The following is a 53755-nucleotide window of genomic DNA, read 5'->3' as shown; positions in this document are numbered from 1 at the left end:
TCGAATACATCATTCGCGTCGCGAGGCCGAAGAACATCGTGTTTTCGACCTACGGCGTTCGCGAAGGATTGCTTTATGAGATGCTGCCTGAAAAGGAGCAGCAGAAAGACGGGCTGATCGCCACGGCGCAGACCATGAACGAATTGCGCGCGCGTTCGCCGCGCCACGCCGACGATCTGATCGTGTGGACCGACAAGCTGTTCAGGGTCGCGGGCCTGCGCGAAAGCGAGGACGAGAAGCGGCTGCGTCATGCGGCGTGCTGGCTGTCCGACGCAGCCTGGCGGGCCCATCCGGATCATCGCGGCGAGCAATCGCTCGATTTTATCATCAACGGGAATTTCGGCGCGGTGTCTCACGAGGGCAGGGTGTTTCTCGCGCTCGCGGCCTATTATCGCTACGCCGGATTGAACGCGGAGAACGAGGCGCCGCAAGCCGTGCGCGCGCTCATTCCGCCCGCGATGGTCGATCGCGCGCGCCTGATCGGTGCCGCATTCCGCGTTGCCTTCATGATCTCGGCGGCGCAGCGCGGCGTGCTGCCGCACACGCATTTCCGCAATCAGGGCCGCAAGCTTATCCTGGCGTTCGACAAGCGGGCCGCAGATCTTGCCGCCGACCGTGTCGTCAATCGCTTCAAGCAGCTCGCGCGTCTGATCGGGCGCACTGCCATGATCGTGAAGCCCTAGTTCCATCCCGCCGGAAATCGGGTGGAAGGCCCGTCGCCATTGAATTAGTTCGGGGCATCAGACAGGAGCCCGGACATGGTCGCAGCAGCAAAAGTCAAAACTCGGGCGTCGCAGGCGCCGACGCGTGTCTGGGCGATGGACTGGCCCGACATCGCAACGCATCTCAATGGCAATGGCTGGGCGGTTCTGCCGCGGCTGCTGTCACCCGATGAATGCGGTTCGCTCGCCGGTCTCTACGGCGAGGACGGCATCTTCCGCAGCCACATCGTCATGGCACGCCACGGCTTCGGGCGCGGCGCGTACAAGTATTTTTCCTATCCGCTGCCGGATATCATTTCGGCATTGCGGACGGCGCTGTATCCGCAACTGGCGCCGATCGCCAATCGCTGGAACGAGTCGATGGGCATCGACGTTCGTTATCCTGCGGAGCACGCCGATTTCATCACGCGCTGCCACAAGGCCGGGCAGACCCGGCCGACGCCTTTGCTACTCCAGTACAACGCGGGCGACTACAATTGCCTGCATCAGGACCTGTACGGCGAGCATGTGTTTCCGTTGCAGGTCGCAATCCTGCTGTCGGAACCCGAGCGCGATTTCACCGGCGGCGAGTTCGTGCTGACCGAGCAGCGTCCGCGCATGCAGTCACGCGCGGCGGTGGTGCCGCTGAAGCAAGGCGATGCCGTGGTGTTCGCGGTTCATCACCGGCCGGTTCAGGGCACGCGCGGGACCTATCGCGTTAATTTGCGCCATGGCGTCAGCCAGCTCCGTTCCGGTCACCGGCATACCGTCGGCATCATTTTCCACGACGCAAAATAACAGGCAGTCCACGGCGATTTGAGCGGCGTTTGTCGCTTTTGGCGCGCCTGTCGCGTTGGCACGGTTGTCGCATATGACCACGTTCGATAAGACCGTGTGTCCACAATGAAAAGCCGAAGCCGAAATGAGCAATGCCACCCTGGATCGCGTCGTCAAGGAAATCGCCGACGAGATGATCGAAAGAAAGGATCGCGGAGACGTCGCGACCTATATTCCCGAGCTGGCTGGCGTTGATGTCAACTCGTTCGGTCTCGTCGTGGTCGATTCCAGCGGACATATCGCGGCGGGCGGTGACGCCGACACGTCGTTTTCGATTCAAAGCATCTCCAAGGTGTTCACCTTCACGCTCGCATTGGGCATGATCGGCGACAAGCTGTGGCAGCGGGTGGGGCGCGAGCCGTCGGGCAGCCCGTTCAACTCCATCGTTCAGCTTGAGCGGGAACGCGGTATCCCGCGCAATCCTTTCATTAATGCCGGCGCGATCGCTGTGACCGATGCCATCCTGTCCGGGCATCAGCCCCGCGAAACGCTGGGCGAAATCCTGAGATTCATGCAGTTCCTCTCAGGCGACTCCTCGATCAAGATCGACGAGTCTGTCGCGGCGTCCGAGCAGCGCACCGGTTTTCGCAACATCGCGCTCGGCAATTACATGAAGTCGTTCGGGGTTATCGAAAATCCTGTTGAGCTGACGCTCGGCGTCTATTTCCATCAATGCGCCATCGCCATGTCGTGCCGCCAGCTTGCGATGGCGGGGCGGTTTCTCGCGCACTCGGGTCGCAATCCGTCGACCGGATTTCTGGTCGTTCCGCCGGAGCGGGCGCGGCGCATCAACGCGGTGATGCTGACATGCGGGCATTACGATGGCTCGGGAGAGTTTGCCTATCGGGTGGGTTTGCCCGGCAAGAGCGGCGTCGGCGGCGGCATCCTGGCCATTGCGCCGGGCAAGGCCTCCATCGCGGTCTGGTCACCGGGTCTCGATGCCAACGGCAACTCCCGGCTGGGCCGTGATGCGCTTGAAACTCTCAGCAAGCGGATGGGCTGGTCGATCTTCGGTGCGTAACGGGCAGGGCACACGCCCAAAGGAAAAGGGCCGAAGCGCTATGCTTCGACCCTTTATTTGACGTCGCTGGTCACCGGGCGGTCAGGCCACCCGGGCGTCATGGCGGCGCGAGGCATCAGTGTTCGCTGCCCCGTTTGGCGTCTTCAATAGCGGCTTCGTGGTACCAGCCGCTGCCGGAGACGGCGTAGTCCAGTGTCGGCTTGGCAGGCTCGCTACGGCTGCTGAGCGCCGCACGGCCACCAACAGGGAATTGGTAGATCTTGGCCGTCGGCTGGGTCGAATTAGGTGTCATTCCAGTCTCCTCTTGTTGCGCGGTTATCGCGTGGAGAACTAATGTAAGAGGAACGCACGTCTTTTGCGCGGTTTGCCCTATAAAAAGCAGGCAAATGCATACAATTTGCGCATCTTCGATTCTGCGCCTTCACTCAGCATGCGCCTGAAATCTTAACGCTCTCGCACTTGAAGGGTTTCCGCCACGAAGCGTCTTGAATGCCGCCGCCACCAAACGAGGCAGGCGAAAAAAGTGGCGTAAAAACACGCACTAGGAGGAGCGGATCTGCGAATCACTTGGCTGCGGCGGGCAAAGTGGCTGGCCAGGAGGACCGGTCGATCGGCTCGGGACCACGGTCCATAAGGGGGCTGGTTGGCACGTTAAATGCTTGTTAAGGCGTCAGCCGTTTGCGGCCGGGTCCCCTCGGCGGCTAAACCGGCCGGGAATTTAGCGCCGCAATCTTTCACTCAAGAGAGACCGAAATGACAAAGTACAAGCTCGAGTACATCTGGCTCGATGGCTATACGCCGACCCCGAACCTTCGCGGAAAAACCCAGATCAAGGAATTCGATGCGTTTCCGACCCTCGAACAGCTCCCGCTCTGGGGCTTCGACGGAAGCTCGACCCAGCAGGCCGAAGGCCACAGCTCGGATTGCGTTCTGAAGCCTGTCGCTGTCTATCCGGACGCAGCACGCATCAACGGTGCGCTCGTGATGTGCGAAGTCATGATGCCCGATGGCAAGACCCCGCACTCCTCGAACAAGCGCGCGACCATTCTCGATGATGCCGGCGCATGGTTCGGCTTCGAGCAGGAATACTTCTTCTACAAGGACGGGCGTCCGCTCGGCTTCCCTGAGGCTGGTTATCCTGCACCGCAGGGTCCGTACTACACCGGCGTGGGCTACAGCAACGTCGGCTCGGTCGCCCGCGAGATCGTTGAAGAGCACCTCAACCTGTGTCTCGCCGCCGGCATCAACCACGAAGGCATCAATGCCGAAGTGGCGAAGGGCCAGTGGGAATTCCAGATTTTCGGCAAGGGCTCCAAGAAGGCCGCTGATGAAATGTGGATCGCGCGTTACCTGCTTCTGCGTCTCACCGAGAAGTACGGCATCGACATCGAATTCCACTGCAAGCCGCTCGGCGATACCGACTGGAACGGCTCGGGCATGCACGCCAACTTCTCGACCGAGTACATGCGCACGGTCGGCGGCAAGGACTACTTCGAAGCTTTGATGAAGCAGTTCGACAAGAACTTGATGGATCACATCGCCGTCTACGGCCCGGACAACGACAAGCGTCTGACCGGCAAGCACGAGACCGCGCCTTGGAACAAGTTCTCCTACGGCGTGGCGGACCGCGGCGCTTCGATCCGCGTCCCGCACTCCTTCATCAACAATGACTACAAGGGCTATCTGGAAGACCGCCGCCCGAACTCGCAGGGCGACCCCTACCAGATCGCTTCGCAGATCCTGAAGACGATCTCGGAAGTTCCGACCTCGAAGAAGGCTGCGGCCTAAGGTTCCTCGGGTTCAAATGACGCCGGGTGGAAGCGCAAGCTTCCGCCCGGTTTGTTTTTATGGACAGCAATTTCCGGGAATCGGGTGGAAGCATCGCCTTGAATCGGATGAGGTCGGTGAGGGACGCGTGAATCGCGTCATTTACTCTAGGCCCCGAGATGCGAGATCTGTTCGACGGCGACATTGTGGACCAGCGCGATGTGCAACTCGCGCCCGGCGCGATGCTGCTTGCCGGGTTTGCGAGGCCGCTTGAAGGGGCGTTAATCGACGCGGTGAATGCGATCATCGCACGTGCGCCGTTCCGTCATCTCTTCACGCCCGGCGGCCACCGGATGTCGGTGGCCATGACCAACTGCGGAAGGGTCGGCTGGGTCAGCGATCGCACTGGCTATCGCTATGATCCCATCGATCCTGTCGGCGGTCATCCATGGCCGCAGATGCCGGCTGTGTTTGCGGATCTGGCGGCACGCGCCGCCGCCAAAGCAGGCTTCGCCGATTTTCGCCCCGACGCCTGTCTCATCAATCGCTATGAGCCCGGCGCCAAGTTATCGCTCCATCAGGACAAGGACGAACTGGATTTCAATGCGCCGATCGTCTCGGTGTCGCTCGGATTGCCCGCGACATTCCTGTTCGGCGGCCTGAACCGCTCCGACAAGACCGTGCGCTACCGGCTGATCCATGGCGATGTCGTCGCATGGGGCGGGCCGGCGCGGCTGGCCTATCACGGCGTGATGCCGCTGGCGGAGGGCGAGCATCCGCTGCTTGGTTCTCAACGCATCAATCTGACGTTTAGAAAGACGCGCTGAAGCGCTTTGTCGAAAAACGTGCTGAAGCGTTATCCGGAGACGAGTTCGCCGCGATCGAATGTCATGTTGGCAAAGCGGGCGCGATAGTTCGCAGGCGTCAGGCCGGTATGCCGCTTGAACAGGCTCCTGAAGAAGGCGACGTCCTCATAGCCGATCTTGATCGAGACGGCCTGAATGGAGGACGCGCCTTGCTCCAGCATTTCCTTCGCCGCCGCCACACGCAGCATCTGCACATATTCGCCGGGCACGCGCCCGGTCGCCGCCTTGAAGCGCCGGATGAAGTTGCGCTGACCCATTCCGGCGCGGTCGGCGAGCATATCGATCGATATCGGTTTCTCCAGATGGGCCTGCAGATATTCTTCCGCGTCCCTGATCTTGTCATCGGAATGGGGATGGGACAGCGGCACCACCGAGTATCCGGATTGGCGGCTGCGCGGCATGCTCAGCAGTAACGCTTTCGCGCAGCGCAGGGCAATCTCGTGACCGCAGAATTTCTCCACCAGATAAAGGCTGATATCCAGCGATGCATAAACCCCGCCGCTGCAGAACAGCCGTCCGTCTTCGGTCACGAAGCGGTCCGGCCGCCAGATCACCTTGGGATAGCGCTCGCGCATGATGTCCGCCACGCCCCAGTGGGTGGTCGCCTCGCGGCCGTCGAGCAATCCGCATTCGGCAAGGAAGGCAACGCCGGTGCAGACACCTGCGATGTAGGCGCCTTTCGCGTAACGTTCGCGCAGCCAGGGCAGGAGAGCGCTGTTCTTCGCAATCCGGTCCATCACGTCCCAACCTGACGCGGGAAGAATGATGATGTCGGTGTGTTCGATCTCATGGATCGAACAGTTCGGGGTCAATCCCAACGAGCAAAGGCTGGTCACGCTGTTGCCGTCGAGCGACGCGATCCGGACCCGGAACGGCGGATTGTCAGGCGCCGTGCCGTGCAGCCATTCCCACAGCAGGCCCGCCGAATGAAACACCTCGATCGGGCCGATCGCCGTCGACGCGTAGCCGTCCTCCAGAAGGACAACCGTGACATCGAGCACGCGCTTCGCATGCTCGGTGACACTGCTCTTGGAGGGCACCACTGAATTTGCTTGCCTGGCCATGCTTTCCACCTGTGTCCTTGGGACGCCTGAACCAAATGGTGAAACCTGCTTGCTGACTGTGCGTGTTATTTTCCCATGAGCGCGCTGATATAGGTCGCTATCGTGCGACACAGTGCGATCAGGACAATCAATTCTCCTGTCATGACGAAACTCCGTGATGGGTACCGACGCCGCCGACAAACTTCGCGCGGCGGCGCCGCGCTTTTCAGGATGCCGTCGTCGGGTCGATGACGCCGCGCACCTCTGACACCTTGGTTGCTGGAATGCCGCTCAATCGTGCGTGCGCTTGAACGGCGGCTTCGTTTTCGGCGAGGTAGATGCAGAATGTCTTGTCATCCACGACGAATGACTGGAGCCATTGTGCCTTTCCCGCCAGCTTGGCGAGCGCGTCGTTGGAGGTCGCGGCGGTTTCCTTGAGCTGTGCGGGGCTCAGGTTGGCGACGCCGGGCAATTCACGTTCGATAACGTAGCGCTTCATGGGTCTCACTCCGTGCTGGTGTTGACGGAGGACAAGATCGTCCATGGAAGGACGGTAAAACAGACGACATTATTGACAATGTAAGGGGGTGATTGTGACACCGGCAGACCGGCAGGCAAATACGAAAACGCCCCTGTATCATCACAGGGGCGTGTGGCCGGTCTGGATTGCCTGAGGCGAAATGTTATTCGCGATCGACCCGCACCACGCGGCCCTTGTCGATGGCCAGCGCGAGGCGGCCTTTCTTCAAAGCAAGCGCAGCTTCGCCGAACAGCTCGCGGCGCCAGCCGTGCAGTGCGCCGACATCGGCGTTGTCGTCGGCCGCGATCTGTTCGAGGTCGTCCACGGTCGCGATCACCTTGCTGGCGACCGCGTGCTGTTCCGAGGTCATGCGCAAGAGAACTTTCAGCAATTCGACGGTCGCGCCGCCATTGGCATTGCCGCGCGGCTTGTCGAGCTTCGGCAACTTAGTCAGGTCGCGCGCAATTCCGCGCCTCACCGCGGCCAGAATGTCCTGGCCCCATTTCGATTTGTCGAAGCCCTTCGGCAGCGACCGCAGACCGGCCAGCCGCTCAAGTGTGGTGGGCGCATGGGTGGCGATGTCGCCGATGGCGTCGTCCTTCAGCACACGCGAGCGCGGCACGTCGCGGCTCTGTGCTTCCTGCTCGCGCCATGCCGCGACTTCCATCAGCACCGCGAGTTCTTTCGGCTTGCGGACGCGCGTCTTGAGCCGCTCCCATGCGCGCTCCGGATGGAAGTCATAAGTTTTAGGCGAGGTGAGAATTTCCATCTCCTCGCTGACCCATTCGCTGCGGCCGCGTTTCTTGAGGTCGGCGTCGAGCGCCGCGAACACATCGCGCAGATGCGTGACGTCGGCGACCGCATAGGTGATCTGGTCCTGTGTCAGCGGACGGTTCGACCAGTCGGTAAAGCGATGGGTTTTATCGGGACGATGACCGGTGATGCGCTCGACAAGCTGGTCGTAGGCGATGCTGTCGCCATAGCCGAGAACCATGGCGGCGACCTGCGTATCGAAAACCGGATGCGGAATGATGCCGGCGCGGTGAAAGATGATTTCGATGTCCTGCCGCGCAGCGTGGAACACCTTCAGCACATTCTCGTTGGCCATCAGGTCGAAGAACGGCTTGAGGTCGATTCCCTCGGCGAGCGCATCGACCACGGCGGCTTCGTCCGCGCTGGCCAACTGAACGACACAGAGCAGGGGATAATAGGTGGTTTCGCGCAAAAACTCGGTATCGACTGTGATGACGCGGTGTTTGGCGAGGCGATTGCAGACGGCGGTGAGTTCGTCGGTGGTGGTAATGATTTCCATGCGGGGGTTATGAACGCCTTGAGCAGATTTTTCCATGCGAAAATCGGCTGTCAGGGCACGCTATACAGCATGGCGGGGACATCTCCGTCCCCGATCTGAACCCGCCGCATTTGCCGCGCGACCAATGAGCATTGCCGCAATGCACTATTTTCAGGGAGTTTCGCCATGGCGGGGAGATTTCGTATCAAGGCTTCAGCCGCAGGTCTCGTGATCGCACTGGTTCCGGTCGTGGCTCTGGCGAATAACCTCAATGTCAACGCCGGGACCCACATCCCGATCCGGCCTCACGTCAATCTCAACGCAACGATCAACCTCGACGTAAAGGCCCGGACATTTCACGATATCGATCTCTCCGAAACCTGCCGGCCAGACGAGCGCATCAAAAAGAAAGGCAAGCGCGAGTGGCGATGCCGTCAGGATCGCTAGCAACATTCCGCAATGTGAAATTCAGAGGTGGCATGCACGGCGGCAAGGGGGCTGCATTGCCCGCGATGACATGATTAGGTGCGGCTTCCCATGCGAGCTTTGTCACCATCATGATTACTGGACTTGATCACGCCGTCGTTCTGGTTCGCGACATCGAAGCCGGTGTTGCCGGTTATCAGACGCTGCTCGGCTGCGCGCCGGTGTGGCGCGCGCAAAGCGACGGCGCAGCCACGGCGATCTTTGTGCTCAACAACACCTCACTTGAGTTGATGGCGCCTGCGGGCGAGGGCGAGGCTGCCGATCGAGTCCGTGCCGCGCTCGAGAAGCAGGGCGAGGGGCTCGCCAGTCTGGCCTTTGAAGTTGGCGATATCGAAAAAGCGCATCATCGCCTGACGCGTCTTGGCCTTGGGCCTGAAGCTATCAGCGATGGCGCGAGCACGAACATAGCCTCGGGCCGCACGCTGACATGGAAGCGCACCCGCGCGTCGGCGGAGTCCACCCATGGCATCCGGCTGTTCTTTCTTCAGCGGGGCGAACGACTCGCGCGCTCGCCCGAGATCGCGCCAGCTCCGGTCGATGCGCTCGATCATCTCGTGATCGCGACGCCGGATCCCGAGCGGACCGCGGCGCTCTACGGCGCTCGGCTCGGGCTTGATATGAAACTCGACCGGACCATCGAGGCGCTAGGAACGCGCTTTCTATTTTTCAGGACTGGCGGTCTGGTGTTCGAGGTCATCCATCGCCTCAAGGACGGCCGGAGCGACGGCCCCGACAAGATTTACGGCGTCTCATGGCGTGTCGCCGACGTTGCGGCGACGCGGAGCCGGCTTGAGAAGGCGGGTCTTGAGGTCTCCGAACTGCGCGAAGGCCGCAAGCCGGGCACGCAGGTTTTCACGGTCCGGACCGGGACCTTTGGCGTGCCGACCATCGTGATCCAGCAGGACAGGCGCGAGGCCTAGCAAGACGTCATGCCCGGTCTTCAAGACCGCTGTCGGGGGCATTGTTTTTATTAAGCTTTTTCCCGCCATATGGGAGGGTAACCGGCACCATCCGGTTGCCGCGTTCCCTTCGCTCGGGTAAACCCTGCGCGCGCGCACCAGCGCCCGTATCCCTTGATTCTGCCCTCTGACGCCGTTTTCCAGGATTTCCATGCACCGTTATCGTTCCCACACCTGCGGCGCCCTCCGCGATTCCGACATTGGCCAGGAGGTCCGGCTGTCCGGCTGGTGTCACCGCATCCGCGATCATGGTGGACTGCTGTTCATCGACCTGCGCGACCACTACGGAATGACGCAATGCGTGATCGATCCGGATTCGAAGGCATTCTCTCTGGCCGAAAAGCTGCGCGCCGAGTGGGTGGTGAAGATCGACGGCAAGGTTCGCCGCCGTCCCGAAGGCACCGACAATCCTGATCTGCCGACTGGCACGGTCGAAGTGTTTATCGCCGATATCGAAGTGCTGGGCGAGGCAGGTGAACTGCCGATGCCTGTGTTCGGCGATCAGGAATACCCCGAGGAAATCCGGCTGAAGTACCGCTTCCTCGACCTTCGCCGCGAGAAGCTGCACCAGAACATCATGACCCGCGGCGCCATCGTCGACTCGATGCGTGCTCGGATGAAGAAGGCCGGCTTCTTCGAATTCCAGACGCCGATCCTCACTGCGTCGTCGCCGGAAGGCGCGCGCGACTTCCTGGTGCCGTCGCGTATTCATCCAGGCAAGTTCTACGCACTGCCGCAGGCGCCGCAGCAGTACAAGCAACTGCTGATGATGTCGGGCTTCGACCGCTACTTCCAGATCGCGCCGTGCTTTCGCGACGAAGACCCGCGCGCCGACCGTCTGCCCGGCGAATTCTATCAGCTCGATTTGGAGATGAGCTTCGTCACGCAGGACGACGTGTTCGCGGCGATGGAGCCGGTGATCACTGGCGTGTTCGAGGAGTTCGCCAACGGCAAGCCGGTCACCAGGAAGTGGCCGCGCATTCCGTTCGCTGAAAGCCTGCGCAAGTACGGCACCGACAAGCCGGACCTGCGCAATCCTCTGGTGATGCAGGATGTGTCCGAACACTTCCGCGGTTCGGGCTTCAAGGTGTTCGCGCGCATGCTGGAAGACGCGACCAATCAGGTCTGGGCGATCCCCGGTCCGGGCGGCGGTTCGCGTGCCTTCTGCGACCGCATGAATTCGTGGGCGCAGGGCGAAGGACAGCCCGGCCTCGGCTACATCATGTGGCGCGAAGGCGGCGAGGGCGCGGGCCCGCTCGCCAACAACATCGGACCCGAGCGCACCGCCGCGATCCGCGAGCAGCTCGGCCTCAAGGAAGGCGACGCCGCGTTCTTCGTTGCCGGCGATCCGCAGAAGTTCTGGAAGTTCGCGGGCCTCGCACGCACGAAGCTCGGCGAAGAGTTGAACCTGATCGACAAGGACCGGTTCGAGCTCGCATGGATCGTCGACTTCCCGATGTACGAGTACAACGAGGAAGACAAGAAGGTCGACTTCTCGCACAACCCGTTCTCGATGCCGCAGGGCGGCCTCGAAGCGCTGGAGACGCAGGACCCGCTCACGATCAAGGCATTCCAGTACGACATCGCCTGCAACGGTTACGAGATTGCGTCGGGCGGCATCCGCAACCATCGCCCGCAGGCGATGGTGAAGGCGTTCGAGATCGCGGGCTATGGCGAGGAAACGGTCATCGAGCGTTTCGGCGGCATGTATCGCGCGTTCCAGTATGGCGCACCGCCGCACGGCGGCATGGCCGCCGGTGTCGATCGCATTGTCATGTTGCTTTGCGGTACGAACAACCTGCGCGAAATCTCGCTGTTCCCGATGAACCAGCGTGCCGAAGATCTGCTCATGGGCGCGCCATCGGAGGTCTCGCTCAAGCAGTTGCGCGAACTGCATATCAGGCTCAATCTGCCCTAGTGCGGTGGTTCGCAAGTCCGCATCATTCTGCGTCACGCTCTTTTGCGGACTTGCGAGCCGAAACCGCACTGGAATGATAATTTCTAGTGTCCCTTTGAATCTGAAGTTCGCTATGAAACGCGCTGCTAAAATGATGCGAACTTCGGATTCGGGACACGAGTACTGAATCGCATAACCGTCGCAGGACGGGACTAAACAGCACCGGCGCAAGCCGGGGCAAAGAGAATATCGGGAGCGGGTATGGCGTCGACGTTGTCTGAAGAACTTCGCCTCGCGGCGTTGGCGTATCATCGACTTCCGAAGCCCGGCAAACTCGAGATTCAGGCGACCAAGCCGCTGGCCAACCAGCGCGACCTCGCGCTGGCCTATTCGCCGGGCGTGGCTGCGGCGTGCGAAGCCATTGCCGCCGATCCCCATGAGGCGGCGACACTCACAACCCGCTCCAATCTTGTCGCCGTCGTCAGCAACGGCACCGCCGTGCTCGGCCTCGGCAACATCGGTCCGCTGGCATCCAAGCCGGTGATGGAGGGCAAGGCCGTCCTGTTCAAGAAGTTTGCCGGCATCGATGTGTTCGACATCGAGATCGCCGCCGACACCATCGCGCGCGTGGTGGAGACGGTGGCCGCGCTGGAGCCGACCTTCGGCGGCATCAACCTCGAAGACATCAAGGGGCCGGAGTGCTTCGAGATCGAGGAGCAGCTCAAGGCGCGGATGAAGATTCCGGTTTTCCACGACGACCAGCACGGCACGGCCATCATCGTCTGCGCGGCGGTTCGCAATGCGCTGCTGATCAACGGCAAGAAGCTGGAAGACTGCAAGATTGTGGCGTCGGGCGCGGGCGCCGCTGCGATCGCCTGTCTCAATCTGCTGGTGTCGCTTGGCGCGCAGCGCAAGAACATCTGGGTCTGCGATATCGACGGTCTTGTCTATGAAGGCCGCAATACGCTGATGGACAAGTGGAAGGCCGTCTACGCGCAGAAGACCGACAAGCGTACGCTGGGCGACGTGATCGGCGGCGCGGACATTTTCCTCGGCGTGTCAGCCGGCGGCGTACTCAAGCCCGAGATGGTCAAGGCCATGGCCGACCAGCCTCTGGTGATGGCGCTCGCCAATCCGAATCCCGAGATCATGCCGGATGAGGCGCGCAAGGCGCGGCCCGATGCGATGATCTGCACCGGGCGCTCGGACTTCCCGAACCAGGTCAACAACGTCCTGTGCTTCCCCTTTATCTTCCGCGGCGCGCTCGATGTCGGCGCCACGGCGATCAACGAGGCGATGAAGGTTGCCGCGGTGGACGCACTGGCGCAACTCGCGCGCGATCCCCCGTCCGATGTGGTGGTGCGTTTCGACGGCGGTGAGACGCAGGGCTTCGGTCCCGGCTCGCTGATCCCGTCGCCGTTCGATCCCCGGCTGATCCTGCGCGTCGCGCCGGCGGTGGCGAAGGCCGCCATGGAGTCCGGCGTGGCGACGCGGCCCATTACCGACTTTGACGCCTATACCAGCCAGCTCGACCGTTTCGCATTCCGCTCCGGTCTGGTCATGAAACCGGTGTTCGCGAAGGCCAAGACGCAGCCGGTGCGCGTGATCTACGCCGAGGGCGAGGACGAGCGCGTGCTGCGCGCGGTGCAGGTGGTGCTCGAGGAAAAGCTGGCGCGTCCGATCCTGGTCGGCCGCCCGTCCGTGGTCGCCGCGCGCATCAAGCGGTTTGGCCTCTCGATCAATCCCGGCAGCGATTTCGACCTGATCAATCCCGAGGACGATCCGCGCTACCGTTCCTATGTCCAGAGCTACATCGATCTGGCCGGACGGCACGGCATCACGCCGGAAGCGGCGCGGACGCTGGTGCGCACCAATGCCACCGTGATCGCGGCGTTGGCTGTCGCGCGGGGCGAGGCCGACGCCATGCTGTGCGGTGTCGATGGCCGTTACATGAGCCATCTGCGGCGCATCCGCGAAATCATCGGCGTGACGCCGGGACTCGCGGACTATTCGGCACTGGCGCTGGTCATCACCAGCAAGGGCTCGTATTTCATCGCCGATACCCAGATCCGCCCCAATCCGACGGCGGAAGAACTGGCGGAAATGGCAGCGCTTGCCGCCGTGCATGTGCAACGCTTCGGCATCAAGCCGAAGGTCGCGTTCCTGTCGCATTCGGATTTCGGCAGCTACGATTCCGCGTCCGCGCAGAAAATGCGGCGCGCCACCGAGATCCTTGTGAACGATCACCCCGAAATCGAAGCCGACGGCGAAATGCAGGGCGATTCCGCGCTGACCGCGCTGTCGCGCCAGCTCGTGCTGCCGCATTCGCGGCTCGAAGGGTCGGCCAACATCCTGATCATGCCGAACCTCGATGCGGCCAACATCGCCTACCAGATGATCAAGATCCTCGCCGACGCACTTCCGGTCGGGCCGATTCTGATCGGACCGACGCGTCCGGCGCATATCCTGACGCCGTCGGTGACGGCGCGCGGGATTCTCAACATGACGGCGGTCGCGGCGGTCGAGGCGCAGGAGCGGGCGGGGCGGCAGCAGCCAACGCTGTTCGGCTGACGGGAACTCCTGTATAGTCTGTTCAGGGATTTTTGCGGGGCCGCCAAATGCCAGCCATCGTTACTGTCGGACGTGTTCTGTTCGTCGTTCTGTTTGTGTTTTCCGGCGCCTCCAAGCTGTTCGATATCGCCTCGACAACCCAGGCGATCACCGAGAAGGTCGTCCTTCCGGCGATGCTGACACAGTACACGTCCCAGCTTGAGGGCATCACAGGGATGCCGACCGCGCAGATGCTGGCGATCCTGGCGGGCGCGCTGGAAGTTGTCGGCGGACTGTTCATCGCACTGAACTTCGGCACGCGGACCTTCGCGTGGCTGCTGGTGCTGTTCGTCGCGGTGACGACGTTCTATTTCCACAATTTCTGGGACATGACCGGCGCGGATCGCATCAACAACATGATCCACGCGCTGAAGAACCTGTCGCTGATCGGCGGCCTCCTGGTGATCGCGGGCTATCCGCGTCCGGTGGCCATGGAAGACAGCGGCCGCTACACCGGCGTCTAGCTTCGCCGCCACGCCGTCACATCGACGCCTTGCGCGGCGTCGAGAACGCGGGTCTCTGCTGGCTTGAGACCATGAGCGGCGAGAATATCCTGCGGTGAGCGCGCTGGCACGCCGGGGAAGCCGCCGGTGCCGCCCGGAATTTTCAAACGGTGCGCCTGCGACAGCCAGAATGTGTCGTAGCGATCCATGAACATCTCGAACACACCGGGACCGCCGATGATCGCCGCTGTTCCGCTGGTGACGCCGGCATGACGGCAGGCTTCCTCGAAGGACGCCCCTGCGGGATTCCACAAGGTTGCTTTGGGATTTGATGGATCGGGGGCGAGGGCGGCGACGCTGCGCGTCAGGATGATGCGCGTACGCTGCGGCGAATGCGGCTGGTCCTCGAAAGAGTATTTGCCGTGAACGATCAGGTCGGCCGCGTCCAGCGCAGTGTCAAAGAACTTCTGATCGGCGTCGAACTTCAGCGAAGCAGGCATGACGCCGTGCACATCGGCGAGCATGCCGTCGGCGGAAACGATCACATAGCCTTCAATGCGCATGCGTGCGGTTTAGCCATTTCCCGGACAACCGCAAGTGGGCGTTTTCCGTTACTCGGAAATGGTCTGCACCACGCTGTTAAGCGGGCGCGAACTTACCGTCGGCAGCTTCAGTCCCTTGACGACTTCCTCGTCGTATTGCGCGATGGTCTGCATCGGGGCCTTGGCCTTGACCTGAACCACCTTGTAGCCGCCCGCCTTCAGCCGCTTCATCAGTTCAGGCAGGGCTTCTGCGGTGTGCTTCTGGAAATCGTGCATCAGCACGATGCCTTTGCCGAACTTGTCGAGCTTCGTCATGACGGTGTCGACGATCTTCTGTGCCGTGCTGGCCTTGAAGTCGAACGAGTCGAGATCGCATGACCAGATCGAGATGTTGCGCTCGCCGAGATAGGTCACCATCGCGGGCGGATGCTGAAGCGCGGGGAAACGGAACAGCGGCGACGGTGCGGCGCCAAGCGCCCATTTGACGGCGCTGAAGCCTTTCTCGATCTCTTCCTTCTGCTGCGCCTCGGTCAGCTTCTTGTTGTTGAGATTGGCATGCGACCAGGTGTGCGCACCGATGGTGTGGCCCTCGGCCGCGACGTGCTTGAGAATTTCGGGATAGTAGGTCGCGTGCTTGCCGATCGGGAAGAAGATCGCCTTGGTGCATTCGTCGGCGAGCGTCTTGAGGACCGACGGCGTGTTGACCGGCCATGGTCCGTCATCGAACGTCAGCACTACTTCCTTATCGCGCAAAAAGTCGAGCTGCTTGAAATGCTCGAAGCCGAAGCCGGGTCCGCCGGTGGTGTCGATCTGCACCACGCGCGAGACGCCGATCGCATTCGGGTTGGCACAGTTGGCTTTTGCGGCAGCCGGAGTAGGTGCCGGTGCGGCCGTTGCCGCAGGGGCTGGTGCGGGAGCCGGAGCGGCCGCCGGAGCAGGAGGTGGGGTGGTGCGCTGCGGGATAAGGGCCTGCGACCAGACACTGGTGAATGCGCAGACCGAGATGGCGCTGGCGGCGAAAAATGTTGCCTTGATACGCATGTTAGTACCCCTGAACGCAAAATCCCCGCGTCCGGTCCGCCGGACGCCGCCGTAGTCCCCGGTCATCAGCCTAATCCTGCATCGGCAAACGCGCCAACCGATTTTCAACAGGAGCGTAGGCAGGGTTAATCGAGGCGGGCGCGGGTTCCGTCAGGCGGTCAGCGCGCGGGCCACGGCGGTGACGACGCGCGTATCGGTGGGCTCGACGCGCGAGGAAAATGCCTCGGCGATATGGCCGTCGCGACCAACGAGGTATTTGTGGAAATTCCAGCCCGGAAGATCCGCAGGCCGCTCGGCCGCCGCCCATTTGTAGAAGGGATGGGCGTTCGGCCCTTTCACGCTCGTTTTGACCGTGATCGGGAAGCTGACATGATAGGTTTTCTCGGCGGTGTGCGCGATGTCGCTGGCGCCGCCCGGCTCCTGCGCGCCGAAGTCGTTGGACGGCACGCCGATGATCATCAGGCCGCGCTCGCGAAACTGCGTCCACAATTCCTGCAAGCCGGCATATTGCGGCGTGTAACCGCAGAGCGAGGCGGTGTTCACCACCAGCACCGGTTTGCCGGCGAAGTCGGCAAGGCGGATGTCGCCGCCCTTCAGGCCCTGGAAGGAAAAGCCGTAGGCGGTCATGCGGCTCATGGCCGCCTGTGCGAACACTGATCGCGCCGTGAGCGGGAGCGCTGCGCCCGCTGCGATGGCTGTTATCACACGTCGGCGGTCGATCATGATGCGCTCCCTGAGGTTCATTCACTCAAGATAACGGATTGCCGCCGCCCGCAGTTTCAACAACCCGTGACGATCCTCACGGACGCTTCGGCGGCTTGTCGCACCATGGCATCGGCAGCAGCGGTTCGTAATACTCGTTCCATTCGCAGATGTATTCGGGACCGCTGCGCTTCAGGACGTGTTTGACCGGCTCGGCCTGGCTGACGGCGACGTGAGCGACAATCAGTGCCACGCCGATCGGATAGGCCCATTTGCTGAACCGCAGATCCCTCAATTTCTCCAGCAGCAATGCGCCGGCGAGGATGATGAGCGGGTCGGTCAGGATGAAGTATTCCGCCTTGAGATTGCGCCGTACGCCGAGTGCATCGATGCCGATGGCGGAGAGCAGCAGAACAGCCGCCTGAATTGCGGTCTGCCGCTCGCCCCTGAGCCACGCATAGACGATGCCGGGGAAAACGAGCCAGGTGAGGAACACGGTGGGACGCGGCGACGTGAACAGCACGAATGTGTAGCGCTGAACCACGGATTTGACCCCGTCGAACAGAAGGGCGATCGCAGCCCAGATCTTTCCGCCTTCGGTGGCCGATGTGGCCGGCGCATCCGCGAACACCAGCATCTTCTCGATCGGATTGATCACCGCAACGGCGTTCTGCGGGTCGTACTCCAGATAGAGAGCGAGCAGTCCGAGCGATGCACCGGTGGCCACCGCGAACACCGATGCCAGCGTCTCGGCAGCGCTGACGCGCCAAAGCGCAGCGAATGCGATCATGCCGGCGACGATCCAGCCGAGCAGGGCGATCTGATAGATGCCGAACCTGCCGGCGATCAGAGCGTGAAGCTGGGCGATGTCGATCGATTCAGGCTCCAGCCCCGCAGCGATCAGCGGCCATGCAAGGGCAAGCATCACGCCAGCGGCAATGGCCGAGAGCAGAACTGCGAGCCATGCCGACGAACCGCGCCAGAACGGCGCGCTGGCGCTGTCCGCGCTGCCAAAGGGAAGCATGATGACGGGCAGCGCTGCGATCAGCAGGATGATCTGGACCTTGTTCTCCATCCCGAGCACGCACAGCGCGGCGGCACCGGCGAGCGCGAGCGGGCGCCAGTTGCCGGCGCGGCGGCTGACGGCGATCAGCAGCATCAATGCCAGTGTGAAAAGGCACGCCGCGATCAGTTCGCTGCGAAGAATCCGCATGTGAACCGCAATGCCGCCGGAGAATGCAAACGCGAACGTCGCGAGCAGTGCGATCCGCCAGTCGCGGAAGATGCAGCGGGCGAGTGCCGCGAAGCCGATGACGAAGATGGTTGCGGTCAGCCATGCCACGATGCGGCCGGCGCGAACGGCTTGCGTCATCGCGGCATCGAAGGCGGGGACGTTCAGGGCCGATGGGATCGACGACAGTTTCCATGCGTCGAGCAGTCCCAGCGAATGCATCGCCTGAAACCACCACTTCACCGACAGGATGGTGAAGTATGACGGATGATCGAAGAACGCCTGCGGCTTGCCGTCGTTCATAACCAGCGCGTTGTAGACGATCATGAAATCCATGTCGGCGTTGCGCCAGTAGATGACGAAATAGCCGGCGAGGAAAAACGATGCGGCGAGGAGCGCCAGGATGAAGGCCAGTCCGCCGTTCCAGCCGAATGGTGTCAGCCGTGCGAGCGCGTCGCTGCGCGGATCGCTGGGGGATGGCGAGGCGGAGGTCTGACTATCGGGCGAGGCTGTCATGATCGGCGCGTTCTAGCTTAACGCCCGGCCGAAAGCCAACCGGCCAGATCGGGATCGCCAGCTACCGCAACTGGACGATGAAATCCGTGCCGCGTCCTGTCTCGTCGCCAAGGCCGCGATCCGACACGGTGATCGATCCGCCAGGCGCCAGCGCGGAGGCGATCCGGGTCATGGTCTCTTCGGGGATGGTCAGGCGGTCGAGCGCCTCGGTTGGCGATGACGGCGGAGCGGGGGCTGCGATGGCCGCAACCGGCTCACCGCGCCTGCGCCGCGGAGCCTCTTCCGCGACACGTGCGGGGGATGGCAGCGAGACCACCGACCAGCGCAGCGCCTCGGCGTCGTCCTTGTCGGCGCGAACCGTGAAGACGTGCGTGCCGAGCGGGCGGTTCGAGGCGGCGATCGTCACCGGCGTTTCGAACCACGGTTCGAAATTCTGCCGCACGTAAATCTTGTTTTCCTTGGCGCTGACGAAGACGGCGACATGCCCGGTGCGCGGCTTGACCGGCCCGATGAACTCGGCAGAGCCTTCGGACGCAACCGCAACCGGCGCCGGTGCCGCGCCGGTATCAGTCATGCGAGTCTGATCCTTGTCGGTCTTCGGGGCCTCGGATTTTTTGTCGGCAGGCGTTGCATCGGGAGACTTGTCGCCGGCTGCCTTGTCGTCGGAAGCACCGGCGTTGCCGTCGGTTTTCGCGGCATCGTCCTTGGCCGCTGCGCCGTCTTTCGGTGCGTTCGGCGACGGAGGATTGGCATTCTCCTTAGGCCCGTCCTTGGCCGCTTCGGGCTCCGGCGTAACGCCGCCACGGCCTGCATCCCAGGAACCGCCGCCGCGGCTGGCATCCCACGCCTGCGCAACGACGCTGTCGGCGTTGCTCTTTTGCGGGAGTGCGCCGCTGGCGTCAGCCGTGCGAACGGGCGCGTCTTCGGAAATCGATGTCAGCCGCAGTTGCGGCTTGTCGTGGGACGCCGCGTCGACAATGGACGACCGGTCTGATTTCGGCGTCGTCTCGGCGTGCTTCTCCGGCACCGCCGCGGCAGCGACGGGTTTTGTGCCCGGCTTGCGAGCGATCAGCAGCGGATGGGAAAAATCAGCCGGTGAGACTTCACCGGGCGTGATGATGACGCGTGCGCCCATGCGGGTCCAGCCCCACATCCGCATCGCGAAATTCATCGGCATGCGGATGCAGCCGTGCGAGGCCGGATAGCCGGGCAGAACGCCTGCATGCATCGCCACGCCTGACCACGTGATGCGCTGCATGTAAGGCATCGGCGCGCCGCTGTAGATGTTCGAGCGGTGATACTTGTTCTTCTGGATGACGCTGAACACGCCCATCGGAGTCGAATGGCCGCGCATGCCGGTCGAGACTGGCGATTCCGCGAACAGGCCGTTCTGGTCGTAGAGCTTCAAGGTCTGCCGATCGATCGAGATCGCAACCACGATCGGGCCGACCGGCTTTGCGGTGTCCTTCGGGGCATCGGGCAATTTCGGTTTGGCGCGGGCAACGCGCGGACGGCGCGGCTCCAGGTGATGCTGCGGTTCCGGGTAGTAAGTGGCGCCGGGGTCCATCGGCCAGTAGACCTGGGCATCGGCAGGCAGCACAAATCCGGCGGTGAGCGCCGTGGCGAGCCATGCTGTTCGCAGCCCTATGGACCGGAGCGGCCTGGAACTGATGTCATTGCCAGGAAAAGGGGAGGTTATGCCGAGCGTTTTCCGCTGGTCGCCTGAAGCTGGTAGCCTATTCCCGTACACGCGAAATTCCTCAATTGATTCCAGTATTAGTGTCGCCAACTGGCTGAATGTTCATCGCCGTCCGGCCTCGATACCGCATTCTGCGTGATTCACGGTGCCGAAAAGCTAGCCTTTGAGCCTTCAAAAGCGCTTAACGGCGGATTGTCCCCGGTCACAATTCCGTGCCTTCCAACGAAGCCCGCCCCACCCCACATGAGGGGTCCGGGCGGGACAGCCGTCCAGCCGTTCTGAAGACCCTTTTCTTGGAGCCTCCCGATGCCCTTCCGACCGACCCGACTAACAGCCGCCGCGCTGTTGGCCGCCGCCTTTGCGTGGCTGGCCATAACGCCACTGGCCGCGGCCGACGAGCCGGATCTGATCTTCCGGCGCTCGACCGTATTCAAGCTACTGAGCCCGGATGACAAACTTGCAACGTACGGCGTCGATGACCCGGTGGTTGACGGCGTGGCCTGCCATTTCACCGTGCCTGAGAAGGGCGGCTACAAGGGCTGGCTGGGCCTCGCCGAGCAGGTGTCCGACATCTCGCTGGCCTGCCGCCAGATCGGGCCGATCCGCTTCAAGTCCAAGGCGCCGCAGGGCGAGGACATGTTCCGCCAGCGCCGCTCGCTGTTCTTCAAGAAGATGCAGATCGTGCGCGGCTGCGACCCCAAGCGGAACGTACTGGTCTACATGGTCTATTCCGACAAGCTGATCGACGGTTCGCCGAAGAACTCGACGTCTTCCGTGCCGATCATGCCGTGGGGCAGCAACGACACCATCCAGAAATGTGGTGACTTCATTTCGGGGTAGCCACGTTTTGCGACGCAGCTTGCCTTTGCCTTTCGGTTGATCGACGCTCGATGCAGCGACAACGAAAATCAAAAGGGCGGACACCATGCGTCTTAAAGACAAGGTTGCACTGGTCACAGGTGGCGCATCGGGTTTTGGCGCGGCCATTGCGCGTCATTTTGTCGATGAAGGCGCGAAGGTCGTCATCGTCGATCTGAACGGTGAGGGCGCGGCGCGCGTTGCCGCGAATACCGGCGGGGCTGTCTCGTTGGCAGGCGATGTGTCGAAGCGGGACGACATCGACAGGGCCGTCGCGACCGCCGTCGAGACATTCGGACGGCTCGACATCGTGGTGAACAACGCGGGCTGGTCGTTCCGCAACAAGCCGATCATGGATGTGACGGAAGACGAATTCGACCGCGTATTCGCCGTCAACGTCAAATCGATCTTTCACATGACCAACGCGACGGTGCCGCTAATGCGCAAGCAGGGCGGCGGCTGCATCATCAATATCGGCTCGACCGGTGGCATCCGGCCGCGTCCGGGCCTGACCTGGTATAACGGCTCGAAGGGCGCGGTGAACCTGCTGTCGAGCGCGATGGCGGTGGAGCTGGCGCCGGACAAGATTCGCGTCAACTGCGTCGCGCCGGTGATGGGCGAGACCGCGCTGCTCGAAACTTTCATGGGCGTGCCGGACACCCCGGAGAACCGCGCGAAATTCATCGCGACGATTCCGCTCGGCCGCATGTCGCAGCCTGACGATATTGCCAAGGCGTGCGTCTATCTCGCATCTGACGATGCCGGATTTATTACCGGCGTGGTGCTGCCGGTGGATGGCGGCAGGACGATTTAGCGCTTGCCCTTGCGATCGACGCATTTCTTGGAGCGCTCTACGCCCGCTGCGGTCAGTCGCATGCCGCTGACTTCCTTGATCTGCCCCGCGGGGCACGAGCCGTCGTCGACATAGATCTTCTGGCCGAGCCGGAGTTCGGTGATGTCGGATTCGCGCCCGACGATGTCGGCGCGCGCAGCGCCGATCAGCGCCACCGAGGCAATCGCTGCAAGCAACAGCGCGCGCGGGAAGGATGTCGCGGTCATTCGCGTCTCACTTGTTCTGAATCTTCAGCCCGTCGGGGCCGACGTTGATCTGCAGGCCCTGCGGCTTCCTGTTGTCCTGATAGACCTTGTAGCCGAGCACAGCGACCGCGATGACGAGAGCTCCGACGACGGCGTAGAGGATATTGCGATTGTCCATGTGGTCTCTCCAATGTGTCAATGCGAAACGGTCGATGAAAACAGATTGATGGTGCCGACGCCTGCGATGATCAGCGCGAGGCCGATCACGGCGGGCATGTCGAGCTTCTGGCCGAACCAGACAAGACCAACGAGTGTGATGAGCACGATGCCAAGGCCGGACCAGATCGCATAGGCGATCCCGACCGGCATGGTCCGCAGGACCAGCGACAGGAAATAGAACGAGGCCGCGTAGCCGATCGCTGTCAGGATCAGCGGCTTGGGCTTGGTGAATTGCTCCGACGCCTGCAGCGCGGAGGTTCCGATCACCTCAAGAATGATCGCGATGAGGAGGTAGACGAAGGTCATGCCTCATCGTAGTCGGGCGGCCGTGATTCTGGTAGGCGCGGATGCCCCCGCGGACTTACAGCGGCGTTTAGTGCTTCGCGACAGTGTCCCGGACTTCAGTGCAGCACGCCGGGCATTCATAGATGAAGTCGACCCTCGCCAGGTCCCAGTGAGGATGCACCTCCCTGATTTCCATGGGAAGGCTCTGGCAGCTTGGACACACGGTCATGGCCGCATGAAATATCTGCTGGTTGCGGTGATGCTGTGCATAGGCTGGCATGATTGCTCTCCTTGTATTTTGGGAGCTCATTTTCATCGCCGGCGATTAAGTCATCGATTATCGCCGATGATGCGCCATCCTATCGCGCAAGCTCTAAACACCTCATCAACTCTTGCGAACGCACAAAGAACATCCGCACAAACTCGGCGTGTGTGACCGAATCTACACAGTTTGCGCCTTGGTTCGGTCATATTGTGACTGGGCCTTTGCGACATCGCCCATGTGCTGCTCCGCCCAGATGCGCAAACCGTCAACGGTGTCGCTCAATGTGCGCCCCAGCGGCGTGATCGAATACTCCACTGTCACCGGAACGGTCGGCGTCACCTTGCGCTTCACGAGACCGTCACGTTCCATTCCCTTCAGAGTCTGCGACGCCATCTTCTGCGTGAGGCCACCGATCTCGCGGCGCAGTTCGTTGAAGCGCCACGGCCTGCGCGACAGCAGGATCAGCAACAATACGGTCCACTTGTCGGCGATACGGTCGAGCACCAGCCGGGTCGGGCAATCCTGCGCGTAGGGATTCGCCGGCCAGTTTCCGCGCGGAGCCTTGTTTCCACGCGCAGGTTTGGCGGGTGGTTTCTCGAAGGGGACCATGTCTCGGAAAGGTGCCTTCTTCACAGCGGCGTCGCGAGCGGGCATCTGATGTCCATTCGTTAGTTGGTATCCATTGGATACCAGATCGCACAAGGGACGCAAATCATGAAAATCGCTTTGATCGGCGCGACCGGCCAGGCCGGCACGCCCATTCTCAAGGAACTCACCAGCCGCGGCCATGAGGTCACGGCCATCGTCCGCAATCCCGAGAAGGTGCAGGCGCAGGCGAACGTCACGCCGAAGAAGGGCAACGTCTTCGACAGGGATGGGCTCGCCGCGCTGCTTAAAGGGCACGACGTGGTCATCAGCGCCGTGCACTTCACGGCAAGCGACCCGCAGATGCTGATCGACGCGGCGAAGGCCTCGGGCGCGAAGCGCTATCTGGTGGTCGGCGGTGCCGGCAGCCTCGAGGTCGCGCCCGGCGTCGCGCTGGTGACGACTCCGGAGTTTCCGGCTGCCTACAAGGCGGAGGCGCTCAAGGGCGGCGATTTCCTCGCGCTGCTGCGTCAGGAGAAAGACCTCGACTGGACGTTTCTCTCGCCGTCAGCACTGTTTTTCGACGGTCCTCGTACCGGCACGTTCCGCCTCGGCAAGGATCAGCTTCTGACCACGGAGAAGGGCAGCAGCATCTCGTTCGCGGACTATGCAATCGCGCTCGCGGATGAAGTCGAGAAGCCCGCGCATTCAAGGCAGCGGTTCACGGTCGGGTATTGATCCTTGCAGGTCATCCTTCGGCCGCCGCAACAGGCGTGGCGGCCGAATGATTGAGGACATGCGGACTCTTTGCAGAATGACTGGCCGCAGACTTTTGGAGCGGTGCGTTACGGCCGTGCACTGGTTGCTTTTGGAGAACTGGCTGGCCCTCCGATGAGTTGTACGGCAATCCAGCAGACCAAACCCGCGAGCGGTATGGGTGCGAGCGGCGCGAAGACCAGAAGACCAAGCGCAGAGTCGGGATTAAGAAAGCTGGGATATGAACCGAACCAGAGCGGCATGCTGAGCACGGCCTGAACGATACCGATGCCTTGACCCGCATCGAAGACGTTGGAAACCATATCGGGAGCCAGAAAGAACAGCGGCATGTTGAGTAAAGACATCACGGCTGCAGAAAGCCACATCGCGGATCGGGCCGACCGAAAGTTCGGCGCCAACCGGCAAGTCACATACAACGCAACAAATCCCCAGTTCATGACCGCGAAATCAAGGGGGAGCTGAAAAATGAATGATGAAAATCGGTATCCGGCTTGTCCGGCCTGCAACAGACCGGATTTGTAGCCGAGATAGAGAAGTATGGCGACTGCGCTCGGGCCGATGGAAACCGTCACGAACGCGATCAGAGGAACTTGAGTCCAGGCAAGCGACCGGCCGTTTGCAGAGATCGCGTGTCGTACCTTGTAGCATGCGAGCAGTATCGCCAGCAGCAGCAAGGCGAGGGCGGCGTACTTAAATCGGTCGGACATCAGGAGCATTCTGTCACGCTTGTCTTGAGCAGGATGGCTGGAGCGGTTCGCCCCGTTCGTCCCCCATCTGTAGCGGCAGCTACGGAGAAATCATTAGTCGTTGTTTCGCCGGGCGAGGTTCAACCGGCAGCCGGAGCCTCTGGGATGCTTACCTCAAAGGTCATCGCGTCCCGTCCAGCCGTCCCCTAAAGTTGGTTACACTCGTGCCATAATCCGCGCGGCAGACGCGGGCACGAAGGGACGAAACGATGGACGCCAAGACAACCTCGAACGAGGTCCAGCGCCGCATTCTCGATGCGGTGGACGATGCCTTCGACCGGCAGATCGAGACGACGAAACAGTTCTCCGCCATTCCTTCGACACGCGGTGCGGAAGGTCCGTGTCAGGACATGATGCATGACCTGTTGCGTGCACGCGGCTACGAGGTCGACGACTGGCACATCAGCGTCGATGACCTGAAGGACCTGCGCGGCTTCGGTCCGATCGAACATGACTTTTCCCGCGCGCGCAGCGTGGTCGGCACATATCGTCCGGCGCGCGAGGCGGGCCGTTCGCTGATCCTGCAGGGGCACTGCGATGTGGTGCCCGCCGGGCCGCTCGACATGTGGGACACGCCGCCGTTCTCGCCGACCGTTAGGGACGGCTGGCTCTATGGCCGCGGCGCGGGCGATATGAAGTCCGGCACCATCGCCGCGCTCTACGCACTCGATGCGCTGCGCGCGGCAGGTCTCAAACCAACGGCGCGGATCCATTTTCAGTCCGTGATCGAGGAGGAGAGCACCGGCGTCGGCGCGCTCTCGACGGTGCAGCGTGGTTATCGTGCCGACTGCTGTTTCATTCCTGAGCCGACGGGCGGCAGGCTGGTGCGCTCGCAGGTCGGGGTGATCTGGTTTCGCCTCAAGGTGCGCGGCAAGCCGGCGCACGTCTACGAGGCGGGCATCGGCGCGAACGCCATCAAGGCGGCGTACCATCTGCTTCAGGCGCTTGAAGCGCTGGAAGAGGACTGGAACAGGCGCGCCGCCAGCGACAGGCATTTCAAGGTCGTGAAGCATCCAATCACGCTCAATCCCGGCATCATCAAGGGCGGCGACTGGGCGTCCTCGGTGCCGGCGTGGTGCGATGTCGATTGCCGGATCGCCGTGCTGCCCGGCTGGTCGATCGCGGACCATCAGGCCGAGATCGTCGCCTGTGTCGAAGCAGCCGCATCGCGGCATCCGTTTCTGGCCAAGAACCCGCCGGTGGTGGAGTGGTCCGGCTTTCTGTCCGAAGGCTATGAACTGACAGGCGCGGATGAACCCGAAGCCGTGCTGCGTTCGGTCTGTGAGACGGTCTATGGCGGACCGATGAAAGAACTGGCTTTCACGGCGCTGACCGATACGCGCTTCTATGGCCTCAACGCCGGTATCCCGAGCCTGTGCTTCGGCGCCAATGCCGAGGCGATGCACGGCTTCAACGAACGGGTCGAAATCGAATCGCTGCGCAAGACCACGCGGGCGATTGCGCTGTTCGTCGCCGGTTGGTGCGGCGTGGAGGCCGCGTGATCCGGGGCCGGAGACGATGTTCATTCGTTACTTTAAGTCGCTCTCCGGCCCGGAAGCGGCTTCACTTTTCACATTAACAACAGGAGCGGCAGCGTGACCCTGCTTGAGATGATCCAGTCGCGGCCGATGCCGTTCGCCGCCCTGATGGGCGTGACATTCGTCGAGGCCGCAAAGGACAAGGTGGTCGCGACCATGGTGGTGCGCGAGGACCTCTGTACGCTTGGGCAGTCGATCCATGGCGGCGCGGTGATGGCCTTCGCGGACTCCGTCGGGGCCGCCGCCACCATCATCAACCTGCCACCCGACGCCAAAGGCACCACGACAATCGAGAGCAAGACCAACTTCACGGGGGCTGCTAAAGCGGGTTCGACCGTCAGGGCGACCACCACCCCGATCCATCTTGGGCGACGCACCCATGTCTGGCAGACCCGGATTGAGACCGAGGAGGGGCGGTTGGTCGCCATCGTCACCCAGACCCAGATGATCTTGTGATAAATTGGCCCCGCCCGGCGAAATATTCGTCCAAAACCCGCGAAAACAGCCGCCGGAACCTTCCGAACAAGCGACTGTGAGTTTCGCGGCGTTGCGCAATCGCGGCAGATTCAGGTAGATCAGCCCCTGACTGAAAGCGTGAAGACAACAGGTCTTTCCCGCAGGGGCAACGTCGCGCCTGCCGACCGAGAAAACATAAGATGAATGCGCTTGTCCGGATTGCCCTGAGCCGACCCTATACTTTCGTCGTGCTCGCGGTCCTGCTGCTGATCGTCGGGCCGCTGGCGGCCCTGCGCACGCCGACTGACATTTTCCCCGAAATCCGCATCCCGGTGATCGGTGTGGTGTGGCAGTACACCGGCCTGCCGCCTGACCAGATGTCCGGCCGCATCGTGACGCCGTTCCAGCGCGCGCTGACCACGACGGTCAACGACATCGAGCACATCACGGCGAACTCGTACAACACCTACGGCGTCATCAAGATCTTCTTCCAGCCGAACGTCGACATCCGCACGGCGAATGCGCAGGTCACCGCGATCGCGCAGACCATGCTGAGGCAATTGCCCGCCGGTTCGACGCCGCCGCTGATCCTGAACTACAGCGCCTCGACGGTGCCGATCATCCAGCTTGCGCTCGGCGGCGAGGGGCTGACCGAACAGAACATGTTCGACATCGCCACCAACCAGTTGCGCACGCCGCTGGTCACCGTGCCGGGCGCGGCGATCCCGTGGCCGTTCGGCGGCAAGCAGCGCCAGATCCAGCTCGACATCAATCCGACGGCGATGCAGGCGCTCGGCCTGTCCGGACAGGACGTCGCCAACGCGCTCGCCGCGCAGAACCTGATTACGCCGGTCGGCACCCAGAAGATCGGCAACTTCGAATACAACATCCAGCTCAACAACGCGCCGCGCAAGATCGAGGAGCTCGGCAACCTGCCGATCAAGGTCGTCAACGGCGCGACGGTCTATATCCGCGACGTGGCGCAGGTGCGCGACGGCAACCCGCCGCAGACCAACATCGTTCATGTCGACGGCACGCGATCGGTACTGATGATGGTGCTGAAGGCGGGCGCGACATCGACGCTGGATATCATCTCCGGCATCAAGCAGAAGATCATCGACACCAAGGACCAGTTGCCGGAGCAGTTGCGCGTCAATCTGCTTGGCGACCAGTCGATCTTCGTGCGCGGCGCCATCGCCGGCGTCGCCTTCGAGGGCGTGCTGGCGGCGGCGCTGACCAGCATCATGATCCTGCTGTTCCTCGGAAGCTGGCGCTCGACCCTCATCATCGCGATCTCGATCCCGCTCTCGGTGTTCGGGGCGATCATCTGTCTGTCGGCGGTCGGCGAGACGCTCAACATCATGACGCTCGGCGGCCTCGCGCTCGCGGTCGGTATTCTGGTCGACGACGCCACCGTGACCATCGAGAACATCAACTACCATCTCGAACACGGGATGGAGGTCGAGCCGGCCATTCTCGAGGGCGCGCGCCAGATCGCGACACCCGCCTTTGTCACGCTGCTATGTATCTGCATCGTGTTCGTGCCGATGTTCTTCCTCACCGGCGTGTCGCGCTTCCTGTTCGTACCGATGGCGCTCTCGGTGATGTTCGCGATGACCTGGTCGTTCATCCTGTCGCGCACGCTGGTGCCGACGATGGCGAAGTATCTGCTGCATCCGCACCCGCATGACGAGAACGGCAATCCGCTGCCTCCGCCGGAAAGCCGCAATCCGCTGGTGCTGTTCCAGCGCGCATTCGAAAAGCGTTTCGAACGGGTGAGGGACGTCTATCACGGCCTGCTGCATATGGCGCTCGGCCATCGCAAGGTGTTCGTTATCGGCTTCCTCGGCTTCGTCGGGGTCTCGTTCCTGCTGGTGCCGTTCCTCGGCCGCAACTTCTTCCCGTCGGTCGATACCGGGCAGATCCTGATCCATGTCCGCACCCAGATCGGGACGCGGGTCGAAGAAACAGCCAACAAGCTTGCCGATATCCAGAAGTTGATCCGGCAGGTCATTCCGTCCGACAAGATCGAGACCATGGCCGACAACATCGGCATGCCGATCTCGGGCATCAACCTGACCTACAACAACACCGGCGTGATCGGCCCGCAGGACGGCGACATTCAGATCAAGCTGAAAGAAGACCACAAGCCGACCGAGGAATATGTACGCGAGCTGCGCGAAAAGCTGCCGCGCGAATTCCCCGGCGTCTCGTTCGCGTTCCTTCCCGCCGACATCGTCAGCCAGATCCTGAACTTCGGCTCTCCGGCGCCGATCGACATTCAGGTGCGCGGCGCGAATACGGTTGAGAATTTCAGATATGCCAATGACCTACTGCGGCGGATCAAGCTGATTCCGGGTGTCGCCGACGCGCGTATCCAGCAGTCGCCGAACAACCCGAGCTTCGACGTCAATGTGGACCGCACCCGCGCACAGTATGTCGGTCTCACCGCGCGCGACGTGACCAACAGCATGGTCGTGAACCTCGCCGGCAGCTCGCAGGTTGCGCCGACGTTCTTTCTCGATCCGAACAACGGCGTATCCTATTCGATCGTGATGCAGACGCCGCAGTACCAGATCGACTCGCTGAACAAGCTGGAGGCGCTGCCGATTTCCTCCGCCGGAATTGCCACGGCGCCGATGCTGGGCGGCATCGCTGACATCAAGCGCTCCTCCTCGAGCGCGGTGGTTTCGCAGTATGACATCCAGACCATGGTGCAGATCTTCGCCACGCCGCAGGGCCGTGACCTCGGCGCGGTTGCAGCGGACATCAACAAGGTGATCGCGGAAACCGCCAAGGATCTTCCGCGCGGCAGCCGCGTGGTCTTGCTGGGGCAGGTGGAGACGATGAACAGCGCCTTCGCCGGCCTGCTGTTCGGCCTGCTCGGCGCGATCGTGCTGATCTACCTTCTGATCGTGGTCAACTTCCAGTCGTGGTCCGATCCGTTCGTGATCGTCTCGGCGCTGCCCGCGGCGCTTGCGGGCATCGTGTGGATGCTGTTCGCGACCCACACCACGCTGTCGGTTCCGGCGCTGACGGGCGCGATCATGTGCATGGGCGTGGCGACGGCGAACTCGGTGCTGGTGATCGCCTTCGCCCGCGAGCGCTTTGACCAGCTCGGCGATCCGGTCGCGGCCGCGCTCGACGCCGGTTTCGTCCGGTTCCGCCCCGTGCTGATGACGGCGCTTGCCATGATCATCGGCATGACCCCGATGGCTCTGGGTATGGGCGAGGGCGGCGAGCAGAATGCGCCGCTCGGCCGCGCCGTGATCGGCGGCCTGATTTTCGCAACGACCGCCACATTGATGTTCGTACCGGTGGTGTTCAGTATGGTTCACAAGAAGAAGCAACAGCCCGCGACATCCGCGACGGCGCCGGAGATGGTTCATGCAACCTGACAAGACCTCGTCAGTCTCGCCACGCAAGCTGAGGCTCTATGGCACCGTCGCCATCGGCGTGCTTGCAGCCGTTGTTGTCAGCGGGATCATCACCCGCTCGAAGGGCGACGCCAATCTCAAGGAATGGACCGACGCGCAGGCGATCCCTTCGGTCGCGGTCGCGCTGCCGGGCACCAAGCCGCTCAACGCGACGCTCGATCTGCCGGGACGTCTGGAGGCCTATTCGCGTGCGCCGATCTACGCGCGCGTCAGCGGCTATCTCAAGAGCTGGAGCGCCGATATCGGCGCTCAGGTCGCGGCCGGACAGAAGCTTGCCGAAATCGAAGCGCCGGACCTCGACCAGCAACTTCTGCAGGCTCGCGCGGACCTCGCAAATTCACAGGCCGCAGCGAAGCTGTCCGCTGCCACGCTCGCACGCCGCAAGACGCTGCTGGCGTCGAACTTCGTCTCGCAGCAGGAAATCGATGAGCGTTCGGCCGACCTTGCCAGCAAGGAAGCGCAGGTCAATGCGATGAGCGCGAACGTGCAGCGGCTCGAGGCGCTGGCGAGCTACAAGAATGTCACCGCGCCATTCGATGGCGTGGTTACCGAACGCAACACCGACGTCGGTGCGCTGATCAACGGCGGCACAGGCTCGGGTGCGGCGATGTTCGTGGTGTCCGACGTCAAGAAGCTGCGTCTCTATGTGAATGTGCCGCAGAGCTATCTGCCCGGCATCAGGATGGGCGCGAAGGCGGTCGTCACGGTGCCGGAATATGCGGGCCGCACCTTCCCGGCGACCATCGAGGCGTCGTCGCAGTCGGTGGATGTTTCGTCAGGCACGACCCGCATGCAGCTTGCGATCGAGAACCCGAAGGGCGAATTGCGTCCCGGCGCCTTCGCCAACGTCAAGCTGGCGCTGTCCAGCGATGCGCAGCCGCTGAGCATTCCGGCGAGCGCGCTGGTGTTCAACAACAGCGGCTTGCGCGTCGCCACCGTCACCGCGGGCGACAAGGTGCTGTTCAAGACCGTGACCATCGCGCGCGACCTCGGCCGCGAGATCGAGATCGCCAGCGGACTGTCGCCCGATGACCGGATCATCGTCACACCGCTCGACGGTATTGCGGACGGCGATCAGGTCCGAATCGCGGGCGCCGGCAAGGACGGCACGCCGCGGACCAGTTCCAACGCCACCACCAAGACCGAGTAGCTCGCTTTCCTTGGATGAGCCTGATTCCAGGGACCGCTCCAGATTGCGTGAGCTTTTTGTCGCGGTTCACCGGTCCGGAAAACCTCTACGGTGAACCGTGGAGAATCTCATGCAATCACTTCTGGAAGCCGCGGGCAGTTTCCGGCTCGGCCCTCATCTGGTCGCGCTGACCATAGCTTACGTGCTGGCGCTGCCGATCGGCTGGAATAGGGAAAAGGAAGAGCGGAGTGCCGGGCTGCGGACCTTCCCGCTGGTTGCGCTGGCGACCTGCGGCATCGTGCAGGCCACCGAGCACATTCTCGCAGGTCACCCCGAAGGCACGGCACGGATCATCGAGGGCCTGATGACCGGCATGGGTTTCATCGGCGGCGGCGCCATCCTCAAGACCGACAATACGGTACGCGGTACAGCCACAGCCGCCAGCCTCTGGGCCACGGGCGCCACCGGCGCGGCGGTCGGGCTCGGCGCCTACGACGTCGCCGTGGTCATTTCACTGTTCACGTTCCTGACGCTCTGGCTGCTGGCCCCGCTCAAGCAGGAAGCCAAGAAGTAAGAGATCCGGCACGGGGTAAGCGCGCCGGATTGCTCCGGTGGAGCGGGCTACCGGCCCACCTTACCCGGGTAGCCGGGATTGGACGTGCTGTCGCCGGGGAGGCCGCTCGGGGAGGCGCCGGTCCCGATTTTCCCGGGCGTCGATGTGTTCGGCACGCCAGGCTGGTTGACCCCGGTGTTGCTGCCGGTGGTCCCCGGTGACGGAGCCGTTGCTGCAGGTGGTGGAGTTGCCGGTGAAACGCCAGGCGAACCCGCAGCCGAGCCGCCCGGCGAGGAGGGCGGAGCAACCTGAGCGGACGCCGCAATCGTCGAGGCCGCAAGCGAGGCGGCGATGATCGTTGTCAGAAGCAATTTACGTCGCATTAGAACCTCCGTTGCTACTGGAGGCTCAACACATCGTGCGGCACACCGTTCCGGTCCGGCCGCGTGATGCCTGCCGGAAGACCATGCCGAGAAAATAATCATCGTGCTGCTGTTCGCATCTTGGAACCTTCACCGAAAAAGCGCATTGTGATTTCTGCCGTCCCAGAGATGAGTGTCATGCGTACCGTTGTTGCTCTCGCACTTCTTTGCACCGTCTCCGCGCCGTGCCTGGCGCAGGAATTGTCACCCAACTTCCTGAAAAAAGAACCTTATTTCCTCTCGCCGTGGTCCGTCGTCTATGTCGACAACGGGAGCTGCGGTGTAGGCAAGGTGATGAAGGTCACGGGTGCGCTCGGTGCGCTCCGGCGCAAGAAGGCTTGCGTCCCGATGGGACGCGAACAGGCCTCGCGCGCCGTCGCGATCCCCTGATCCTCTGGCTAACTGCGTTTTTTCCATAGCTCGACCAGCGGGCCGCGCGATCCGTATACCGGATCGGTGTCCGGCAGCGCGACTTCCGGAATGCTCTGGACTGAAAGGTGATAGTTTTCCGGGGTCGGACGCGAGATCTGCATCTGCGGGCCGGGCGGGTAAGCGCCTACCACGACGAAGTCGTCACTCGCCGACAGCCGCTGGTGACCGGTGCCTGCGGGCAGGATCGCGACATCGCCCTTTCTGATCTCGAAATCTTCGCCATGGTCGCCGCCGAAGCGAACCAGCGCCCGGCCGCGCGCGACGCCCAGCACTTCGTGAACCGTCGCATGATAGTGGAGGTAGTCGAAAATACCGTTGCGCCAGGTCCGGCCCCAGCCATTGGCGTGGAACGTGTCCTCGATGGCCTGTTCCGGATTGCCGTTTTCGAGTGCGATCGCGCTCTTGTAGAGCAGGAACGGCAGCCGGTTGTTCGGGACCGATCCATCATCTGGAAAGACGAAGGATACGGGCTTGATCTTGAACGATGGCGTCGAGGGATCCGAATGATAGGTCACAGTCATGGGGCCGAATCCATGGTTCCGTTATCAAATGGGGGATTTTGCCGGCGGCGAATGCCTGTGCGGCGGGGTCGCAAATACAACGCGGCAGCGGCGGCTATGTTCCCGCCCGCCGGGTCGGCGTCTTAAGGCCAAAAGCAGAGGGCGCCGCGAGATGATCGCGACGCCCTGATAATGTGTCAGATGTCTGGTGGCGTTGCGTCAGTCGGCTTTCAGGACGCTGCCGAACTGGTCCCAGCTCTTGCCGTTCCACTTCTGCAACTGAAGCTGTGTGTAGGCCTGATTGACTGTCTCGCTTGTGTTGACCTTGATTCCGGGCAGCGCGGTCGGCAGCGTCAGATCCTTGATGCTTTTGCTCTGCTTCAGGATGTTTTCGCGCGACAGATCGTTGCCGCTTTGCTTGATCAACTGCTCGAGGATCATGCCCTGCTGGTAGCCAAACATGTAGTTCTGGTCAGCGAGGTCGGCTCCGGGGAGATACTTCTGTGCGAAGGCGATGAAGTCCTTCACACCCTGGTCATCCTTCCACTTCGGATCTGTCGGCTCTTTCTGGAAGCCCGCAGTTACCACACCCACCACCTTGTCGAGACCGACAGGCACGAAGGTTGCGCCGATCGAGGCCCCGACGAAGTTGACGACGGTGAGCGGTTTCCAGCCCATCTCGTTCATCTTGCGGAGAGCCTGCGCCGCGAATTTCGGCGTTCCCGCAAACAGGAATGCGTCGGGTGCGCTCGCCTTGAGGTTCACGACCTGTGAATCCACTGTCGGGTCGGCGACTTCATAGGGGATCGCAACGAGCTTGGTTGCGGCCTCGTCCTTGTAGGACGCCTTCATCGCGTTGAGGAAGTCCTTACCGAAGTCGTCGTTCTGATAGAGGATTCCGACCTTCGCGTTCGGCAGCTCCGCGCGGAAGTATTTCGCATAGACCTTGCCTTCGGTGTCGTAGCTCGGCAGCGACGTGGTGGTCAGCGGATATTCTTTGCTGTCCGTAAATTTTGTCGCGCCCGTTGTAATGAAGGCGGAGGGTATTTTCTTGCCGGTCAGATACTTGTTGGTTGCCGAGTTCGACGGAGTACCGAGCTGGCCGAACATGAAAGCGACCTCGTCGCTTTCGATCAGCTTGCGGGTGTGTTCGACAGCTTTCGGCGGGCTGTAGGCGTCGTCATAGGTGATGAGGTTGATCTTGCGGCCGTTGATGCCGCCGCGGTCGTTGATCTGGTTGACATAGGCGATCAGTCCCTTGCCGGCGTTGCCCAGCGCCGATGCCGGGCCACTGAAGGGGAAGGTCGCTCCGACCTTGATCTCGGTAGCGGTGACGCCAGGGGCGTCCGCCGCGACAGTAGCCGTGGTCAGCGTGAGCGATGCGGCAAGCGCGGCGAATAATATCCTCGACATAGTGGTTCTTTCTCTCCCGTGAGCCGCCCGTCCATCGATGCGGATTATTAGTTCGATTTTAGAACTTGAAATTAGCTTCCGCGAAAAGGGGGTGCAAGCGGAAAAAATCAATCGCTAAAGGAGATTTATGCGACATAACCGCCGCGAATGTGGATCAATACCGGCCTCAGTATCGATTCTGGACTGTCAGGCCGGCTCAAGCGGTGGTCAGCCGCCGCGGCGTTCGGCGAATTCGTAGCGGTCGCGGATCAGGGTGTTGAAGAAATCGCCCTTCGAAGCAGCCCGGCAGAACTGGAAATAGACCTCGCCGGGAACGCCGAAATAGCTGTAGGACCGTCCGCTCGTGAAAGTGACGTGAAGCTCGCGCGCCGGCGCGTTATAATCGATGCGCGAAATCACGCTTGATGCGACCTGCGGCATGCGGCCCCTCGATGATCCCAGCCTGCCGAATATGGGGTGCGGAACGAACCATACCAACCCGCGAACGTGTCCGAGACAGACCAGTCCGAGAGATGCCTGATGAGCCCGACAACCGTCAAACCGAAAACCACCACCAAGACCAAGGTCAAGCTGGAGCGGCCGCCGCTCTACAAGGTGATCCTGCTCAATGACGACTACACGCCGCGCGAATTCGTCGTCAGCGTGCTGAAAGCGGTTTTCCGCATGGGCGCGGAGACGGCAAGCCGCGTGATGCTCACCGCGCATCAGAAGGGCGCCTGCGTCATCGCGGTCTACACGCGCGATGTGGCCGAGACCAAGGCCAAGGAAGCGACTGAGCTCGGCAAGGCCAAGGGCTATCCGCTGTTCTTCACGACGGAGAAGGAAGAATAGGCGGGGCCGCTTTCATACGGTCAGCCTGCTGAAATCGTAAATCATGGCTGCCAGTCCGGGGCCTCGCCTTGCCTGCGCGCCGCTCCGGACGGTAGCGTGCGGCGATGACATCCGATCCCGCAACGATCCTGCCGCCATTGTTCGCGTGCCTCGAGACGCTCGGCGTTATCGCGCGTCACCTCGATCCCCAGACCTTCGGTGAAGTGATGGAGGCGGCCGGCACGCCGGACGCGGCGTTGCGCGCGGCCTATTCGGACTTCAAGCCGTCCGATGCATCGGACGACGTCGGCAAGCGGCTTGTCGCCGCAAGCGATGAAGCCCTGTCGGCGTTCGCAGAATTGCGTGCGGCGCTGGACGGCGGCGACATCCGCTCCGTATTCAAGGCCCTGCGCCATCTGCCGCGTGCGCAGGAGGCGCTTTATCCGCTGGCCTCGATGATCCCGGCGGTGAACGGCTTCTTTCTCGATTCATCCCTGCGCTCCGACGCCGACGTCCTTGCGCGCAGCATGCAGCCGCCGCGTGAGGGCGTGACCGGCGTGATGCACTTCGACAATGAACCGCGCACGCGCGGCGGCTTCTCGCTCTACGTGCCGGAAACCTACACGCCGGATCGCGCGTGGCCGCTGGTGGTCGCGCTGCACGGCGGCAGCGGGCATGGCCGCGGCTTCCTGTGGAGCTGGCTGCGCGACGCGCGCAGCTTCGGTGCGATCCTTGTCGCGCCGACATCGGCAGGCAACTCGCTGGGCAGCACGTGGGCGCTGATGGGCGACGACAACGATACGCCGAACCTCGCGCGCATCGTGGAGCAGGTCAGCGCGCAATGGAATGTCGATCCCGACCGGCGGCTGCTGACAGGCATGAGCGACGGCGGCACGTTCTGCTATGTCAGCGCGCTCGATAGCGGCTCGCCCTTCACGCATCTCGCGCCGGTGTCCGCGACATTCCATCCGATGCTGATTTCGATGGCCGACGCGCAGCGCATGCAGGGGCTGCCGATCTATCTGGTCCACGGCGCGCTGGACTGGATGTTTCCGGTCGAGGTGGCGCGGCAGGCGCAGCGCGCGCTAAGCGTGGCGGGCGCAAACGTGACCTATCGCGAGATTGACGATCTCGCCCACACCTATCCACGCGAGATCAACGCGCCGCTGCTGAACTGGCTGAAGGCATAGCGGTGCGGGCCGATGTCGGGGTATAACGGGCCATGAAGCGACCCGGGTTCCCGATGAAGCAGACCGCAGTTTCAATTGCACATATTTTCAGCATCGCCGCAGCCGCGCTGATTGCCGCCGGCAATCATACGCCGGCGCATGCGCAGTCCGCCGATCTCGTGCTGTGCGACCGGCTGGCCGCCGATCCTGCCGACCCTGACAAGCCTGCCGATGTGAAAGGCGTCGCCAGCGTCGCGGCGGCCGATGTCGCGACCGCGATCAAATTCTGCAAGCAGGCGTCGGGTGCGCGGCGCGCGATGTATCAGCTCGGCCGCGCCTATGCGGCGAACAACCAGAGCGGTGAGGCGATCGGCGCGTGGCGCAAGGCCGCCGACAAGGGCAGCACGTCGGCGATGGTCGAGCTCGGCGTCGCCTATGCGACAGGCGTGGGCATCGCGAAAGACGAAGCAGCGGCAGCCAAGCTGTTCGAGCGCGCGGCGCAGGGCGGCAATCCACGCGGCGTCAGCAATCTCGCGGCGTTGTCGGGCAAGGGCGGTGCCGCGCCTGCCGATGCGGCCCGCTCGCGCAGCCTGCTGGCGAAAGCGGCGGAGACCAACGCGGAGGCGCAGTTTCAACTGGGACTGATGTTGCAGGATGGCGTCGGCGGCCCGAAGGACGACGCGGGGGCGCGCAACCTGTTCGAGAAGGCGGCGGCACAGGATCATCCCGGCGCGCTGGAGCGGATGGGTGCATTCGCGAAGGAAGGCCGCGGCGGTCCGCAGGATTCGAGCGCAGCGAAAACCTACTACGAGAAATCCGCGGCGCTCGGCAACGAGGACGCCAAGGCCGCGCTCAAGCGCGCGCAATGTCCCTACGTGCTCAAGGACAAGTCCGGCAAGGTTGTCACCAATCTGTGCTTCTGACGATCTGCAGACGCGCGTTAGCGCTCGCCCGCTCTTTGCTCGCGAACGACGTGCGCGCTGATCGCGGTTTCGGTTGCGCGCGGGCGCTGCGTCTTTCCCGCATCCGGATTGAAGTTAAAAATCTCCAGGCTGCGCAGATGCGTCGATGCCCGCGAGACAAACACCGGCGTATCGCCGGAGATCGCCCGAATGGTCTGGTGCCCGCAGCCCGTGCAGGCGTAGGTGAATTCCAGCTTGGTCATCGCCCAGCGTACGTCCATCACCTCCATGAGGTGACGCCGGCATTCCGGGCACACGATCACGGCCGGCTTGGCATCCCGGAGCGGCACGTTTTCGAGCATCTGGACTCTCCTTCCTGACCGAAGGACGGCGGATATAGGCGTCTGAAAGCGCTTGCGAAATCGCAAGCACCGGCGACGGCCTCAGTTTACCGCCATGCAGGGGGTAACTCCCGGGAACTGTTGCGATATGCACAGGAAAGGTGGGTCTGCTAGAGTGCCGGGCGGGCGCGGATCAAGGCCGGGTTGGCCGAGGCTCAGGCGAACAAGGCCAAAGCGGATCAGACACCGGCGGCCTGATGTCGTTGGTCAGGAGAGGCGAACCATGAAATTTCTTGTCGTATGTCTCGCGGCGGCGGTCGCCGTTCTGGTCGATGCGGAGTCATCGCCCGTGGCTGCGCAAACCTTCCAGAGCTTCACCTGCGCCGACGGCGCGAGTTTCACGGCGGCCTTCCTCAAGTACGATCCGAAACAGGTCCATCTGCAACTCGATGGCAAAGCTGTCGCGCTCAGGAAGCGCTTCACGCTGACGGGTTCGCGCTACACGGGACGCGGCGTCACGCTGACGATGAACAAGTCCGGCACCATCCTGCGTCACGGCAAGCGCGGGCCGACCCGATGCACCGCGCAGTGACGACGAGGACTATTTGACCGCCGCGATGCAATCGATCTCGATGTCGAAATGTCCTGGCCATGCGGGCACGCAGACGAAAATACGGACAGGCGGATTGTCCGGAAAGTATCTGGCGTAGATTGCGTTGACCGCCGCGAACTTCTCGACCGATGTGCAATAGACGTTGCACTTGAGAACGTTATCCAGCGACGACCCTGCCGTCTCGACACATAGCTTCAGTTGATCCAGCACGAGTTCCGTCTGGCGCTCGATCGGTGCATCGACGACGTCGCCCGTGGCCGGATCAAATGGCGGAAAGCCGGAGACGTAAATCGTGTCGCCGTGCCGCGTTACGGCGGAAGTCGGCGCTTTCCATCGCTCCAGATATGTGGAGAGCGGTTCGACGCGAATGATCTCACGAGGCATGAGCGAAGCTCCAGTCATAATTCGATCTGAACAGCATACGACGAAGAGCAGCCAAATCATTTCGACGCCGGTCGAACCATCTGCGGCGTCGCGTCCGCGATGACAAGACCGCCCCTGTGACAAACTCTGGCCTCAATATCTCGCCACGCTTCAACTGCGCCGCAGGGTGGGGACTCGTCGGCGCGACATGGGGTGTTTGCGTAAAAATCTGAATCAACAAGGCCTTGACCGGCCATCGATGACTCATGGGTTCAACAAGCCTGGGGAGGCGACATGAAATCAGCGAGGGAAACCGCCGCGCGCAGTCTTGCGCATCTGGGAATTATTGCGGCCTTTGCTGTCATCGCCATCGTGGTTTTCTTGCGCTGAGCAGCGCGATCCCAGCAGCGATCACAGGCCCAGGAACTTGAATGGCTCCGCCACTATGAAGTCCTTGCTGGTTTCGCCAGCAAACACATTGGTTTGGTTCGGCCCCAGATCGAGTCTCTTGACCTTGCCGGTTTCCGTGGAGAAGTCGATTGTCTTGAGATCGACCCAGAACGTATTCGGCGTCAATGCCGACTCGAAGAAGTATAGCTTGCGCTTGTGGTCAGCGACCGTGCGCCAGCGGGTCGAGGAGATGTTGGGCTGGTCGGGGGTCGTAATGCCGAACGGGACCGAAGTATTGCGGATCACGCTGAATACACTGGCCAGTGCCACAACCGGGTCTTCGCTCTTCGGGATGGCATTCACGTAGAACGAGGCGCGGGCAAAGCGGTCGGAGGCACGGTTCGTCCCCGGCAGAAACACGGTGCCACCAATCTCCTTCCAGTAGGCATTTAGCGCAAGCTGTTGGTCGAATGTCGGTGAATTGGTCATCACCTGATATTCGCGGCCATGATGGATGACCTGCTTGCCGCCGATATATTCGATGATGGCGCTGTCCCCGCTCGCGTCCGATAGCGACAGATGCAGCGTCGCAAGCCGATCCTGTCCGGGGACCGTGTCAGTCACGATTGTAAATGGCTCCTGCCGCAGCGTTTCGACGGCTTCCGCGACGGTCGCGAAATTGTCGAGCGCATACTGCGCCCAGGCGGCGATGGTGAGACCGGGCTTGGTCTGGTCGAACTTCGGATATTGCGACTCCACGAGCCACAACACGTTTGCCATCAGGCCTCTTTCGTTCATGCCGTCGGTGGTCGAAATCTCATAGCCCGATGCAATGACGCTGCCGTACTTTGACGTCCACTTGATTGAATTGGGACCGGCTTCGCCGCTGCGTTTCATGCCGCGCGGAAATATCCAGAGATTGGTCTGAACATCGACCTTCCAGTCCATCGAACGCGCCGTGATGACGTCGTCACCATGGCCAAGATAAACCAGCCGTGTGCAGGCATTGGCGACGGAAGAGACTCCGAAGACTGCAGAGATCAGGGCCGCGGTGGCATCACGCCACAAGGATGATTTTCGGGCCATCATCAAATCCTCCGGATTTTAGTTCGGACCAAGGTCGTCACGGCGAACAATAAGCACGCACTATCATTTCGCAATATCCGGCGACCGGAGTGAGATGTGCTCAATTCGGTCTTGTCTCGTGCCTTAACTTCGATAGGCTTGTGAATTCTCAATCCGGGGCAGGCCCATGACCGACCGAATTCTCGTTCTCTACGGGTCTTACCGTTCTGACCGGATGGGCATTCGCCTTGCGAATTTCATCGTCAAAGGCCTGCGTGAGCGCGGCGCGGACGTCGAACTGATCGATGCAAAGGCCGTCGGCCTGCCGATGCTGGACCGGATGCGCAAGGAATATCCGAAGGGCGAAGTGCCTGCGGCACTGGAGGAGCTTGGACAGAAGATCATCGCCGCCGACGGCTTCGTGTTCGTCACGGGCGAATACAACTGGGGACTTCAGCCGGGCCTGAAGAATCTCACCGATCATTTTCTGGAGGAATGGTTCTGGCGGCCGGCGGCCATTGCCAGCTATTCGGCCGGACGGTTCTCCGGCGCGCGGGCTGCGCTGGCATGGCACGGCACGCTGTCGGAGATGGGTATGGTGGTGATCTCATCCACCATCGCGGTCGGGCCGATCGGGCAATCGCTGTCTGAGACGGCTGAGCCGACAGGGCCGGGCGGCGAGGCGCTCAAAAAATCCTTCCCGCGTTTCGCCGATGACCTGATGTGGTGGGTCGAGGCCGCCAAGACCCAGCGCGCGAAGAAAGCGCCGCCGTATTAGCTCAACGCGGGTCGCGCGCGATCAGCAGAAACGCCGAGAGTGATGCGCCGATACAAAGCATCGCGGCGCAAACGCTCGCGACCCCGAACGCGGTGGGGAGCGAGGATCCCATCGTAGCCAGGACTCCGCCGATCAGCGCTGTTGTCACAAGGCCGCCGGTGCGTGCCACCGCGCTGTTGAGCCCGGACGCGGCGCCGACATGGTGCTCGTCCACCGACATCAGGACCGCAGTCGTCAACGGGGCAACGGCGCCTGCCATGCCGAACGCGATGACAATCATCGCCGGCAGCACATCGCGCCAGTAGCTCTGCGCTGCGCCGATCCGCATCGCGAGCAGGAAGCCCAGGGCGACGACAAGAGGCCCGATGATCAAAGGCCATCGCGGACCGGTTCTGGCCGCGAATGCGCCCGCGAGCGGGGAAGCCACGGCAATCACCAGCGGCAACGGCAGCAGTGCCGCGCCGGCCTGCGTTGCGGAATAGCCGCCGGCTGTGATGAGCACGAACGGCACCAGCACGAACAGACCGCCGAGCGCGCCGTAGAGCAGGAACGTCAGCAGCGTAAGGCCGACGAAGCTCGGCGAGCCGAACAGCACCAGCGGCATCATCGCCCTGTCGCCGCGGCGATGTTCCGCCCACACGAACGCGATCAGGAATACGCCCCCCGCGGCCATCAGCGCCACGGCGAATAGCGACCAGCCATGCGCCGAGCCTTCGGTCAGCCCCCAGGTCGTGAGTCCGAGCCCGAGGGTGGCGAGCAGCGCGCCTGCGCTGTCGAGCGCCTCCGTTTGCTCTTCGCGGTCGATGGGCACGGAAACAGTGGCCAGCCAGATGGCGGCGAACGCCAGCGGCAAATTGATGAGAAATGCGAACCTCCAGCTTCCGATATCGATCAGCCAGCCGCCGAACACGGGACCGACCGCCCCCGCGGCCGCCCCCGTCGCGGCCCAGATGCCGATGGCGCGGCCTTTGGCTTCGCCGGAAAATGTTTGTCCGAGGATCGCGAGGCTGTTCGGCATCAGCATCGCCGCACTCGCGCCCTGGATAAAGCGCGCGGCGAGCAGCCATCCCAGCGTCGGGGCCAATGCACAGGCCAGCGACGCAATGGCGAACAGCGCGACGCCTGCGATCAAGAGCCGCCTGCGGCCATAACGGTCTCCCGCCGCGCCGCCGAGCAGCAGCAGTGCGCTGAGCGGCAGGAGATAGGCGTTGACCACCCACTGCAACTGGCTCGAGTCGGCGCGGAAGTCAGCGCCGATCGCGGGCAGTCCGACATTGACCACCGAGCCGTCGATGAAGGCGAGGCTCGACGCCAGGATCGTCGTTGCAATGACGAGGTTCGGACGATCCGCATGGCCGCCGCATGGCTGCGCCTGGGCACTGGCGACATCACAGGAAGGATGGAGAGCGTTACTCATCCCGGCCTTTTACGGCAAACGGTATCATTTAACGACCTCGAAACGATCAGGCCGTATGATCGGCTGTTTTTTGAAAGTCATTTTCCCGTCTGCTTTAGCTCAGGATTCGCTGTGCACAATCATTTCATTCAGGAACTGCAGGCCGCCATCGGCAACAGATCGGCCGATCGCCGGGTCACCACGCTGCGGAAGGTGACGGATCTCTTCCTCGATCAGGGAAGCCGCCTCGGTCTGGCGCAGATCGAAATCTTCGACAGTCTGCTTCTTGGTTTTATCGGCGATTGCGACGTCGACGTGCTTGTGGAGCTCAGCCGGAAACTCGCGCCCGTGCCGTTCGCGCCGGTCTCTGTTGTGCGCAAGCTGGCGAGCGATCTCAACGTCACCGTCGCGGGTCCGGTGCTGACGCAGTCTCCCGTGCTGTCCGGCGATGATCTCCTTGAGATCGCGACATCGCGCGGGCAGGGACATCTGCTGGCCATCTCCGGCCGCGCAGAAATCGGTACCGCCTTGACACAGGCCCTGATCGATCTCGGTGACAGGGATGTGCTGCGCCGTGTTGCGGGCAACGAGGGCGCGGCGATCTCGCGCGCGGGATTGTTGCGGCTTGTTGCAGCCTCAAAGGGCGATCCGCTGCTGGCGGAAAAAACCGGGCTGCGCGCCGATCTGCCGGTCCGGCTGCTGCATGAACTGCTGGACAATTGCGCAGGCGCCGTTCACGCGCGGCTCATGGCCAAGGCGCCGACCTCGCTGCGAGGTGAAATTCAAAGCCGCGTCGAGACCATCGCACGGGAATCGAAACGCCAGGCGGAACGTCCGCGCGATCTTCGTTCCGCGCTGGCGCTTGTCGAGCGGCTGGTGGAGAAGCGGCAGTTGACGGAAGACAAATTGCTCGAGTTCGCCAAGGACCGGCAGTATGAGACGATCATCGCGGCGCTCGCCGCGATGACAGGCGCGCCGATCCCCCTGATCCAGCCATTGATGAGGATTCATCGCCACGACGGATTGATGACGGCGTGCCGCGCCGCCGATCTCTCTTGGGAGACGGCGAAGGCGGTGATCCTCAGCCGCCTGTTGTCACTGCCTGCGGCCGAGATCGAGCAGCTCCGCAAGACCTACGAGGAGGTTTCGTTCTCCTCAGCCAAACGCGCGCTCTATATCTGGCAAGAGCAGACCATGAAGCCGCGGCGCGCCGGATAGGGGCCGCTGTACTGAGGGTGTGTGATAGATAAATTCTGGGTCCCCGCTTTCGCGGGGACGAGCGGAGGTGAAAGCGATCCGTCTATCGTTCACCCACCGCAGCACCGTCACTGGACCGTTGCTCCCTGGGGTCCGGTCCGCTCAGCCACAATGGCACGTAAGGCTTTTGTCTCGGGGCAGCCTTGTCGATGATGACGGTCATCATGGTCAGCTGCGTGTGGATCAGGGTCGTGTCGTCGGTTTCGGATGCAGCCTTGATCAGCGTACGCAGATGTTTGAAGGCTTGAGCTGACTCCATCGTGGTCTCCCCTGTGCGTTCGGTCCGAATGACTTAACTCCAAGGACTTTCAACAATCTTCGCCGGCGTAGGGCGGCTTCGCTGGCCGATCCGCTCCAGCGCACGTACGACCTGATCGTCATCGAGCACGGATCGCAGGCTGCTGATCGTTGCCTCGCGGTCCTGCGAACCGGACCCGATATCACGGCCGAGAATGCCGCGCGCCTTCTGAACAGCCGCAATGACAATATCCTGATCGTCCATTGTCGTGAACTCCGCTGTCCCCAGCAGCTTACCGTCCGGATGATAAGGTTCAACCGGAACGTCGACAGTTTGGTTCCCCGCAAATCGATTTCAGGACGGCATGAGGTATCCGCCATCCGGGTGATGCCAGTCTGATTGGAGCCGCAGAAATGGGTTCATGGGCGGCCACCGTCCATGTAGGCTGGGTTCCATATCGTGATCTCTTTCCCAGGTTTTTATCGCCCGTCTCAATGGATTAAAGAACCAAGGAGGCCAGACATGAGCACCCAAGCGCGCAGCGACATGAAGCTGGAGGTCGTTGTCATCCCCGTGTCGGACGTCGATCGCGCCAAAAGCTTTTATGGCGGATTGGGATGGAGGCTGGACGCCGACTTCGCCGCCGGCGACGAATGGCGCGTGATCCAGTTCACGCCGCCCGGCTCGGAGTGCTCGGTCATCTTCGGAAAAAACGTGACTGCGGCGGCTCCCGGCTCCGCGCAGGGGCTGTACCTGATCGTGTCCGATATCGAGGCCGCCCGCAATGACCTGCTCGGCCGCGGTGTCAAGGTCGGCGAGATCTTTCACGGCGTCGGCGACAGGCATTCCGGCACGGACGAGCCATTTCTGTCCGGGAGCCACCGGGTCAGCGGCCCGGCGCCCAATCGTGGCAGCTACGGCTCGTACGCCTCGTTCAACGATCCCGACGGCAATGGCTGGCTTTTCCAGGAGATCACCACGCGATTGCCCGGACGGGTCGAGGCAGGGGACACGGTCTTCAAGTCATCGACCGAACTTGCGGCAGCATTGACGCGTGCGGCGATCGCGCACGGCGAGCACGAGAAGCAGACCGGCGGCAAACACGACGATAACTGGCCGCAGTGGTACGCCGAGTACATGGTGGCGGAGCAGGCAGGGGCGCCATTGCCGGCATAAGCGCAGGAAGCTCTGGCGTTCTTGCGGGATGTTAGCAGTAGCGCAGCCGGGCAGGGCGGAGTAGATAGCCGAGCCATGGATAAGGCACGACCAGGCCGTATGGCGATGCCATGCGGCGGGAAGGCTTGTTGCCGGATTGAAGCAATGAAAGGACAAGAGACATGATTGAAACGGTTGGCATTATCGGCGCCGGCACCATGGGGAACGGCATCGCGCAGATCAGCGCGGCTGCGGGGCTCCAGGTGGTGATGGTGGACATTTCCGACGCAGCCGTTTCGCGCGGTGTTTCCACCATCAGCGGCAGCCTCGATCGGCTGGTCAAGAAAGAGAAGATGACCGCGGCCGACCGCGACGCCGTGCTGGGGCGGATCAACGCGACCACCGACAAATCGAAACTGTCCTCCTGCGACCTCGTGATCGAAGCCGCCACCGAGAACGAGGAATTGAAAATCAAGATCCTCAAGGATCTCTGCGCCAACCTGCAACCGCGCGCGCTGGTCGCCACCAACACCTCGTCGATCTCGGTCACCCGTCTCGCGGCGGCAACCGATCGTCCCGATCGCTTCATCGGCATGCACTTCTTCAATCCGGTGCCGGTGATGCAACTCCTCGAACTGATCCGTGGCTTGCAGACCTCCGACGACACACACGCCAAGGCGCTCGCGTTCGCCCAGCGCGTCGGCAAGGTGGCGGTCACCGCCAAGAACAGTCCGGGCTTCGCGGTTAACCGGATCCTGTGCCCGATGATCAACGAGGCGGTGTTCGCATTGCAGGAAGGCATCGCATCGGCGGAAGAGATCGACGCCGGCATGAAGCTCGGCTGCAATCATCCGATCGGCCCGCTGGCGCTGGCCGACATGATCGGCCTCGACACCATGCTGTCGGTGATGGAGGTGTTCTACACCGGCTTCAACGATCCGAAGTACCGGCCCGCGCCGCTCTTGAAGGAAATGGTCGACGCCGGTCATCTCGGCCGCAAGACCGGCCAGGGATTCTACAGCTACGCCAAGGCGTGAGCAGGTCTTGGCCTTTTCGTCTGACTCACTGCTCGGCCGGTTAACGGCAGCGCCGGTCCGGCCGGGCGAGTTGGTGTGGATTGGCCTGCGTCCCGCGCGCCGCGCGGGCATGGTCACACCCGCATCGGCCAGGCTTGTCGCCCAGCGCGGCATCGAAGGTGACCGCTACAAAACCAGCAGCAACGGCGCTCGGCAGGTAACGCTGATTGCTGCGGAGGACATCGCCGCCATCGCGGCGTTCCTTGGCCGCGATGCTGTCGCGCCAGACCTGCTGCGCCGGAATTTCGTGACGCGCGGTATCAACGTCGCGGCGCTGAAGGGCATGCGTTTTCGTATCGGCCACGCTGTCCTCGAAGGATCGGGTGACTGCGCGCCATGTAGCTGGATGGAGGAGGCGCTCGGTACCGGGGGCTATAATGCGACGCGCGGGCACGGCGGCATCACGGCGCGCATCATTGAGGGCGGCGGCGTTCGCCTCGGCGACGCGATCACGCGCCTCGACCCGCCTTAGGGCCGCATGAAGGCGAAGTCCGCATCGGGGTCGCAATTGTCAGCAAGGAAATGCAGTTCCGACTGCACGTCCGACACGCTCCGCGTTTCGAGATATTTGCCGACCACGAGACCGAGCAGCGCGCGGCACAGGCCGTCGCTGTCGAGGTTCGCGGCTTTCGCCTCGGCCAGCGCCGCGGCGAAATGACGGCTTGCGATTTCAGATGCGGACATACGTGTCTCCTGTCGCGGTAATACCGGTTTCAGCACGGGAAACTAGACGGCGCCTTGACCCGGATCAAACCGGAAGTGCGCTCGCGCTGTTTGAAACAGCCTGCAGGAAGATTTTGTCCCGGCACATTTTTCTCAGGTTGCCGTGGCGGAATCTTTGCTGCGCCGACATGTGCGAGTTTCCATGAGGCTTTTTCTGATAGCCGGGTCTTTTCGGTTACCGGCTCCCGCGGGCGGCGGCGCGGACGGGATCTCGTTGCCCTGTCTGTTTGGATAGTTCGCAGACGGGCGATCTGATGTAATCTCCATACGGCTCACAGGCTTGGCGCAGGAGGCCGATATGGTGCTTATCAGGTTGCTGGCTTTATCCATTGTCGTGACGTTCTTCACCGGCGTGCCGGACACGGCCCGCGCCGCCGATGCATGGGGCTGCAATTACGACAAGTGCGTTGCCTATTGCACCAAGGTGAGCGGGAAGAACTGCACGATCTATTGCGAGCGGCGGCTCCAGGACAAGCGCCGGGACAAGGTCTGCAAATAGCGCGGGCTCTGCAAATAGCAGGGGTATGCGTTGCGCCGGTTGCCTGCGTCGGTTCGGCGGCCTAAATCAGCCGCATGACCGACCAGACAGTTCCCGCCCTTCATACCTTCCATCCCGACCTGACCGAAGAGAAGATCGCGCAGCTTGTCGCGACGTTCTACGGCCGCGCCCGTACCGATGACCTGATCGGTCCGATCTTCAATGCGCAGGTGAAGGACTGGGACCATCACATTGCGCAGATCAGCGATTTCTGGTCGTCGATGCTGCTCAAGACCGGCCGCTATGAGGGCCGCCCGATGCGTCCGCACCTGATGCTGCCGATCCGGGGTGAACACTTCGACCGCTGGCTTGCGCTGTTCGAGACCACCGCGCGCGAAATCTTCGAGAGCGATGTGGCCGAGGCCTTCATCGTTCGCGCCCGCCGCATCGCGGACAGCTTCGAGATGGGCATTGCGACTACGCGCGGCGAGATCGCCCGGCCGCGGCATAGTGCGTAAGGGACAGCTTTCCAGCCGGCTTCGGCGAAGAAAGGCACGTCATCCCGTCATGCGCTCGATGCGACGTGCGGGGAGAGCTTGACACGTTCCAAAAAAGAACTGTAGCGTTCAAACTATAAGAAACCTGTCTCGGAGCCGGCTTACGGCTCTTGTGAATGGGATCATAAGGGCTACGGAGGAAACGATATGAACGCTCGCCCAGCCATGCTGGTTGCGATGTCCCGTGCGGCCGCCTGCGGTCCGCTATCATTCAATGAATGATCCGGGGGCAATCGTGGATAGCGATCACATGCATTATTACGAGCCCTCGCAAGGGCACGGGCTGCGGCACAATCCGTTCAATGCGATCATCGCGCCTCGGCCGATCGGCTGGATCTCGTCCCTGAGCAGTGAGGGACAACTCAATCTGGCTCCCTACAGCTTCTTCAATGCCTTCAACTACGATCCGCCGATCCTCGGCTTTGCATCGATCTCCTGGAAGGACAGCGTCAAAAACGTCTCGGACACCGGCGAGTTCGTCTGGAATCTGGTGACGAAAGAACTGGGCGATCAAATGAACAAGACGTCTGCGCCGGTCCCGCATGGTGTCAGCGAGTTTGATGTCGCCGGATTGACCCCGGCGCCCAGCCGTCACGTCAAGGTGCCGCGCGTGCTGGAAAGCCGTGCCGCGATGGAATGCAAGGTGACCGAGATCGTCAAATTCAAGAACTGGAAGGGCGAAGCGGTCGAAGGGTGGCTCGTGCTCGGGGAAGTGGTCGCGGTCTACATCGACAAGGCGCTCATCAAGGACGGCGTTTATCAGACGGCGCTTGCGAACCCGATCCTGCGCGCAGGGCGCGGCGGCGACTATGTCGAAGTGACGCAGGACCGCATGTTCGAGATGGAACGGCCGCCTGGAAGCAGCAATCCGGCATTCCACGGCTCCTGATCAGCTTCCGCGCTGGATGTCATGCGACGCGCGATGATGTTTTTTTCTCAAGTACGAAGTTGAAGGCAAGATTCTAAGAACATGAACCCCGAGGACACGAACAAGGGATAGCTGACATGTACCTTAAATCCTTTAAACGTTCTGCGAACGGTCTGCTGCTCGCAGTGTTTGCCGTCTGCCTGAGCTTTGCGGCCATGGCGCAGAACTTCCCGTCGCGGCCTGTGACGATTAAAACCGCATTTCCGGCGGGTGGGCCCGCTGACGCTGCGATCCGCGCGGCGAACCAGATTCTGGAACGCAATCTCGGTCAGACCATGGTGGTGGAAAACGTCGCGGGAGCTGCCGGTTCAATTGCCGCTGCGGCGGCACTCAGCGCGAATGCAGACGGGTATACCTTGCTCGGAACAACGGTTTCAGATCTCGTGACCGCGCCGTTTACGATCGTATCTGCGAAATATAAACCCGAGAGTTTCAAACTGCTGGGCCTGGTCGGGACGTCGGATTTCATTCTGGTGTCCAGTTCGGCCCATTCGTTCAAAACGCTCGATGAATTAATCGCCTATGCAACCAAGCCCGGGAACAAGGAACTGACGATCGGTCATTGGGGCAGGGGATCGACCGCGCATATTGTGACCGCCGATTTTCAGGGCCGGACAAAAGCAGCCTTCCTTGAAGTTCCTTATAAAGGCGTCGCGCCGGTCATGGCGGACATTACCGGCCAGCATCTCGATCTCACGTTTGCGCCGCTGGGCGGTCCTGTCCTCGAACTGATCAAGGGAGGCAAGGTGAAGGCCATCGCGGTCGCAGGCGACAAGCGCAGCCCGCAATTGCCGGATGTGCCGACCATGAGCGAGAGCGGAGGGAACCTGAAGAATTTCGAGTACACGATCTCGTCGGCGCTGTTTGCGCCGCCCGGCACGCCGGAGCCGATTGTCAAACGCATGAATGAGGCGGTCAATGTCTGGATTGCGAGCCCTGAATATATGGAGAGGGTGAATATTCAGGGATCGCGGCAGATGCCGCAGATGACCATCGACGAGGCACAGGCGTTCTTCCGCAAGGAGCAGGAGAAGTTCAGCGCGATGGCTCGCACGCTCAAACTGGAAACGCAGTAAGTCTCGCTTGTTTGCGTTGGTGCCGCAACAGATGCGACACCGTACGGCAAGAGATTAAACGAAGCTAAGATATAGAACGTGTAAAGGGCGGCTGATCGAGCATCAGCCGCCCTTTTCCGTTGTTTGCCTTATCGTTATTCAGCCTTGATGTCGGCGGCGGTGATGACCTGCTTCCAGCGCGCGATCTCTTCGCCGACGAACGCCTTGAACTCCTCCGGCGTGGTGCCCATGGCGACGATGCCCTGCTGCTCGAGCTTCTTCTTCAGGTCGGGATCGGCGAGGGCCTTCTTCGCCTCGAGCGACATGCGGTCGACGATCTCCTTCGGCACGCCCGCCGGCGCGATGATGCCGGCCCAGGTGCCGGAGGCGAAATCCTTCACGCCTTGCTCGATCAGCGTCGGCGTATCGCCGGCCGCCGGCACGCGCTCCTTCGCGGCGACGCCCAGCGCCTTGGCGTTGCCTGCGCGCACCTGCTCCATCAGGGGGCCAATGATGTCGAACATCACGTTGATCTGGCCGCCGACCAGATCCTGCAGCGCGCCTGCGGTGCCTTTGTAGGGCACGTGCTGGAGATTGATGCCCTCGCGGCTCTTGAGCATCTCCATGGTCAGGTGCGCCGCGGAGCCGATGCCGCTGGAGGCGAAATTGAGCTGGCCCGGCTTCGCCTTCGCCAGCGCGATGAATTCCTGCATGTTCTTCGCGGGCAGCGAGGGCGTCGTGACAATGATCAGCGGCGCGACGCTCATCAGCGAGACGTAGGTGAAATCCTTCTCCGTGTTGTAGGGCAGGTTGGCCTTGAGCGACGGATTGACCGAATGCGCCGCGATCACGGTGCCGAAGGTGTAGCCATCGGGCGCGGCCTTGGCGACGGTATCGGTGCCGATGGCGGCGTTGGCGCCGGGCTTGTTCTCGATCACGATGCTCTGTCCGAGCGAGGCGGCAACCTTCTCCGAGACAAGGCGCGCCATCATGTCGGTGTAGCCGCCGGGCGTGTAGGGCACGACCATGCGGATCGGCCGGTTCGGCCAGCCCTGAGTTTGGGCCGATGCGCTGCTGGCGGAGGCGGAGATGACAACAAGCGCACCCAGCGCGCGGACGAGGGACTTCATTCAGCGTTTCCTTTCCATATCCGCGATGTCTGGCCGGTGGCCAGCCGCGGCTTTTGTTATCCGCGAATGCTACACAGCAAGGCGCGGCATGGAAAGGCGGGCGCCTCGCGGCAGCGCGACCTGTTCGCGCGGCAATGTCAGGGTGGAGAGATCGGGCAGAGCCGTCAGAGCGGCGAGGCGAGCGGTATACGCGCGACGGTCTGCGTTGCCACTTGCGTGTGTGCACCCATGTACAGGATCGCGGACCCTGTGAGGATCATGATCGCGATCACCAACGCCAGACACACCTGCGTTTCGTGTTTCTCGTCATCGAGATGAAGCCGCATGGCGCGTTCTCCGCTCGCCTCAGGAAACAACAATACCCCCGGGGCCGAAGCGTTCCAGCAGCAGGGCTGACGCATCCGCAGATGTTTAGGTGCGGTGCGGGAATTGCTGCGGGGCCGCACGATACGGCATGAAGCGAAGCACACTACGGACTCTGCGTGGGGGACAGCGCGACCCCGGAATCCGCTTCGCCTCATCCGTGTCAGGCGCGCGATCTGCCGCGCTTCACGATATCGCCGGTGAGTTTATCGATGTTCGGTGCGGAGTCGCCCCGCCACCGTTCGACCAACCAGAACGCCCAGATCGTGGCGAACGCCAGAATGAAGATGGCTGCGCACGACAGGGCTGCTTGAAGGGCTGTGGACATGGCGTCCTCCGGATCACTGCGAGCGTTGCAGGATTGAAGGCTAGACCGCCGCGCGCTTCCCCGAATTGATCTGGCGCAAACCGGAGAAAGGACGTTACGGCCTGCCGCCGGCCTCGACGCGGTCGAGGCAGCGGTAATAGGCGTTCTGCATTTCCCAGAATGACGATCCCACACCATGGCAGGCGGCCTTCGCCTGCGGCGAGGCGCTGTGCATGAACGAGATCTGCTGCCAGCCCCACAGCAGGGACGTGGCGATGATGAAGGCGATCGCGCCGTCGCGCAGGATTCGGTTCATGGGGGTAATCTAGCGCGGTATCGCTTGTTGATAAACCGCGCAGCGGAAGCCGCCGTTACCTGCGCGGCGTGAGGTCGATGGAGCGCACGAGGATGCGCGTGGGACCCGCTTCCAGATGGCCGTCGCTGTGTTTCTGCGCGGCGCATGTGGTGATGCGGTTCTGCAGGCGCGCGAACTGATCGCCGCGCTGGCTTTCGCGGACGTTGCGCGCCTTCTCCGCATCGTCCATCGCCGAGTCCGAGACGCCGCACTGAATCTCGGTTTCGCCGTCGGCCATGACGAACAGGAACGTGCCGGTCTGGTAATCGTGACCCTGGGCGCGAAGGAAGGTGAGTGACATGGGATGGTCCTTTCAGGCATGAGATGCCGGTGCCCGGAAGGAGCATAGCGCAGTTAGATCGCGCGAAGCGGAGTATCTTTCTCGGGATGTCCCTTGAATGTGTCCCCAGGACGTTTCCCGGGCTGATTTAGCGTCGGACGGCCTTCGCGCGCGGACCGATGGCCGCGCGAGACCTCAACGCTTGTCGAGATTGCAGGTCAGGACGTTGCCGAAATCGCCGCCCTGCTGCCAGCAGCCGGTGCTTTTGCAGGTCGCCAGCTTCGGCGAGCAGTGATCCGATACGCAGTTCTTGTCGGACGCATACTTGGTCTTGCAGCGGGAAGCGCAGGTGTTGAACGAGCCGGAGCAGGTCGCGGCCTCGACAGGCGCGGCCAAGGTCAGGGCGAACACAAAGGCAAGGGCGGCGGCGGCAACGATTTTGGTCATGATGTCTCTTCCCGGAAATGAATTGATCGCTATTGGCTCAATGAGCGGACTTTAGCCGCGCGCGATGACACCGTCACTACAGAATGCGCGTGCCGTTCAGCGCCAGCCGAGCGCGGGCGCGACATGCTTGAGGATCGATTCAATGACATGGGCATTGTAATCGACGCCGAGCTGGTTCGGCACGGTCAGCAGCAGCGTATCGGCTTCGGCGATGGCCTCGTCCGTCTTCAACTGTTCGATCAGCTTGTCCGGGTCCGCCGTATAGCCGCGCCCGAAGATCGCCTGCATGTCAGCCTCGATGAAGCCGATCTGGTCGCCGGCATCGCCGCCGTTTCCGAAATAGTCGCGGTCGCGATCGTTCATCAGCGCGAAGATGCTGCGGCTCACCGACACGCGCGGCGGGCGCGTGTGGCCCGCTTCCCTGTACGCCTCGCGATAGAGACGGATCTGCGCGGCCTGCTGCACATGGAACGGCTCGTTGGTCTCGTTCTTCTTCAATGTCGAGCTTTGCAGGTTCATGCCGAGCTTGCCCGCCCACTGCGCGGTCGCGTTGGAAGCGGCGCCCCACCAGATGCGGTCGCGCAGACCTTCCGAATGCGGCTCGATCCGCAGGAGGCCAGGCGGATTGGGAAACATCGGGCGCGGATTGGGCTGCGCGAAACCCTTGCCGCGCAGCATGTCGTAGAACACCTCGCCGTGGCGGCGGCCCATGTCGGCGTCGGTCTCGCCCTCGGCTGGCTGATAGCCGAAATAG

Annotated in this window: 65 protein-coding genes (2 of these 65 cut by a window edge); 32 read left to right on the top strand and 33 right to left on the bottom strand. The window is 62.3% G+C overall.

Annotated elements, in window-relative coordinates; genetic code table 11:
- The 3 genes from ppx to ACP7AL_RS22030 form a co-directional block, all read left to right on the top strand.
- A protein-coding gene (gene ppx, locus ACP7AL_RS22040) for an exopolyphosphatase (protein ID WP_425994477.1) crosses the window boundary here: on the top strand, positions 1-683 show its end. The gene continues 820 nt to the left of window position 1, outside the view; the window shows 683 of its 1503 coding nt (coding positions 821-1503); the start codon falls outside the window, past its left edge; it ends in the stop codon at positions 681-683.
- A gap of 75 nt (positions 684-758) precedes the next feature.
- The gene (locus tag ACP7AL_RS22035; protein WP_425994288.1) at positions 759-1499 is read left to right on the top strand and encodes a 2OG-Fe(II) oxygenase; all 741 of its coding nucleotides are present in this window, start codon (positions 759-761) and stop codon (positions 1497-1499) included.
- A 124-nt stretch (positions 1500-1623) separates the two neighbouring features.
- A complete protein-coding gene (locus tag ACP7AL_RS22030; protein ID WP_024922072.1) occupies positions 1624-2559 on the top strand; it encodes a glutaminase in 936 nt (311 codons plus the stop codon).
- Positions 2560-2674: 115 nt separating this feature from the next.
- Here the strand turns inward: ACP7AL_RS22030 and ACP7AL_RS22025 are convergent, their stop codons facing one another.
- The gene (locus tag ACP7AL_RS22025) at positions 2675-2851 is read right to left on the bottom strand and encodes a DUF2735 domain-containing protein (protein WP_081758758.1); all 177 of its coding nucleotides are present in this window, start codon (positions 2849-2851) and stop codon (positions 2675-2677) included.
- A gap of 461 nt (positions 2852-3312) precedes the next feature.
- On the opposite strand from ACP7AL_RS22025, the gene ACP7AL_RS22020 reads away from it, so the two are divergent.
- Positions 3313-4347 (top strand): glutamine synthetase beta-grasp domain-containing protein, encoded by a 1035-nt coding sequence (locus ACP7AL_RS22020; RefSeq protein WP_006020311.1) that lies wholly within the window; start codon positions 3313-3315, stop codon positions 4345-4347.
- A 158-nt stretch (positions 4348-4505) separates the two neighbouring features.
- Positions 4506-5153 carry a DNA oxidative demethylase AlkB gene (gene alkB / locus ACP7AL_RS22015; RefSeq protein WP_425994285.1) on the top strand — a complete coding sequence of 216 codons (648 nt, stop codon included), beginning with the start codon at positions 4506-4508 and terminating at the stop codon, positions 5151-5153.
- Positions 5154-5182: 29 nt separating this feature from the next.
- Here alkB and ACP7AL_RS22010 read toward each other — a convergent pair whose 3' ends face one another.
- From ACP7AL_RS22010 to rnd, 3 genes are all read right to left on the bottom strand, one after another.
- A complete protein-coding gene (locus tag ACP7AL_RS22010) occupies positions 5183-6256 on the bottom strand; it encodes a GlxA family transcriptional regulator (RefSeq protein ID WP_425994282.1) in 1074 nt (357 codons plus the stop codon).
- A gap of 205 nt (positions 6257-6461) precedes the next feature.
- Positions 6462-6734, bottom strand: a complete 273-nt coding sequence (locus ACP7AL_RS22005; protein ID WP_006020314.1) for a DUF4242 domain-containing protein — start codon at positions 6732-6734, stop codon at positions 6462-6464.
- Positions 6735-6918: 184 nt separating this feature from the next.
- Positions 6919-8067: a ribonuclease D gene (rnd, locus tag ACP7AL_RS22000; protein WP_425994279.1), complete on the bottom strand. Its 1149-nt coding sequence runs from the start codon at positions 8065-8067 to the stop codon at positions 6919-6921.
- 165 nt (positions 8068-8232) lie between these two features.
- Between rnd and ACP7AL_RS21995 the strand changes: the two genes are divergently transcribed.
- The 5 genes from ACP7AL_RS21995 to ACP7AL_RS21975 all read left to right on the top strand — a co-directional run bounded on the left by ACP7AL_RS21995 (position 8233) and on the right by ACP7AL_RS21975 (position 14462).
- The gene (locus tag ACP7AL_RS21995) at positions 8233-8493 is read left to right on the top strand and encodes a hypothetical protein (RefSeq protein ID WP_425994277.1); all 261 of its coding nucleotides are present in this window, start codon (positions 8233-8235) and stop codon (positions 8491-8493) included.
- Positions 8494-8603: 110 nt separating this feature from the next.
- Positions 8604-9452: a VOC family protein gene (locus tag ACP7AL_RS21990; protein WP_425994276.1), complete on the top strand. Its 849-nt coding sequence runs from the start codon at positions 8604-8606 to the stop codon at positions 9450-9452.
- Positions 9453-9642: 190 nt separating this feature from the next.
- Complete coding sequence (gene aspS / locus ACP7AL_RS21985) at positions 9643-11409, top strand: aspartate--tRNA ligase (protein ID WP_425994274.1); 1767 nt, start codon at positions 9643-9645, stop codon at positions 11407-11409.
- Between the two features lie 240 nt (positions 11410-11649).
- A complete protein-coding gene (locus tag ACP7AL_RS21980; RefSeq protein ID WP_024919097.1) occupies positions 11650-13959 on the top strand; it encodes an NADP-dependent malic enzyme in 2310 nt (769 codons plus the stop codon).
- 47 nt (positions 13960-14006) lie between these two features.
- Positions 14007-14462, top strand: a complete 456-nt coding sequence (locus ACP7AL_RS21975; RefSeq protein ID WP_425994271.1) for a DoxX family protein — start codon at positions 14007-14009, stop codon at positions 14460-14462.
- On the opposite strand, the gene ACP7AL_RS21970 is transcribed toward ACP7AL_RS21975, so the two are convergent.
- The 5 genes from ACP7AL_RS21970 to ACP7AL_RS21950 all read right to left on the bottom strand — a co-directional run bounded on the left by ACP7AL_RS21970 (position 14459) and on the right by ACP7AL_RS21950 (position 20223).
- Positions 14459-15004, bottom strand: a complete 546-nt coding sequence (locus ACP7AL_RS21970) for a hypothetical protein (protein ID WP_006020321.1) — start codon at positions 15002-15004, stop codon at positions 14459-14461. The genes ACP7AL_RS21975 and ACP7AL_RS21970 overlap by 4 nt on opposite strands.
- 48 nt (positions 15005-15052) lie before the next feature.
- On the bottom strand, positions 15053-16024 hold the full coding sequence (locus ACP7AL_RS21965) for a polysaccharide deacetylase family protein (RefSeq protein WP_425994269.1): 972 nt from the start codon (positions 16022-16024) through the stop codon (positions 15053-15055).
- Between the two features lie 150 nt (positions 16025-16174).
- Positions 16175-16747, bottom strand: coding sequence for a glutathione peroxidase (locus ACP7AL_RS21960; RefSeq protein ID WP_425994267.1), 573 nt, complete (start codon positions 16745-16747; stop codon positions 16175-16177).
- 76 nt (positions 16748-16823) lie between these two features.
- The gene (locus ACP7AL_RS21955; protein ID WP_425994265.1) at positions 16824-18473 is read right to left on the bottom strand and encodes a hypothetical protein; all 1650 of its coding nucleotides are present in this window, start codon (positions 18471-18473) and stop codon (positions 16824-16826) included.
- A 61-nt stretch (positions 18474-18534) separates the two neighbouring features.
- Positions 18535-20223, bottom strand: coding sequence for a L,D-transpeptidase (locus ACP7AL_RS21950; RefSeq protein WP_425994263.1), 1689 nt, complete (start codon positions 20221-20223; stop codon positions 18535-18537).
- 255 nt (positions 20224-20478) lie between these two features.
- Here ACP7AL_RS21950 and ACP7AL_RS21945 point away from each other — a divergent pair, with 255 nt between their 5' ends.
- Positions 20479-21012, top strand: coding sequence for a CreA family protein (locus ACP7AL_RS21945; protein ID WP_006020326.1), 534 nt, complete (start codon positions 20479-20481; stop codon positions 21010-21012).
- Between the two features lie 85 nt (positions 21013-21097).
- Positions 21098-21844 carry an SDR family oxidoreductase gene (locus ACP7AL_RS21940; protein WP_425994261.1) on the top strand — a complete coding sequence of 249 codons (747 nt, stop codon included), beginning with the start codon at positions 21098-21100 and terminating at the stop codon, positions 21842-21844.
- On the opposite strand, the gene ACP7AL_RS21935 is transcribed toward ACP7AL_RS21940, so the two are convergent.
- The 5 genes from ACP7AL_RS21935 to ACP7AL_RS21915 form a co-directional block, all read right to left on the bottom strand.
- On the bottom strand, positions 21841-22089 hold the full coding sequence (locus tag ACP7AL_RS21935) for a DUF6719 family protein (protein WP_425994259.1): 249 nt from the start codon (positions 22087-22089) through the stop codon (positions 21841-21843). The two genes, ACP7AL_RS21940 and ACP7AL_RS21935, sit on opposite strands and share 4 nt — an antisense overlap.
- 7 nt (positions 22090-22096) lie before the next feature.
- Positions 22097-22246: a hypothetical protein gene (locus tag ACP7AL_RS21930; RefSeq protein ID WP_425994257.1), complete on the bottom strand. Its 150-nt coding sequence runs from the start codon at positions 22244-22246 to the stop codon at positions 22097-22099.
- A 17-nt stretch (positions 22247-22263) separates the two neighbouring features.
- Positions 22264-22593 carry a DMT family transporter gene (locus tag ACP7AL_RS21925; RefSeq protein ID WP_425994255.1) on the bottom strand — a complete coding sequence of 110 codons (330 nt, stop codon included), beginning with the start codon at positions 22591-22593 and terminating at the stop codon, positions 22264-22266.
- A 67-nt stretch (positions 22594-22660) separates the two neighbouring features.
- Positions 22661-22852 (bottom strand): hypothetical protein, encoded by a 192-nt coding sequence (locus ACP7AL_RS21920; RefSeq protein WP_006020331.1) that lies wholly within the window; start codon positions 22850-22852, stop codon positions 22661-22663.
- 162 nt (positions 22853-23014) lie between these two features.
- Positions 23015-23344 (bottom strand): winged helix-turn-helix transcriptional regulator, encoded by a 330-nt coding sequence (locus ACP7AL_RS21915; RefSeq protein ID WP_244434446.1) that lies wholly within the window; start codon positions 23342-23344, stop codon positions 23015-23017.
- A gap of 207 nt (positions 23345-23551) precedes the next feature.
- On the opposite strand from ACP7AL_RS21915, the gene ACP7AL_RS21910 reads away from it, so the two are divergent.
- A complete protein-coding gene (locus ACP7AL_RS21910; protein ID WP_425994252.1) occupies positions 23552-24160 on the top strand; it encodes an NAD(P)-dependent oxidoreductase in 609 nt (202 codons plus the stop codon).
- Positions 24161-24267: 107 nt separating this feature from the next.
- On the opposite strand, the gene ACP7AL_RS21905 is transcribed toward ACP7AL_RS21910, so the two are convergent.
- Complete coding sequence (locus ACP7AL_RS21905; RefSeq protein WP_425994250.1) at positions 24268-24906, bottom strand: hypothetical protein; 639 nt, start codon at positions 24904-24906, stop codon at positions 24268-24270.
- 248 nt (positions 24907-25154) lie between these two features.
- On the opposite strand from ACP7AL_RS21905, the gene ACP7AL_RS21900 reads away from it, so the two are divergent.
- The 5 genes from ACP7AL_RS21900 to ACP7AL_RS21880 all read left to right on the top strand — a co-directional run bounded on the left by ACP7AL_RS21900 (position 25155) and on the right by ACP7AL_RS21880 (position 32079).
- Complete coding sequence (locus tag ACP7AL_RS21900; RefSeq protein ID WP_425994248.1) at positions 25155-26447, top strand: ArgE/DapE family deacylase; 1293 nt, start codon at positions 25155-25157, stop codon at positions 26445-26447.
- Between the two features lie 93 nt (positions 26448-26540).
- The gene (locus tag ACP7AL_RS21895) at positions 26541-26939 is read left to right on the top strand and encodes a PaaI family thioesterase (RefSeq protein ID WP_425994246.1); all 399 of its coding nucleotides are present in this window, start codon (positions 26541-26543) and stop codon (positions 26937-26939) included.
- Between the two features lie 200 nt (positions 26940-27139).
- Positions 27140-30337: an efflux RND transporter permease subunit gene (locus ACP7AL_RS21890; RefSeq protein WP_425994244.1), complete on the top strand. Its 3198-nt coding sequence runs from the start codon at positions 27140-27142 to the stop codon at positions 30335-30337.
- On the top strand, positions 30327-31526 hold the full coding sequence (locus tag ACP7AL_RS21885) for an efflux RND transporter periplasmic adaptor subunit (protein ID WP_425994242.1): 1200 nt from the start codon (positions 30327-30329) through the stop codon (positions 31524-31526). The genes ACP7AL_RS21890 and ACP7AL_RS21885 overlap by 11 nt, the downstream gene beginning before the upstream one ends.
- 109 nt (positions 31527-31635) lie before the next feature.
- Positions 31636-32079 carry an MgtC/SapB family protein gene (locus ACP7AL_RS21880; RefSeq protein ID WP_425994240.1) on the top strand — a complete coding sequence of 148 codons (444 nt, stop codon included), beginning with the start codon at positions 31636-31638 and terminating at the stop codon, positions 32077-32079.
- A 47-nt stretch (positions 32080-32126) separates the two neighbouring features.
- Here ACP7AL_RS21880 and ACP7AL_RS21875 read toward each other — a convergent pair whose 3' ends face one another.
- Positions 32127-32441: a hypothetical protein gene (locus tag ACP7AL_RS21875; RefSeq protein WP_081758591.1), complete on the bottom strand. Its 315-nt coding sequence runs from the start codon at positions 32439-32441 to the stop codon at positions 32127-32129.
- Positions 32442-32618: 177 nt separating this feature from the next.
- On the opposite strand from ACP7AL_RS21875, the gene ACP7AL_RS21870 reads away from it, so the two are divergent.
- Complete coding sequence (locus ACP7AL_RS21870) at positions 32619-32870, top strand: DUF6719 family protein (protein ID WP_006020341.1); 252 nt, start codon at positions 32619-32621, stop codon at positions 32868-32870.
- An 8-nt stretch (positions 32871-32878) separates the two neighbouring features.
- Here the strand turns inward: ACP7AL_RS21870 and ACP7AL_RS21865 are convergent, their stop codons facing one another.
- The 3 genes from ACP7AL_RS21865 to ACP7AL_RS21855 all read right to left on the bottom strand — a co-directional run bounded on the left by ACP7AL_RS21865 (position 32879) and on the right by ACP7AL_RS21855 (position 35245).
- The gene (locus tag ACP7AL_RS21865) at positions 32879-33433 is read right to left on the bottom strand and encodes a cupin domain-containing protein (RefSeq protein ID WP_425994237.1); all 555 of its coding nucleotides are present in this window, start codon (positions 33431-33433) and stop codon (positions 32879-32881) included.
- Positions 33434-33631: 198 nt separating this feature from the next.
- The gene (locus ACP7AL_RS21860) at positions 33632-34825 is read right to left on the bottom strand and encodes an ABC transporter substrate-binding protein (protein WP_425994235.1); all 1194 of its coding nucleotides are present in this window, start codon (positions 34823-34825) and stop codon (positions 33632-33634) included.
- Between the two features lie 207 nt (positions 34826-35032).
- The gene (locus tag ACP7AL_RS21855; RefSeq protein WP_024919116.1) at positions 35033-35245 is read right to left on the bottom strand and encodes a KTSC domain-containing protein; all 213 of its coding nucleotides are present in this window, start codon (positions 35243-35245) and stop codon (positions 35033-35035) included.
- A gap of 99 nt (positions 35246-35344) precedes the next feature.
- Between ACP7AL_RS21855 and clpS the strand changes: the two genes are divergently transcribed.
- From clpS to ACP7AL_RS21840, 3 genes are all read left to right on the top strand, one after another.
- Positions 35345-35656 (top strand): ATP-dependent Clp protease adapter ClpS, encoded by a 312-nt coding sequence (gene clpS / locus ACP7AL_RS21850; protein WP_006020345.1) that lies wholly within the window; start codon positions 35345-35347, stop codon positions 35654-35656.
- A gap of 104 nt (positions 35657-35760) precedes the next feature.
- Entirely contained in the window at positions 35761-36825 is a 1065-nt protein-coding gene (locus tag ACP7AL_RS21845; RefSeq protein ID WP_425994232.1) for a phospholipase, read from the top strand.
- Positions 36826-36878: 53 nt separating this feature from the next.
- The gene (locus ACP7AL_RS21840) at positions 36879-37727 is read left to right on the top strand and encodes a tetratricopeptide repeat protein (protein WP_425994230.1); all 849 of its coding nucleotides are present in this window, start codon (positions 36879-36881) and stop codon (positions 37725-37727) included.
- A gap of 17 nt (positions 37728-37744) precedes the next feature.
- Here the strand turns inward: ACP7AL_RS21840 and ACP7AL_RS21835 are convergent, their stop codons facing one another.
- Positions 37745-38068 carry a hypothetical protein gene (locus tag ACP7AL_RS21835; protein WP_425994228.1) on the bottom strand — a complete coding sequence of 108 codons (324 nt, stop codon included), beginning with the start codon at positions 38066-38068 and terminating at the stop codon, positions 37745-37747.
- 262 nt (positions 38069-38330) lie between these two features.
- On the opposite strand from ACP7AL_RS21835, the gene ACP7AL_RS21830 reads away from it, so the two are divergent.
- A complete protein-coding gene (locus tag ACP7AL_RS21830; protein WP_024919120.1) occupies positions 38331-38639 on the top strand; it encodes an MliC family protein in 309 nt (102 codons plus the stop codon).
- Positions 38640-38648: 9 nt separating this feature from the next.
- On the opposite strand, the gene ACP7AL_RS21825 is transcribed toward ACP7AL_RS21830, so the two are convergent.
- A complete protein-coding gene (locus ACP7AL_RS21825; RefSeq protein WP_425994225.1) occupies positions 38649-39044 on the bottom strand; it encodes a RidA family protein in 396 nt (131 codons plus the stop codon).
- Between the two features lie 390 nt (positions 39045-39434).
- Complete coding sequence (locus ACP7AL_RS21820) at positions 39435-40502, bottom strand: linear amide C-N hydrolase (RefSeq protein WP_425994223.1); 1068 nt, start codon at positions 40500-40502, stop codon at positions 39435-39437.
- A 163-nt stretch (positions 40503-40665) separates the two neighbouring features.
- Between ACP7AL_RS21820 and ACP7AL_RS21815 the strand changes: the two genes are divergently transcribed.
- On the top strand, positions 40666-41256 hold the full coding sequence (locus ACP7AL_RS21815; protein ID WP_024919122.1) for an NADPH-dependent FMN reductase: 591 nt from the start codon (positions 40666-40668) through the stop codon (positions 41254-41256).
- A 1-nt stretch (position 41257) separates the two neighbouring features.
- On the opposite strand, the gene ACP7AL_RS21810 is transcribed toward ACP7AL_RS21815, so the two are convergent.
- Positions 41258-42673, bottom strand: a complete 1416-nt coding sequence (locus ACP7AL_RS21810) for an MFS transporter (RefSeq protein WP_425994221.1) — start codon at positions 42671-42673, stop codon at positions 41258-41260.
- Between the two features lie 111 nt (positions 42674-42784).
- Between ACP7AL_RS21810 and ACP7AL_RS21805 the strand changes: the two genes are divergently transcribed.
- On the top strand, positions 42785-43870 hold the full coding sequence (locus tag ACP7AL_RS21805) for a DUF2336 domain-containing protein (RefSeq protein ID WP_425994219.1): 1086 nt from the start codon (positions 42785-42787) through the stop codon (positions 43868-43870).
- A gap of 82 nt (positions 43871-43952) precedes the next feature.
- On the opposite strand, the gene ACP7AL_RS21800 is transcribed toward ACP7AL_RS21805, so the two are convergent.
- Both ACP7AL_RS21800 and ACP7AL_RS21795 read right to left on the bottom strand, forming a co-directional pair.
- On the bottom strand, positions 43953-44168 hold the full coding sequence (locus ACP7AL_RS21800) for a hypothetical protein (protein ID WP_006020357.1): 216 nt from the start codon (positions 44166-44168) through the stop codon (positions 43953-43955).
- A gap of 33 nt (positions 44169-44201) precedes the next feature.
- Entirely contained in the window at positions 44202-44411 is a 210-nt protein-coding gene (locus ACP7AL_RS21795; protein ID WP_425994217.1) for a hypothetical protein, read from the bottom strand.
- A 258-nt stretch (positions 44412-44669) separates the two neighbouring features.
- Here ACP7AL_RS21795 and ACP7AL_RS21790 point away from each other — a divergent pair, with 258 nt between their 5' ends.
- The 3 genes from ACP7AL_RS21790 to ACP7AL_RS21780 all read left to right on the top strand — a co-directional run bounded on the left by ACP7AL_RS21790 (position 44670) and on the right by ACP7AL_RS21780 (position 46850).
- Entirely contained in the window at positions 44670-45323 is a 654-nt protein-coding gene (locus tag ACP7AL_RS21790) for a VOC family protein (protein WP_425994215.1), read from the top strand.
- 161 nt (positions 45324-45484) lie between these two features.
- Positions 45485-46339 carry a 3-hydroxybutyryl-CoA dehydrogenase gene (locus ACP7AL_RS21785; protein WP_425994213.1) on the top strand — a complete coding sequence of 285 codons (855 nt, stop codon included), beginning with the start codon at positions 45485-45487 and terminating at the stop codon, positions 46337-46339.
- A gap of 7 nt (positions 46340-46346) precedes the next feature.
- The gene (locus tag ACP7AL_RS21780; protein WP_425994211.1) at positions 46347-46850 is read left to right on the top strand and encodes an MOSC domain-containing protein; all 504 of its coding nucleotides are present in this window, start codon (positions 46347-46349) and stop codon (positions 46848-46850) included.
- Here ACP7AL_RS21780 and ACP7AL_RS21775 read toward each other — a convergent pair.
- Positions 46847-47062: a hypothetical protein gene (locus ACP7AL_RS21775; protein WP_006020362.1), complete on the bottom strand. Its 216-nt coding sequence runs from the start codon at positions 47060-47062 to the stop codon at positions 46847-46849. The two genes, ACP7AL_RS21780 and ACP7AL_RS21775, sit on opposite strands and share 4 nt — an antisense overlap.
- A 337-nt stretch (positions 47063-47399) precedes the next feature.
- Here ACP7AL_RS21775 and ACP7AL_RS21770 point away from each other — a divergent pair, with 337 nt between their 5' ends.
- The 4 genes from ACP7AL_RS21770 (at position 47400) to ACP7AL_RS21755 (ending at position 50140) form a co-directional block, all read left to right on the top strand.
- On the top strand, positions 47400-47600 hold the full coding sequence (locus tag ACP7AL_RS21770) for a hypothetical protein (RefSeq protein WP_024919128.1): 201 nt from the start codon (positions 47400-47402) through the stop codon (positions 47598-47600).
- A gap of 74 nt (positions 47601-47674) precedes the next feature.
- Positions 47675-48097, top strand: coding sequence for a group III truncated hemoglobin (locus tag ACP7AL_RS21765; protein WP_425994208.1), 423 nt, complete (start codon positions 47675-47677; stop codon positions 48095-48097).
- Positions 48098-48350: 253 nt separating this feature from the next.
- On the top strand, positions 48351-49025 hold the full coding sequence (locus ACP7AL_RS21760) for a flavin reductase family protein (RefSeq protein WP_425994206.1): 675 nt from the start codon (positions 48351-48353) through the stop codon (positions 49023-49025).
- 116 nt (positions 49026-49141) lie between these two features.
- Entirely contained in the window at positions 49142-50140 is a 999-nt protein-coding gene (locus ACP7AL_RS21755; RefSeq protein WP_425994204.1) for a Bug family tripartite tricarboxylate transporter substrate binding protein, read from the top strand.
- Between the two features lie 134 nt (positions 50141-50274).
- Here ACP7AL_RS21755 and ACP7AL_RS21750 read toward each other — a convergent pair whose 3' ends face one another.
- From ACP7AL_RS21750 to ACP7AL_RS21720, 7 genes are all read right to left on the bottom strand, one after another.
- Positions 50275-51249 carry a tripartite tricarboxylate transporter substrate binding protein gene (locus tag ACP7AL_RS21750; protein WP_425994202.1) on the bottom strand — a complete coding sequence of 325 codons (975 nt, stop codon included), beginning with the start codon at positions 51247-51249 and terminating at the stop codon, positions 50275-50277.
- A 164-nt stretch (positions 51250-51413) separates the two neighbouring features.
- Complete coding sequence (locus ACP7AL_RS21745; RefSeq protein WP_006020369.1) at positions 51414-51575, bottom strand: hypothetical protein; 162 nt, start codon at positions 51573-51575, stop codon at positions 51414-51416.
- Positions 51576-51775: 200 nt separating this feature from the next.
- Entirely contained in the window at positions 51776-51940 is a 165-nt protein-coding gene (locus ACP7AL_RS21740; protein ID WP_425994200.1) for a hypothetical protein, read from the bottom strand.
- Positions 51941-52034: 94 nt separating this feature from the next.
- Positions 52035-52235, bottom strand: a complete 201-nt coding sequence (locus ACP7AL_RS21735; protein WP_425994198.1) for a hypothetical protein — start codon at positions 52233-52235, stop codon at positions 52035-52037.
- Positions 52236-52290: 55 nt separating this feature from the next.
- The gene (locus tag ACP7AL_RS21730) at positions 52291-52575 is read right to left on the bottom strand and encodes a DUF1488 family protein (protein ID WP_024919134.1); all 285 of its coding nucleotides are present in this window, start codon (positions 52573-52575) and stop codon (positions 52291-52293) included.
- Between the two features lie 174 nt (positions 52576-52749).
- Entirely contained in the window at positions 52750-53001 is a 252-nt protein-coding gene (locus ACP7AL_RS21725) for a hypothetical protein (protein ID WP_425994196.1), read from the bottom strand.
- 96 nt (positions 53002-53097) lie between these two features.
- Positions 53098-53755, bottom strand: the 3' portion of a protein-coding gene (locus ACP7AL_RS21720; protein WP_425994194.1) for an LLM class flavin-dependent oxidoreductase. 365 nt of this gene lie beyond the right edge of the window; only the last 658 of its 1023 coding nucleotides appear in the window; the start codon falls outside the window, past its right edge; it ends in the stop codon at positions 53098-53100.

Source organism: Afipia sp. DC4300-2b1 (genome assembly GCF_049895725.1).
Lineage (GTDB): Bacteria > Pseudomonadota > Alphaproteobacteria > Rhizobiales > Xanthobacteraceae > Afipia > Afipia broomeae.
Note: the sequence above shows the minus strand (reverse complement) of the source record. Positions and strands in the feature narration are given on the sequence as shown.

Coding starts and splice junctions, on each gene's coding strand:
- ACP7AL_RS22035 (WP_425994288.1), top strand. CDS start 759: ATGGTCGCAGCAGCAAAAGTCAAAACTCGGGCGTCGCAGGCGCCGACG.
- ACP7AL_RS22030 (WP_024922072.1), top strand. CDS start 1,624: ATGAGCAATGCCACCCTGGATCGCGTCGTCAAGGAAATCGCCGACGAG.
- ACP7AL_RS22025 (WP_081758758.1), bottom strand. CDS start 2,851: ATGACACCTAATTCGACCCAGCCGACGGCCAAGATCTACCAATTCCCT.
- ACP7AL_RS22020 (WP_006020311.1), top strand. CDS start 3,313: ATGACAAAGTACAAGCTCGAGTACATCTGGCTCGATGGCTATACGCCG.
- alkB (WP_425994285.1), top strand. CDS start 4,506: ATGCGAGATCTGTTCGACGGCGACATTGTGGACCAGCGCGATGTGCAA.
- ACP7AL_RS22010 (WP_425994282.1), bottom strand. CDS start 6,256: ATGGCCAGGCAAGCAAATTCAGTGGTGCCCTCCAAGAGCAGTGTCACC.
- ACP7AL_RS22005 (WP_006020314.1), bottom strand. CDS start 6,734: ATGAAGCGCTACGTTATCGAACGTGAATTGCCCGGCGTCGCCAACCTG.
- rnd (WP_425994279.1), bottom strand. CDS start 8,067: ATGGAAATCATTACCACCACCGACGAACTCACCGCCGTCTGCAATCGC.
- ACP7AL_RS21995 (WP_425994277.1), top strand. CDS start 8,233: ATGGCGGGGAGATTTCGTATCAAGGCTTCAGCCGCAGGTCTCGTGATC.
- ACP7AL_RS21990 (WP_425994276.1), top strand. CDS start 8,604: ATGATTACTGGACTTGATCACGCCGTCGTTCTGGTTCGCGACATCGAA.
- aspS (WP_425994274.1), top strand. CDS start 9,643: ATGCACCGTTATCGTTCCCACACCTGCGGCGCCCTCCGCGATTCCGAC.
- ACP7AL_RS21980 (WP_024919097.1), top strand. CDS start 11,650: ATGGCGTCGACGTTGTCTGAAGAACTTCGCCTCGCGGCGTTGGCGTAT.
- ACP7AL_RS21975 (WP_425994271.1), top strand. CDS start 14,007: ATGCCAGCCATCGTTACTGTCGGACGTGTTCTGTTCGTCGTTCTGTTT.
- ACP7AL_RS21970 (WP_006020321.1), bottom strand. CDS start 15,004: ATGCGCATTGAAGGCTATGTGATCGTTTCCGCCGACGGCATGCTCGCC.
- ACP7AL_RS21965 (WP_425994269.1), bottom strand. CDS start 16,024: ATGCGTATCAAGGCAACATTTTTCGCCGCCAGCGCCATCTCGGTCTGC.
- ACP7AL_RS21960 (WP_425994267.1), bottom strand. CDS start 16,747: ATGATCGACCGCCGACGTGTGATAACAGCCATCGCAGCGGGCGCAGCG.
- ACP7AL_RS21955 (WP_425994265.1), bottom strand. CDS start 18,473: ATGACAGCCTCGCCCGATAGTCAGACCTCCGCCTCGCCATCCCCCAGC.
- ACP7AL_RS21945 (WP_006020326.1), top strand. CDS start 20,479: ATGCCCTTCCGACCGACCCGACTAACAGCCGCCGCGCTGTTGGCCGCC.
- ACP7AL_RS21940 (WP_425994261.1), top strand. CDS start 21,098: ATGCGTCTTAAAGACAAGGTTGCACTGGTCACAGGTGGCGCATCGGGT.
- ACP7AL_RS21935 (WP_425994259.1), bottom strand. CDS start 22,089: ATGACCGCGACATCCTTCCCGCGCGCGCTGTTGCTTGCAGCGATTGCC.
- ACP7AL_RS21930 (WP_425994257.1), bottom strand. CDS start 22,246: ATGGACAATCGCAATATCCTCTACGCCGTCGTCGGAGCTCTCGTCATC.
- ACP7AL_RS21925 (WP_425994255.1), bottom strand. CDS start 22,593: ATGACCTTCGTCTACCTCCTCATCGCGATCATTCTTGAGGTGATCGGA.
- ACP7AL_RS21920 (WP_006020331.1), bottom strand. CDS start 22,852: ATGCCAGCCTATGCACAGCATCACCGCAACCAGCAGATATTTCATGCG.
- ACP7AL_RS21910 (WP_425994252.1), top strand. CDS start 23,552: ATGAAAATCGCTTTGATCGGCGCGACCGGCCAGGCCGGCACGCCCATT.
- ACP7AL_RS21905 (WP_425994250.1), bottom strand. CDS start 24,906: ATGTCCGACCGATTTAAGTACGCCGCCCTCGCCTTGCTGCTGCTGGCG.
- ACP7AL_RS21900 (WP_425994248.1), top strand. CDS start 25,155: ATGGACGCCAAGACAACCTCGAACGAGGTCCAGCGCCGCATTCTCGAT.
- ACP7AL_RS21890 (WP_425994244.1), top strand. CDS start 27,140: ATGAATGCGCTTGTCCGGATTGCCCTGAGCCGACCCTATACTTTCGTC.
- ACP7AL_RS21885 (WP_425994242.1), top strand. CDS start 30,327: ATGCAACCTGACAAGACCTCGTCAGTCTCGCCACGCAAGCTGAGGCTC.
- ACP7AL_RS21880 (WP_425994240.1), top strand. CDS start 31,636: ATGCAATCACTTCTGGAAGCCGCGGGCAGTTTCCGGCTCGGCCCTCAT.
- ACP7AL_RS21875 (WP_081758591.1), bottom strand. CDS start 32,441: ATGCGACGTAAATTGCTTCTGACAACGATCATCGCCGCCTCGCTTGCG.
- ACP7AL_RS21870 (WP_006020341.1), top strand. CDS start 32,619: ATGCGTACCGTTGTTGCTCTCGCACTTCTTTGCACCGTCTCCGCGCCG.
- ACP7AL_RS21865 (WP_425994237.1), bottom strand. CDS start 33,433: ATGACTGTGACCTATCATTCGGATCCCTCGACGCCATCGTTCAAGATC.
- ACP7AL_RS21860 (WP_425994235.1), bottom strand. CDS start 34,825: ATGTCGAGGATATTATTCGCCGCGCTTGCCGCATCGCTCACGCTGACC.
- ACP7AL_RS21855 (WP_024919116.1), bottom strand. CDS start 35,245: ATGCCGCAGGTCGCATCAAGCGTGATTTCGCGCATCGATTATAACGCG.
- clpS (WP_006020345.1), top strand. CDS start 35,345: ATGAGCCCGACAACCGTCAAACCGAAAACCACCACCAAGACCAAGGTC.
- ACP7AL_RS21845 (WP_425994232.1), top strand. CDS start 35,761: ATGACATCCGATCCCGCAACGATCCTGCCGCCATTGTTCGCGTGCCTC.
- ACP7AL_RS21840 (WP_425994230.1), top strand. CDS start 36,879: ATGAAGCAGACCGCAGTTTCAATTGCACATATTTTCAGCATCGCCGCA.
- ACP7AL_RS21835 (WP_425994228.1), bottom strand. CDS start 38,068: ATGCTCGAAAACGTGCCGCTCCGGGATGCCAAGCCGGCCGTGATCGTG.
- ACP7AL_RS21830 (WP_024919120.1), top strand. CDS start 38,331: ATGAAATTTCTTGTCGTATGTCTCGCGGCGGCGGTCGCCGTTCTGGTC.
- ACP7AL_RS21825 (WP_425994225.1), bottom strand. CDS start 39,044: ATGCCTCGTGAGATCATTCGCGTCGAACCGCTCTCCACATATCTGGAG.
- ACP7AL_RS21820 (WP_425994223.1), bottom strand. CDS start 40,502: ATGATGGCCCGAAAATCATCCTTGTGGCGTGATGCCACCGCGGCCCTG.
- ACP7AL_RS21815 (WP_024919122.1), top strand. CDS start 40,666: ATGACCGACCGAATTCTCGTTCTCTACGGGTCTTACCGTTCTGACCGG.
- ACP7AL_RS21810 (WP_425994221.1), bottom strand. CDS start 42,673: ATGAGTAACGCTCTCCATCCTTCCTGTGATGTCGCCAGTGCCCAGGCG.
- ACP7AL_RS21800 (WP_006020357.1), bottom strand. CDS start 44,168: ATGGAGTCAGCTCAAGCCTTCAAACATCTGCGTACGCTGATCAAGGCT.
- ACP7AL_RS21795 (WP_425994217.1), bottom strand. CDS start 44,411: ATGGACGATCAGGATATTGTCATTGCGGCTGTTCAGAAGGCGCGCGGC.
- ACP7AL_RS21790 (WP_425994215.1), top strand. CDS start 44,670: ATGAGCACCCAAGCGCGCAGCGACATGAAGCTGGAGGTCGTTGTCATC.
- ACP7AL_RS21785 (WP_425994213.1), top strand. CDS start 45,485: ATGATTGAAACGGTTGGCATTATCGGCGCCGGCACCATGGGGAACGGC.
- ACP7AL_RS21775 (WP_006020362.1), bottom strand. CDS start 47,062: ATGTCCGCATCTGAAATCGCAAGCCGTCATTTCGCCGCGGCGCTGGCC.
- ACP7AL_RS21770 (WP_024919128.1), top strand. CDS start 47,400: ATGGTGCTTATCAGGTTGCTGGCTTTATCCATTGTCGTGACGTTCTTC.
- ACP7AL_RS21765 (WP_425994208.1), top strand. CDS start 47,675: ATGACCGACCAGACAGTTCCCGCCCTTCATACCTTCCATCCCGACCTG.
- ACP7AL_RS21760 (WP_425994206.1), top strand. CDS start 48,351: ATGAATGATCCGGGGGCAATCGTGGATAGCGATCACATGCATTATTAC.
- ACP7AL_RS21755 (WP_425994204.1), top strand. CDS start 49,142: ATGTACCTTAAATCCTTTAAACGTTCTGCGAACGGTCTGCTGCTCGCA.
- ACP7AL_RS21750 (WP_425994202.1), bottom strand. CDS start 51,249: ATGAAGTCCCTCGTCCGCGCGCTGGGTGCGCTTGTTGTCATCTCCGCC.
- ACP7AL_RS21745 (WP_006020369.1), bottom strand. CDS start 51,575: ATGCGGCTTCATCTCGATGACGAGAAACACGAAACGCAGGTGTGTCTG.
- ACP7AL_RS21740 (WP_425994200.1), bottom strand. CDS start 51,940: ATGTCCACAGCCCTTCAAGCAGCCCTGTCGTGCGCAGCCATCTTCATT.
- ACP7AL_RS21735 (WP_425994198.1), bottom strand. CDS start 52,235: ATGAACCGAATCCTGCGCGACGGCGCGATCGCCTTCATCATCGCCACG.
- ACP7AL_RS21730 (WP_024919134.1), bottom strand. CDS start 52,575: ATGTCACTCACCTTCCTTCGCGCCCAGGGTCACGATTACCAGACCGGC.
- ACP7AL_RS21725 (WP_425994196.1), bottom strand. CDS start 53,001: ATGACCAAAATCGTTGCCGCCGCCGCCCTTGCCTTTGTGTTCGCCCTG.